Raw genomic sequence first — 55,882 nt, forward strand, 5'->3', positions numbered from 1 at the left:
GCCCAGCACCCACCAGGCGGGCAAGCCGGCGGCTACCATCAGCGGCGCGGCGATAAACAGAAAGCCCAGTGCCGGGTCGCTGTCATACAGCACCGCCACATCCTTTGCGTTATCGAACAGGCCCGGCATCCAGTTGCGCACGACCACGACCAGGGCCGGGCCCATCAGGGCGGAAAAAAGAATGGTGACGAAGAAGCGCACGCCCGCTTCCTTGGCAGTTTTTGGCCACATGAACATGAATCCCAGTGAGGTTGCGGCAGCGCCGGCCAGGACCGGGATGCCAAAAATTTTAATCAGTGCGCCGCCGGCGGCGGTCGTTTCGATGGCCATGAATGCCTTTCAGGTGGTGGAAATGAAAAAACCCGCCGAAGCGGGTTTGTGGGAGCGTGCTGTGGTTAGATGGCTGCTGGGTCGAAAGCCTCGCGAATAATCGGCGCGGCAGTTGCGATGATTGACGCATAAGCGGCCTTCATTGCAGCAGTCAGGCCATCAAGATCAGTGGCGGCCAGTATCGCAGGAGCGACGGTAATATCGAGCAGGGCCTGACGCACCTCCAGAACATGCTGAACAGTGGCCGCATCGTTTGCAGCCATCGCAGCAAAACCGATTCCCGCCAGCCGATTTAGGATATCGTCACGGACCTGACGCAGTTTTGTCAAATACGGCGCAGCCAATTCGCCAAATGGTGCAGCTGGGCGTGACGTGATTTTCCATTCCCCCTCAAATTTTTCTTGAATAATCGCACCCGAGGAAAGTGCGTCCCGCAGTAACGCTTCGTCCTCTGTGGATACTTCGATGCCATCGTCTGGCCAAGTGCCAGCCGATTCATATGCGGCGCGCATCGCTGCAGGAAAGAAGCCACGAGCGTTGTTTGAGTAGAACACGGTCATTTTATTTTCCAATAGCCAAGTAGTTGGCAGAAACAGACGCGCCAGAATAGGCGTTAAAACCGGTAATGCTAGGGGCGTCGGAACTGACGTAACCGGGAGAGTTACCGTTCGATACGCAGAGGAAAACGCGTAGGCACTGCCTTGGAAATGCAAACGGGAAGGAGGCGCGCGTATCCGCCGCCACATCGCCGCCGGCAAGCAGTGCACACGCCTGGCCATGACCTGGAGCGACAAGATCAGCTTCGTGCTGGACGAGTCGCTGGCCATCAAGTCCGTCAAGCCGCTGGAAATCATCAAGGAAAGCGCCACACGCAACGACGACGAGCGCTTCGACAGCGACTTCGCGCTGATGTCGGGCGAGCTGGCCAAGTTGCTGGCCGACCTGGTAGAGGCCCTGGGCGGCGAGGCCGATGTGGAGGCGCAGGCGCCTAGCCCGGCTGCTGCCGGCCATCAGAAGGTCGAGCGTGCCGTGAACTTGACTGCCGATCTGTACAAGCTTCGCGCCCGTTACCGCGATGTGCTCAACGAGCTGTATGACAACACCATGCAGCCAGCCGTTGCCCGCGTCCGCGAGCACATGGCGGAAACCGCCGCGGGCGCGATTAAATCGGCGCTGACGCTGGCCAAGGAGCTTCCTGGCGGCTCACAATCCGCCGACCTGCTGCTGGTAGCCGCCGTTGAGATCATGGAACCGAGCCCACGGCCGGCAGCGGGCGATGCCCCTGTCCGCCAGCAGCGGCCGGCGCTGCAGCTGAATGGCGAAGCGGCAGGCGCCGTGCTGCCCGGCGACGGCAGCGCGAGCGATCCGCTGTACGACCAGGCCGTCGAGGTGGTTAGCATAAACCAGCGCGCGTCGATCTCGCTGGTGCAGCGCCACCTGCGGATCGGCTACAACCGGGCGGCCCGGCTAATTAATGTAATGGAAGTAAATGGCGTCGTCAGCTGCGCAGCATCGAACGGCGAGCGTCACATGCCATAACTCCCCCCGCCATCGTTGTCGCTACTACTTTCCGGCTCGTATTCAGCGATAGGCACCCTCTTGAAGGAGTAAGCCGGAAAGCAAAACTCGAGGCCGTGCTTGCCAACGCAATAGAAGAATTCGCTCGCTTCAACATCGCTATCAAAAATATAGGCGAATTCACCGACCTTGACGACGGTCGCAGACAGCATTTCGGTATTAGACATTTTTCCCCCTTGTTTCCGGACGGCAAATATAACACTTGGATTTGAAACAATGGATAAATTTCAACAAGCCGCACCCAGTTATGTACGGGAACGCCCAATGCTTTTCAACGCGCCAATGGCGCGGGCCTTACTCGACGGAAGCAAGACCCAAACGCGGCGTCCGGTCAAGCCTGCGCCCGAAATGGTCACGAACCAGCGTATCGAGCCATGGACGGGTGATCCAGCGGCCCTGCTCCAGCTGCTTCAGGAGTCGAAGAGATCCTGCCCATATGGCAAGCCCGGCGACCACATCTGGGTGCGCGAGACGTTCTTCGCCTACGGCCGCTGGGTGACGCGCTACAGCCATAAGAAGGGCCGCGACGAATGGCACTTCATCGACATGACGGCCGAATGCCACCGCGCATACCAGTACGACGACGATTCACCGGACCTACCGCTGGCGGCCGGGCGCGGCGGCGCGCTGCCAGGGTGGTACAAGCGCCCGGCCATCTTCATGCCGCGCGCGGCCAGCCGGATTCTGCTAGAGATCGTTTCGGTGCGCGTCGAGCGCCTGAACGCCTGCGGCGAGGAGGACGCTCGCGCCGAGGGCACACCTGGCGGCCATGGATCAATCCCGGGATATGCGTACTGCGCAACGCCTCTGGAGCACTACGCGCACCTCTGAGACTCCCTCAACGGCGCCGGCAGCTGGGCGGCCAACCCTTGGGTATGGGTGATCGAATTCAAACGGGTGACGCCATGAAGCGCTTGAAGGCCTATCAGGTCAGCGACGGCGCGGACGTGACCGTGATTCGCTACGCCACCAGCAGCGCGGCAGCCAGGCGCGAAGGCGGCAACGAAATCGGTTGCGAGTGGGATGGCGTCGATTCATGCGTGCGCAAACCGGAATACGACCAGTATGCGCCTGGCCCTGTGCCGGCCCAAGCGCTGATCGAAGCCGGGTGGCAGTTCGAATGCCGCCGCCACGGCTGTGGAAACTGGGCAAATCGCGACACGGAAGAAATGAAGTTCAGTGCTGCTGGCGACCCGTATTGCTGCGAAGCCTGCATGGCCCGACATTTCGCCCGGCAGCGCGCGAATGCGGCGGCGGGCGCGGCGCTGCAAGAACTGGTCGAGGCCAAGCTGCCAGGTTGCCATGTGACCGAGGTGTACGTCTATGGCTGGCGCCTACAGGCGGCATATGGAGGCGGCATGCGGGCTTATGTCGACTTCAGCTTTCCAGGCGGCCGCTGGCCGGGGCGCTTTGTGTTCGGCGAGGAAGGTTTCCGCGTGCATGCCGATGACCTGCATGCCTTCCGGGCTCTGTATCCACCGCCTGCCGACGAAGCTGCAACCACGGTGGCAGCATGACCGACAACGACGAAGTGCCGAACAGCGAACGCAGCCCCGGCGCCGCGCGCGTGGCGGCTGCCCTGATCCTGATTTACGTGGCGGCGACCCTGGCGGGCGTCTTGGCTGCAACAACCTGAAAGGTGAATATGACAAAACTTATTGAATGGGCGCCTGTCGTGCGCGATGCCGAAGGCTGGTATAGACATCCAGATATGCCAGAGTTCGATGAAGATCAAGAGGTGGAATATCGCGCGTGGCTCGCTGCCCAGGGCCTGGACACTACCTACGCCAGCCTGGAATCCGAGGATGATACGCATCCAGCCCATATTGCCTACTTCGACCAGGCGGGACTGGACGTCTCCGCCTGGAACCCGGCGCCACCTGCCGGTGATGGCTGGTTCACGCTGTCCATTCACGACTCCGAAGATGGCCCGTACTGGGTATGGGCCCGCCGTCCGGCGACGGCAGCATGAGCGCCCGCAAGCCGGAGCCAGCCGAATCGCCGCGTGAACTGGCCGACCAGCACGACCTACGCCTGCACCGCGCAAAGCAGTTGGCCAGGCCGGTCGGCTACAAAGGCCTGAACCGCTTCATTGCCGGCTTCTGCTGGCACAAGGGCGACGCTGAAATGACCGTGTATATCGAGGGCCTGGCCGAACCGGTTGCGCCCACCGAAATAACCATATTGGAGCAACCGCAATGATAAATAACGAGCAACACAATACACCCGTCAGTGCAACGCCCACCGATTCATTCCAGAGCCGCGTGCAGCCTTGGATGATGGCGTGCTTCGGCGCCAAAATCTCCGCTGACGGCGCCGAGCGCAATCACCGCTTCCTGGAAGAATCGCTGGAACTGGTGCAGGCATGCGGCTGCACGGCCAGCGATGCGCAGCGCGAAGCGGTGAATAAGCTATCGCTGTTGGTCGTCGCAAAGTAAATTACACTGAAAAATTACACTCAACAAAAAAGCCGACCTTTTTAAAGATCGGCTTTACGTGTAAGTGATTGATTTCACTTGATATTCTTGGTGGGAAGTGCAAGTTTCGAACTTGCGACCCCTGCAGTGTGAATGCAGTGCTCTACCCCTGAGCTAACCTCCCGAAGCGAGGCGAATTATCGCATAGGTGTTGCGCCATCTGCAAGGGCTGGCAACAGGAAATTTGGCATGGTTCGCTTTTTTTCTCAGGCCGCCGCCGGTGGCGCCAGGACGGCGGTCCAGATGCACTGGCCTTTGGCAGCCTTGTCGAGGCCGGCGATGGTGGCTTCGTGGGCGGCAAGCTCGTCGGCCGTGGCGCTCTGGAAGATGACTTCGGCCAGGGGCACGATTTCCAGCACGGCGCCGTCGGCGGCCACTTCCACTTCTTCTTCCATGCTGAGGCTGTTTTGCCCCCGCGTCATGGCCAGGTAGACGTCGGCCAGCAATTCGGAGTCGAGCAGCGCGCCATGCAGCTTGCGGTGGGCGTTCGACACGCCGTAACGGTCGCACAGGGCGTCGAGCGAGTTGCGCTTGCCTGGATGCATTTCCTTCGCCTGCACCAAGGTATCGATCACGCCATGCACTTGCTCATGCACGGGCGGCAGGTTCAGGCGCTTGAATTCCGCGTTGAGGAAGCCGATATCGAACGGGGCGTTGTGGATAATCAATTCGGCGCCGGCGATAAACGCGCGAAATTCTTCCGCGATTTCCGCGAATTTCGGCTTGTCGCTGAGGAATTCCGTCGTCAATCCGTGGACTGCCAGCGCACCCTCTTCCGAGTCGCGCTCGGGATTGATGTAATGGTGGAAATTATTCCCCGTCAACATGCGGTTGTTCAGCTCGACCGCCCCGATCTCCAGGATGCGGTCGCCCGTGCGCGGGTTCAGGCCGGTGGTTTCAGTATCGAGAACAATTTGACGCATGGCAGATTCAGTCGTAAAAGCAAAAAGCGAAGGGCACAGTATAGCAAAGCTATGCGCTGTAATCGCACCACTGCATGCTCGAACGCCCAACAAAACTGTAGCGAGCGGCAGTGAGTTGTGGTCGAGAAGCGCAACCGTACTCTAGTACGGTGAGCATCGCCGACCGCAAAGCGCGACGCGCAGTGGGTTTGGTTGGGCGTTCTTACGCGCGCACGGTTTCCACGCCCAGATTGGCCAGCTGATCGGCCCGCTCGTTGCCCGGATGACCATTGTGGCCACGTACCCAGCGCCATTCCACTTCATGTACGGCCTGGGCCGTATCGAGGGCCTGCCACAGATCGACGTTCTTAACGGGCGCCTTGGCCGCCGTTTTCCAGCCGCGCGCCTTCCAGCCGTGGATCCATTCGCTGATGCCCTTCTGGACGTACTGGCTATCGGTATACAACACTACCTGGCAGGGACGTTTGAGCGCCGTCAAGGCTTCGATCACGGCCTTCAATTCCATGCGATTATTCGTTGTATTGAGTTCCCCGCCGTAAATTTCTTTCTTGGCGCCATCGGCCACCATCAGCGCGCCCCAGCCGCCCGTGCCGGGATTGCCCTTGCATGCGCCATCGGCGTAAATTTCAACCTTGTCTTCAAACTTATCCATCTTGCTGTTCCCGCCTTTTATTCGTGACCGGTGCGCCTGCGGGCGCCGTCGCCGGTTTCTTGGTCCACGCCGGACCGATCAGACGCATCCCTTTGACGCGCTTGATCGCCTGCACTATATACACTGCGCCCAGATATGGCCACCAGCGCGCACCGGCCTTGTCCATGAAGGCGTTGCGGCGCAGCCATTTTTCCGTCCTGCAGGCGGGCGCGTAGCAGCCAAAATGACTTTGACTGACGCCCATGTTCAGCAATTTTAACCAGTCTTTCATGCGCGGCATAGAGATCAGCTCGCCTTCCTGCGGCAGATAATGGCGTCCCGTGACCCTCCCAATGCCCTGGCGCATGCCCCACAGGCTGGCCGGATTGAAGCCGCAGACGATGACGCGCCCCTCGGGTATCAGCACGCGCTCGACTTCGCGCAAGACCTGATGCGGCTCGGCGGCAAATTCGAGTACATGCGGCAAGACCACCAGGTCCAGGCTTTGCGAATCGAACGGCAGCTCATCGAAGGCCGACACCAGGGTCAAACGGCTTTCCTGCGGTGGGCGCGACGGCAGGCGCGCATCGAGCAGCCATTTGTTGGGCATGCGGTTGGCGGCCAGCGCGTCGAGCTGGGGCAAGCCGATCTGCACGGCATTAAAACCGAAGATATCGACGGTCAGACTGTCGAGGCATTGCTGTTCCCAGGCGCGCACGTAGAGACCGGCCGGCGTCTGCAGCCAGCCGTCAAGCGCTATAATGGATTTTTCGGATGCCACACTGTCCATTCAGTTTTCTCTTTTGCTCATGACACATTCCCCTGAACACGCTTTATCAGTACTTGCCGTGCCCGCCTTTGCCGACAATTACCTGTGGCTGATCCATGACGGCCGCCACGCCGCCGTGGTCGACCCCGGCGATGCGATGGCCATTCTCGATGCGCTGCAAGCCCATCAATTGACCTTGTCCGCCATTTTACTCACGCACCACCACGCCGACCACACGGGTGGCGTGCCTGCATTGTTGCAGCATTTCGCCGTACCCGTCTTCGGCCCGCGCAATGAGGCTATCACAGCCATCACGGAACCGCTTGCCGAAGGCGATGTTGCCTATGTCGCCGAGCTGGGCTTGCAAATGACGGTCATCGACGTGCCCGGCCACACCAAGGGGCATATCGCCTATGTGCGCCAGCGCGATGAGCGCAGCGGAGCACCGTGGCTGTTTTCCGGCGACACCCTGTTTGCCGGCGGCTGCGGCCGCCTGTTCGAAGGCACGCCGGGCCAGATGGCCGACTCGCTGGGCAAGCTTGCCGCCCTGCCCGACGATACGCAGGTATTTTGCGCGCATGAGTACACCTTGTCCAATCTGCGCTTCGCCAACGCCGTCGAGCCGGGCAATCTGGCCTTGCAGGAGCGCATCGCCATCGACACGGAAAAGCGCCAGCAAGGTTTATCGACCGTGCCGTCGACCATTGCCCTTGAGAAGGCCACGAACCCCTTCCTGCGCTACCGCGAAGCGGAGATTCTGACCAGCCTGAAGGTGGAAGGCAAGCTGGCGGCGGATGCTTCGCCCGTGGAAGCATTTGCCGCCTTGCGCATGTGGAAGAATAATTTTTAAGCCGATCCTTCCACAATAAAAAATCCCGGCAGATGCTTTATGGCATCTACCGGGATTTTTTCATGCTGCTACTTGATCAAGATCAGATTTCTTCGTACAACGGCAAGGTCAGGAATTCGGCGAACGATTCCGACGTCGACATTTCCTCGAAGATTTGGCCAGCACGCACATAGGTCGGCCCGTTACCGCCTGGCGCATCGCGCTGCACCTTGGCCAACTCTTCCGGAATCATGGCGCGCACCATGTCAGCCGTGACCTTGCGGCCATCTTCCAGCACGCCCTTGCTGGAGCGAATCCACTGCCACACTTGCGAGCGGCTGATCTCGGCCGTGGCCGCATCTTCCATCAGGTTATGGATAGGCACGCAACCATTGCCGGCCAGCCAGCTGCCCAGGTAGTGGATGCCAACGTTGATGTTGTAGCGCAAGCCTGCTTCCGTGATCGGCGCTTCCGGCTGGAAGTTCAGCAAGTCCGACGCTGTCACATCGATGTCGGGACGCTGCTTGCCGATCTGGTTCGGCTTGTCGCCCAGCACTTTCGTGAACTCGCCCATGGCCAGCTCCACCAGACCCGGATGGGCCACCCAGCCGCCATCGTAGCCGTCAGTGGCATCGCGCGCCTTGTCGTTGCGCACGCCGCCCATGGCGATGTCGTTCTTTTCCGCATCATTCTTGATCGGGATCAAGGCTGCCATGCCGCCAATGGCCGGTGCGCCACGTTTATGACACGTTTTCAGCAGCAGCAAGGCGTAGGCGCGCATGAATGGCGCCGTCATGGTGACTTTCGCGCGGTCAGCCAGGCAGAAATCCTTGTCCAGCTTGAATTTCTTGATGCATGAAAAGATGTAATCCCAGCGGCCCGCGTTCAGGCCCGAGCTGTGCTCCTTCAGTTCGTACAGGATTTCATCCATTTCAAACGCAGCCAAAATGGTTTCGATCAGGACAGTCGCCTTGATCGTGCCTTGTGGCAAGCCCAATTCGTTTTGCGTCATGACAAAAATATCGTTCCACAGGCGCGCTTCCAGGTGCGATTCCATTTTCGGCAGGTAGAAATACGGGCCGGCGCCGCGCTCCAATTGTTCCTTGGCGTTATGAAACATGAACAGGGCGAAATCGAAAATGCCACCGGAAATGCGCTTGCCATCGACCAGCACGTGCTTTTCATCGAGGTGCCAGCCGCGCGGGCGCACTACGAGGGTGGCGATCTTGTCGTTCAGCTTGTACGACTTGCCATTTTGCTCCAGCGAAATCGTTTTGCGCACGGCGTCGAACATATTGATCTGGCCCGTCAACTGGTTATCCCAGTTCGGCGTGTTCGAATCCTCGAAGTCCGTCATGTAGCTGTCCGCGCCGGAATTGAAGGCGTTGATGACCATCTTGCGCTCGACGGGACCGGTGATTTCCACACGCCGACATTCCAGCGCCTTCGGAATCGGCGCGATCTTCCAGTCGCCGTCGCGGATGTGCGCGGTTTCTGGCAGGAAATCAGGACGCTCACCAGCGTCGAGGCGTTTGGCCCGCTCCACGCGCACGGCCAGCAATTGCTGGCGGCGCGGCTCGAAGGCACGCGTCAGTTTGGCCACCAGCGCCAGCGCTGCCGGCGTGAGGATCTGTTCGTAGCCGGGCTGGATTTCACCCGTGATTTGCATGCCTTCTGGAAGTGCGATCGTGTTCTGCGTCATGAAGTTCTCCGGTTTTTAATCAATATAAGCAAAGGTAATCTGGCGATCCAAGTATAAGCTGAACGACTGCGCTGACAAGCCGGACAGAGGTGCAAAAACACTCTGCCGGGCGGCGCGTTTGTTCTATAGTATTGCACTATAAGGCATGGAAACGAGATTAAAAATCACTTCATCTATGCGTTTTTATCACAAGTGATGGCATCGCGGGAGCACGGCATGGGGCAGTTCAGACAAATATCAACGTTCGTGGAAGTCGTGGCCAAGGGCAGCCTGTCGGCGGCCGCACGCGCGGAAGGGATCGCACCGGCCATGATCGGCCGGCGCCTCGACGCACTGGAGCAGCGCCTGGGCGTCAAATTGTTGCAGCGCACGACGCGCAAGCTGGCCTTGACGAATGAAGGCGCCGCCTTCCTGGAAGACTGCCAGCGCATTCTGGGAGAGCTGGAAGAGGCGGAAGCGGCCGTGGCCGAACGCAGCGTGAAGGCCAGCGGTCATTTACTCATTTCCGCGCCGGCCGGCTTCGGACGCCAGCACGTGGCGCCCTTGATCCCCTCTTTTGTCGCCGAGCACCGCGACGTGACGGTGTCGCTGAATCTGAACGACCGCCTGGTCGACCTGATCGGCGAAGGCATCGACGTGGCCATCCGCATCGCCAGCCTGTCCGATTCCTCGCTGGTGAGCACCAAGCTGGCCGACAACCAGCGCGTGCTGGTCGGCTCGCCCGCCTACCTGAAACGGGCGGGCACGCCGCGCATCCCGGCCGACCTGGCGAAACACAATTGCCTGGCGATCAGCAGCGAAGGCAGCCAGCGGGGCTGGACCTTCCGCGAAAACGGCAAGAATGTCATTTTAAAGGTGGCGGGCAATATGGTCTGTAACGATGGTGAAGTGCTGCACGACTGGGCGCTGGCCGGCAAGGGATTGGCGTGGCGCTCGATGTGGGAAGTGGGCGCCGAAATCGCCTCGGGCCAGCTGGTGACGGTACTGGACCAGTTTGCCGCGCCGGGCAACGATATTTATGCCGTGTTTGCCCAGCGCCGCCATTTGCCGCTGCGCATACGGGCGTTCGTGGATTTTTTAAGGCATAGTTATTCGCAGCCAGATTACTGGCGTGAAAGGGCTATCTAGCCAATGCGGGGCGAACTGGAAGAACGCAAAGCATGTCAAAAGAACCACGCAGCCCGCGTAAGACCCATGGCTCACGGAAATTTAGACGAAAAAAAATCCTCGGAGACCGAGGATTTCTTTATTTCGTTTGATCCAGCGTATTAGATTGGCTGAATGTTCGAAGCTTGCTTGCCTTTAGGGCCAGCGGTCACTTCAAAAGAAACGCGTTGGTTCTCTTGCAGGGACTTGAAGCCGTTCGACTGGATAGCCGAGAAGTGAGCGAACAGATCTTCGCCGCCTTCATCAGGGGTAATAAAGCCGAAACCCTTCGAATCATTGAACCATTTTACGATGCCAGTTGCCATTACAATTTCCTATTTCAGTTAAGTTGGGCTTGCGCCCGTTATATCGTTTGAAGCAAGAAAGAAATGACAGACTAACTGCACTACTACCTCGAATCCAACGATGCCCAATTATACCAACAAAACTGAGAAAAACCATTCTTTCGCAAAATAAACTTGCAAACACTACTTTAATAGCTAAATCCCCGTCTTGCGGCGCCCTGTACCAGCAGCATGGAGACACTATATCCTAATCTGCGACGCGGGTGCTTTGCGTTGCATCAAATGAATCATTGCAACCACATCCCTGTAGCGCCGCTACTCACGCGCTGAAATGGGTGGCACCCGCATCGCGTGCGGCCCAATGCAGCAGCGCCGCCACTTGCGCCCGCACGGCGGGCCATTCCGCCACCGCCTGCGCAGGCGCATTGAGCATGGCACGTACCTGTTGTTCGATGCGCCGGCATTCCTGCCCCAGCGCAGCGAAACCGAAGGTGGCGGCCGAGCCGGCTACTGCGTGCAGCGCACGGTGCAGCTCCGTCAACGTTTCCAAACGGGGGCCTTCGCTGTCGCAACGGCCGCTTGCCTGCGTGATCGTTTGCATCAGGGCTGGCACGCCAGCCGCATATTTTTCGTTCAGGGCGCGCAAACGCGCGCGAAAATCCGGATCGATCAAGGTTGCCATCGTCATCCTCGCCTGACGTGGCTTACTTGGTGCCGAAGATGCGGTCGCCGGCATCACCTAGGCCCGGCACGATGTAGGCGTGGTCATCCAGGTGCGAATCGAGCGAGGCGCAGAACATCTTGACGTTCGGATGCGCGTTCTGGAATACGCTCACGCCTTCCGGTGCGGCCACCAACGCCAGGAAGATGATCTGCTCGTCCGTCACGCCCCGCTTCTTCAGCACGTCGACGGCGTACACTGCCGAATTACCGGTCGCCACCATCGGGTCGCACAGGATGAAGGTGCGCTCGTTCAAGTCCGGCAAGCGCACCAGGTATTCCACCGGCATGTGGGTGGCGGGATCGCGGTACACGCCGATGTGGCCCACGCGCGCCGATGGCACCAGGTTCAGCAAGCCATCGCTCATGCCGATGCCGGCGCGCAAGATGGGGACGATGGCCAGTTTCTTGCCTGCGATGACGGGCGCGTCGATGGTCACCAGCGGAGTCTTGATTTCACGCGTGGTCAGTGGCAGGTCGCGCGTGATTTCATAACCCATCAGCAAGGTGATTTCCTTGAGCAATTCGCGGAAGGTGCGCGTCGACGTATCGTGCTCGCGCATGTGGCTCAGCTTATGCTGGATCAAAGGGTGATCGGTAATAAACAAATTCGGGAAGCGTGGATCTTGTTTCATATTGTTGTTCTTTCTCTGCTCTCTGGCGCGGCGGCAAGTCTGGGCCGCAGGCGCGCTGTGTATCGATAAAATGATGGATTGCCGCATTATCCCAGCCCACAGCCCGCCTGTGGCCGGAATTTTCGAAATAGTCGGATTTTTCGGGGTCAGTACTCGCGCAGGGCGCGCGCCAGGATGGCCGCGCAATCGGTGCCCGCCGGCAAGCGGCCATACGCGCCGCCCGGCGCTTGCACCAGACGCGACTGCAGGAAGGCCTGCGCGATGAAGGGCGGTGCATGGCGCAGCAGCAATCCCGCCTGCACGGCCAGCACGATGCGCTCGGATAAGTGCCGAGCACCAAACTCATCTGTTTGCGGCCCATCCAGCTCGGTCAGCAGGCGCGTCCGGTACTCAACAAAGGCGGCGTCAGCATCGCCGGCCAGCGCCAGCTCGGCCGCCAGGGCGTCGCGCGCGACCGGCGACTTGCCGAAGGCGCGCAAGACGTCGAGGCACATGACGTTGCCCGAGCCTTCCCAGATCGAGTTGACGGGCAGCTCCCGGTACAGGCGCGCCAGCGGCGCGTCTTCCACATAGCCGGTGCCGCCCAGCACTTCCATGGCTTCCGCGCCGAAACCGGGACCACGCTTGCAAATCCAGTACTTGCCGGCCGGCGTCAGCACGCGCGCCAGCATGGCTTGCCGCGCATCCTCCTTTTCATCGAAACAGCGTGCCAGGCGCAGCGCAAAGGCCGTGGCGGCTTCCGATTCGAGCGCCAGGTCGGCCAGCACGTTTTGCATCAGGGGCTGCTCGACCAGCGGCTTGCCGAACACGGCGCGCTGGCGCGCATGGTGCAGCGCCTGCGTCAAGGCGGCGCGCATGATGCCGGTGCTGCCCAGCACGCAATCGAGACGCGTATGGCTGGCCATTTCCAAGATGGTGGGAATGCCCCGCCCCGGCTGGCCCACCAGCCAGCCATAGGCGTTGGTGAATTCCACTTCCGACGAGGCATTCGAGCGGTTGCCCAGCTTATCTTTCAGGCGCTGCACGCGGATGGCATTGCGGCTGCCGTCGGGCAGGTAGCGGGGCAGAAAAAAGCACGACAACCCGCCCTCCTGCGCCTGCGCCAGGATCAGATGGGCGTCGCATTGCGGCGCCGAAAAAAACCATTTGTGGCCGACGATGCGCCAGGCGCCGCCGGCCTCGTCGCCGAACAGGGCCAGCGCTTCATCAGGCGGCACGGGCACCGCACGCGTGGTGTTGCTGCGCACGTCCGAGCCGCCCTGCTTTTCCGTCATGCCCATGCCGACCAGGGCGCCGCGCTTCTGTTCCACGGGCAAGGAGCGGGGATCATATTCGCGCGACAGGATCTTCGGCAACCAGTGGGCGGCGATTTGCGGCAGATCAAGGGCCTGGCGCAAGGCCGGCACCGAGGCATACGTCATCGTCACGGGACACTGCGTGCCGTTTTCCACCTGCCCCACTAATAAATAGGCGGCCGCGCGCGCCACCTGGGCGCCAGGACCGGGCGACGCCCAAGGTGACGCGTGCGCACCGGCGCCTACGAGGATGGCCATCAGTTCATGCCAGGCCGGGTGGAACAGCACTTCGTCGATGCGGCGCCCGGCCCGGTCGAACTGCTGCAATTCGGGCGTGTGGATATTGGCCAGGCGCGCCAGCGCATACGTCTCGGCGCGGCCCAGCTTTTCACCCAGCGCGTCGAGCTCCCGCAGCGCCGCGCCGCCGCCCTCGCGCAGCAGCGCTTCGATCAGCGCCGGGTCGCAGGCGAACAGATTGACGTTTTCAAAGGGCGTGGCTTGATTGAAAACTTCATGTGTGTCAAAAGCATGCATGGGGGTCTCCCGCGATTTGTTATCATGGCGCCCTTGCCGTCGCTGGCGCACCGTCAACACCGTCTGCCAGCCAGACTAGCGCAAAGCGGATGGCAGGGCAAGCGCGCTACCGAAAGCCAGCGTGAGAGAAAGTTTCCACGGGGAACGAAATGCCCGCGGGTGTCGCGCACGATGATTTTTTTCATGCAAGGCAGGAATATTTACAAAACCTGAAGCAATGTTGCTCTATTTCATGTAATCGAATGCTTTTCAATGATACATTTCGTGTGGATCGCGTTCCGATAGTTGCCTCCGGCCCGCTATGACGCGCGTAGCGCACGATGCACTCTTTCCGTTGGCGCCCTGCCCTGCAGCGAGCGCCGGCACTGATAAAAAAAAGGTAAAAGCCAGCACGATGTTTTCCAGTACCCCATCCGCCGCCCACCGCGAGGCACGCCACGAGTTGGACAACCTCATGGAAGAGGCCGGCGACGTCGTGTTCCGGCTCGATACGGACGGCCTGATCCTGTTCGCCAGCAAGCGCGCAGCCACCCTGTTCGGCACGCCATCGGGCCTGGCCGGCCACTTGCTGTTGCCGCTGGCCGCCGAAGCGTCGCGCGCGGCGCTGCAGGCGGCGCTGGAAGATTCCTTGGCCGAGCCGGGCCGCCTGGAAGTGCGCCTGCAAACGCCAGACCAGGAAATCTGGTTCGAGCTGCGCCTGTCTTCTTATATGAACGGGGACGGCATCGCCGAATTGCTGGTGGTCGGGCGCGACACCTCGGCCCAGCACAACACGGAAGAACGCTTGCGCCACATGGCCACGCACGATGCGCTGACCGGGCTGCCGAACCGCCTGCTGCTGTCGGACCGTATCCGCATGGTCATCGCCCAGGCGGCGCGTTCGGGCCAGGGCTTTTCCGTGGCCACCATCGGCCTCGATGGTTTTAAAAAGGTCAACGATGGCCTGGGCCACCCCGTCGGCGACGCCGTGCTGCGCCTGGCCGCCGCGCGCCTGCGCAAGACCTTGCGCGACAGCGACACCCTGGCGCGCGTGGGCGGCGATGAGTTCGTCGCCGTGCTGCCCGGCAGCGCCACCGACGCGCAAATCAAGCTGGTGACCGGTCGCCTGCTGGCCACCCTGCAGGCGCCGTTCGAAGTCGATGGCCACACGATCTACGTGGGGGCGTCCGTGGGTGTATCGATCTATCCGCAGCACGCAGAAGATGAAGTGCGTCTGGTGGCGCTGGCCGATGCGGCCATGTCGCGCGCCAAGGAAACGGGCAAAGCCCGCTGCCTGGTCTACAGCCCGCGCCTGAATGGCCCATCGGAACACGATATCTCGCTGGAAGCGGCCATGTTCCACGCCGTGCGCGAAGGGGAATTCCTGCTGTTCTACCAGCCCATCGTCGATGCGCACACGCGGCAAATTCAGGGCTTTGAAACCCTGATGCGCTGGAAGCACCCGACCCTGGGACTAGTGCCGCCCGTGCGCTTCATCCCGATCGCCGAAGCCAATGGCCTGATCAATCTGCTGGGCGCCTGGGCGCTGAAAGCGACCTGCGTGCAGCTCAAGCAGTTCCAGGAAGTGGCCAAGCGGCCGCTGTACATCTCCGTCAACATCAGCCCGCGCCAATTCCGCAACGACAAATTCCTCGACGTGCTCGATGACGCCATCGCGTTTTCGGGACTCTCCGGCGAACACCTGGTGCTGGAAATTACGGAAGGCACCCTGATGATCGACCCCGTGCATGCGGAAACCATCCTCGTCAAGATGACGGAGCGCCGCGCGCGCATTGCCATCGACGATTTCGGCACCGGCTATTCCTCGCTGGCGTATCTGAAGCGCTTCCCCATTTCCGTACTGAAGATCGACCGCACCTTCATCAAGGACTTGCCCGAATCGAGCAAGGATGCGGCCATCTGCAACACCATTCTCGATCTGGCCAAGCACTTGAATTTGTCCGTGGTGGCCGAAGGCGTGGAAACGGAAGAGCAGATGCACTTCATGGAGTCACGCGGTTGCCAGTACGTGCAAGGCTATTTGACGGGCAAACCGATGCCGGCCCATGCCGCGCTATCGGCCTTGAGCGAAAAAACCTATGCGGCGCTGGTGCCCACGCCGTCTGTCTATGAACAGCGCGGAGGGGTGCAATGAATCCAGGTCATTTCACGGTGCCGACACAGCTCGGCAAAAACACCCTGGACCTGCTGTGGGCGCGCACGCGCCAGCAGGGCGACATGCCCGGCTTCGCGAAAGCCATCAGCGCCATCCTGGGCGCCATGCGCGGCGAGGATGACCACGAATTCGACATCACGCAAACGGTGCTGTCCGACCCTGTCCTCACGCACAAAGTACTGCGCCTGGCCAACAGCGGCATGTACTCGGCCTTCGGCCAGAGGGTCAACACAGTCTCGAAGGCGGTGCTGGTGCTGGGCATCGACGCCATCGGCCATCTGGCGCTGGGACTGAAACTGATCGAGGAGCTGTCGCAGGCGTCGCCCGACTCCGTCAGCGCCCACGTGGAAATGGAAAAGGCCGTGCTAGCCGGGATGGTGGCGCAGCAGGTGGCCACCAGCGCCGGTAGCCTGCAAGCCGAGCAAGCCGTCGTCTGCTCCATGCTGCACACGCTGGGCCGCATGATGGTGACGTTCTACATGACGGACTTCTGGGCGCGCATGCAGGCGCACGCGGGGCCGGGCAACGAGGCGGCCGCCGCGCGCGAAATCCTCGGCCTGTCGCTGCCGGAAGTGGGCTATGCCACGGCCGCCCACTGGGGCTTGCCGCAGCACCTGATCAACGGCATGCGTCCGATGGAGCCATCGCCCGACAACGCGCCCGTCAGCGGCGCCGACTGGATGGCAGGCCTGTCGACGATGGCGGCGCGCTGCGCCGACTCGTTGTGGCATGACGATGCGGCCGGCACGGCGCAGGTGCACGCGCTGATCGACGACTATGCGGGCACCCTGGGTATCACAGCCACCGACCTGGTGGTGGCGGTAGACAAGGCAAAAATGATGGCGGCGGCCGACCTGTCGATCGCGCCGCTGTCGAAACCGGCCGAACGGCGCGCGCGCCAGCTGGCCTCGACGCGCATGCGCGCCGAGGGCAATCGCGTGCTGATCGGCGGCCTGGCCGACCTGCGCGGCGCCATCGGCAGCGCCAGCCCTGGACAGATGGTCTCGATGGCGCTCGAAACGCTGCACCAGGGCTTCGATTTTTCGCGCTCGGTGGCGTTCGTGCGCAACCATAGGGATCATTTGTACTCGGCACGCATCAGCATGGGCGAAGGCACGGCCGACCTGCAGGACCTGATGGTGTTTGGCGACGCGTATGAGCCGAACGTGTTCCACGCGGCCCTCAATAGTGACCGAGTGATCTTCATCGACAATGCGCGCGACCCGAAATTTGCCGCCAAACTGCCGCAATGGTGGAAAGCCACCTTGTCGGAAGCGCGCAGCTTCGTCGTGCTGCCCCTGTCGGCCAACGGCCATCCCACGGGATTCCTGTACGGCGACTGGGACGACAGCTTCCCGCCAATCCAGCTGAACCAGACGGAATTCAACCTGATCAACGATATCCGGGCCTTACTGGTGCAATCGGTGGAGATGCGCCATCAATTGGAATTGGTGGCGAACAAAGTGGCGTGATACCGGTGATGTCGGCTTACGCGCCACGCGCTAAGCCGACCTAGGCATGGCATGGGTCGTAGGTCGGATTAGGGCCGCAGGCCCGTAATCCGACAACATTCAGCTTACTTCAACTTCGGCGTATTCACCGACACATCGCCGCATTGCGCGCGGTGCATCAGGGCGTGGTCGATCAGCACCAACGCCAGCATGGCTTCGGCGATCGGCGTGGCGCGGATGCCCACGCAGGGGTCGTGGCGGCCGAAAGTTTCCACCATCACGGGATTGCCCTCTTTATCGATCGAGCGGCGCGGCGTGCGGATCGACGAGGTCGGCTTGATGGCGATCGACACGCTGATATCCTGCCCCGTCGAGATGCCACCGAGCACACCGCCCGCGTTATTGCCAATAAAACCTTCCGGCGTCAGCTCGTCGCCGTGCTCGGAACCCTTTTGCGCCACGGCGTCGAAGCCGGCGCCGATTTCCACGCCCTTGACGGCATTGATGCCCATCATGGCGTAGGCGATGTCGGCGTCGAGTTTGTCGTAGATGGGTTGGCCCAGTCCCACCGGCACGTTTTGCGCAATCACGTCGATGCGCGCACCGATGGAATCGCCGTCGCGGCGCAATTGATCCATGGCCTCTTCCATGCGCGCGATCAGGTCCGCGTCGCCGCTGGCGGCAAAGAACGGATTCGCATGCACGTGTTCCCAGGACTGGAATGGCACGGCAATGTCGCCCAGCTGGCTCATGCAACCCTTGAAGGTGGTGCCGTACTGCTGCAGCAGCCACTTCTTGGCAATCGCCGCCGCGCCCACCACGGGCGCCGTCAGGCGCGCCGAGGAACGCCCGCCGCCGCGCGGGTCGCGCACGCCGTATTTATGCCAGTAGGTATAGTCCGCGTGGCCGGGGCGGAAGCTTTCCGCGATATTGCCGTAATCCTTGCTGCGCTGGTCTTCGTTGCGGATCAACAGCGCGATAGGCGTACCCGTCGTCACGCCCTGGTACACGCCCGAGAGAATTTCCACCGTATCCGATTCCTGGCGCTGCGTCACGTGGCGCGAAGTGCCCGGCTTGCGGCGGTCCAGCTCGGGCTGGATATCGGCTTCCGACAGGACCAATCCGGGCGGACAGCCATCGATCACGCAGCCGATGGCCGGGCCATGCGATTCGCCGAAAGTGGTAACAGTAAACAGTTTGCCAAAAGAATTGCCGGACATAGTAGGAAGTGTGAAAGACTGGAAAACTCAATTCTACCAGCCTGCGGGGCATGCCATGCCGCTAATGCCACGCCAAGGCCCGATATTGCCCCACACATTTCGCCATTTTTAAATCCCGCGTATTTTCCATACAAAAAATACCAAATATGAGTTGCAATCATGCAATACAAGAAATATTGCACTCCACAGGAGATTTAAAAAAACTTTTTGCTTATTAAATAGCTATATACTTGGGTGATGGGCCATTAGAAAATGTGCACCTGAGTGCTGCATTTTCGATGCGCCCTGAGTGCATCAGAAATGGCCAGGGCTAGGCGCGGCGCCGAAGACAGTACGCGAGTACGGCGAGGCGCTGCAACAACGCCATGGACATTTCTGATGTGCTCACATCTCGTTCCGAGTCATCCTGGAGAAGCTATACATGCCCGCACCGATCATCCCCCTTGACGCCAACAAGGACGATCACGACGACCTGGTATTCCTCGATGAGCAACCAGCGGCGCCGCTGGTCGCCGCACCGCGCAGCGTCTGGCGGGTGATGATCATCGACGACGATGAAGACGTCCACTCCACCACCACTTTCGCCCTGGGCAACCTGGAAATGCAGCATCGCCCGCTGGAATTCGTGCATGCGTATTCGGCCGGCCAGGCGCGCGAACTGCTCAAGCATGAAGATGACATCGCCGTCATCCTGCTCGACGTGGTGATGGAACAGGACGACGCAGGCCTGCACCTGGTGCGCTACATCCGCGAAACCCTCAAAATGACGGACGTGCGCATCATCCTGCGTACGGGCCAGCCAGGCTATGCGCCGGAAATCGACGCCATCCGCGATTTCGACATCAACGATTACAAGACCAAGTCCGAACTGACGCGCATCAAGCTGTTTACCACGGTGACGGCAGCCATTCGCTCGTACGAGCAGATACGTTCGATCAGCAACAGCCGGCGCGGCCTGGACCGGATCGTCCACGCCAGCACGCAGCTGATGGCGCTGCACGGCGTGCAAAATTTCTCGGCCGGCGTGCTGGCGCAGATCGCCGACCTGCTGGGCATCCGCGCCGACGGCGTGCTGTGCGTGCAGGACTTGCAGGACAGCGGCGCCAGGGAATTGCTCGTCTCGGCCTGCACGGGCAGCTTTTCCAGCCTGCCGCACAGCGCCCTGTGCGGCCTGCAAAACCCCCGCGTGATGGCCGCCATCGAGCACACGCTGGCGCAGCGACGCAATGTGTACGCGCACGACTATGCCACCCTGTACTTCGCGGGCAAGGCCAGCCGCGACGCAGCCGCCTACCTGGTCCTGCCACGCCCCCTCACCGCCATCGATGAAAGCCTGCTGGAAGTGTTTTGCAGCAACGTCGCCGTGGGCCTGGACAACGTCGAGCTGGTATCTCACCTGCACAATGCCGCCTTTTATGACCAGTTGTCGAAGCTGCCCAACCGCACGCGCCTGGTGGAAATCCTCGACGCCGCCCTGGCCGGTCCCGCGCGCGACGACGCCACCCTGGCGCTGGTCGACCTCGACCACTTTGCCGAGACCAACGACGCGCTGGGGCACCAGTTCGGCGACACCCTGCTGGTCGCCGTGGCGGGCCGCTTGCAAACCCAACTGGGGCCGCAGTTGACGGTGGCGCGTCTGGGCGGCGACATCTTTTGCGTGCTGGGCGACTCGTCGCAAGTCAATCCGGCCAACATCCTGGCCCTGTTCCAGGCGCCGTTCAGCATCGATGGCCAGGATGTGCAACTGTCCGCCACCCTGGGCCTGGTGCGGCTGGGCGAACATGCGGGCACAGGCGCCGATGCACTGAAGGATGCCGATATCGCCTTGAAACGGGCGAAAAGCCAGCAGCGCGCCGGACACTTCTATTTCTCGCGCAGCATGGGCATTGAAATCCGCGAACGGGTGCGCATGATGCACGCGCTGCGCACGGCCTTCAGCCAGGACCAGCTGTTTGTCGTCTACCAGCCGCAGATCGACTTGACCACGCGCCGCCCCGTGGGCGCCGAAGCGCTGCTGCGCTGGCAGACGCCGGACGGCAAATTCATCTCGCCCGACCGCTTCATACCGATTGCGGAATATTCGGGCATCATCATCGATCTGGGCGAATGGGTGCTGCGCACGGCTTGCCGCGAACTGGTGCTGCTGCGCGAGCAGGGCCACCGCAACTTCGTCATGTCCGTCAACGTGTCGCAAGTACAGTTCCGCCACCCCCTTTTTTTGGAAATGCTGCGCGCGGCGCTGGAAGAGACGCAGGCGCCGCCCGAGTTCATCGAACTGGAAATCACGGAATCGATGGCCATGGAAGAGCCGGACATGCTGATCAAGATGTTGTGGCAGATCAAGCAGACGGGCGTCAGCATCGCCATCGACGACTTCGGCACGGGCTTTTCCTCGCTATCCTACCTGCAGCGCCTGCAAGTCGACCGCCTGAAAATCGACCGTGCCTTCGTCACCGAGATCACCGGCTCCGCGCGCGGCAGCAGCATCGCCGAGATGGTCATCCAGCTGGGCCGCAACCTGGGCCTGGCCGTAATCGCCGAAGGCGTGGAAGACGAGCGCCAAGCACAAATTTTGCAGGCGCTGGGCTGCCCGATGGCGCAAGGCTTTTTGTTTGCCCGCCCCATGACGGCCACGGCGCTGGGTACCTGGCTGAACAACGAGGCGCTGCAGGGCGCGGCATAGGCGGCGCCACCCGCTTCTGCAATGCAAAACGCCGGCAATTGCCGGCGTTGTTATTACTGCATAGTGCTATTAGTCCGTCGTTTCAGCCGGCCAGTCGCGGATATACGCTTTCAGCATCTGGTTTTCAAAGCTTTGCGCTTCGAGCACGGCGCGTGCCACGTCGTAGAAGGAAATGACGCCCAGCAAGGTCTTGGCGTTCATGACGGGTAGGTAGCGCGCATGTTTTTCCAGCATGATGCGACGCACTTCATTGACTTCCGTATCCGGGGTGACGGTGATCGGGTGGTCATCCATGTGCTTGCGCACGGTGCCACCGCCGATCTGGCCCGCGTTTTCATGCAGCGCGTTGAGCACTTCGCGGAAGGTCAGCATGCCGACCAGGTCGCCAAATTCCATGACCACCAGCGAACCGATGTCCTTTTCAGCCATGGTATTGGCCGCGTCAAGCAAGGGCTGGTCAGGCGTGACCGTGTAGAGAATATTGCCCTTGACTTGGAGAATTTCAGATACTTTCATATTGGCCGTCCTGTCCGCGTGATTGGTATTTTAGTTATTCTAGCCCTTACTGCGACTGTAGCCTATGCCTGCGGAAAAATCCAGCCTTGCGCGCAATCAAATCGAGGAGGATTGTCGGGCAAGAAAAACGTAGCGAGCGGATGCGCGGCGCGGCCGAAAAGCGCAGCGGTACGCGAGTACCGTGAGCATCGCCGGCCGTGCCCCGCGACGCGCAGTAGTTTTTCTCACGCGCGGCGGCGGAACCAGCCTGCGATCGACAGGCGCTCGCGCGCCGTCGGCAACACTTCGTGCAGCATCTCGCCCGACAGAAACATGGCCATGCGCCCTGCTTCGGGCGCGATATCCACGCTGGGGCCGCCATCGGGGTGCAAACGCAGCGCGCCGCCGTGTTCGGGCAGCCAGTCGTCGTTCAGGTACAGCACGACGGACACAGTGCGCTTGTCGTCGTCGCGGAAACGGTCCAGATGGGCCCGGTAAAAAGCGCCCGGCGCGTACAGGGCGAAATGGCTTTCGTACTCGTCCAGCCCCAGGAACAGCTCACGGTTGAGTACCTGGCGCAATGCTTCCATCTGTTCAAGATAGCGGTCGCAGGCCTCTGAACGGCCCGCTTCCAGCCATGCGATATGGTCGCCGCGAATAGCCGGCTGTAGCAGGGGCGCATGGCCGCTGCCCACGCCGGCGCCCTTCATCTTGCCGCTGAGCATGGATTGCACGCATTCGGCGGCCAGCTGGCGGCTGAGCTCAAGAGAAATGAATTGCTCTTGCATGCGCCAGCCTGCGCGGCACAGGCCGTCAACGATAGAGGGTCCGGAAACGGCAAGGGCGCCGTCGAACGATATTGCGGGCATAAAATATTTCCTGGTGGACATACATGAGAGTGCGCCTGAAGCCCAGGATTTCGTTCGTTTGCAGCTGCTTCCCGGCGGTGCGGCGCACGCGCGAAGGTCGAACAACCCGAATATCACTGATCCGGCATCCTACCACCGCCACGCGGAGCCGGTCACTTTTTTCCACTTCAAGTGACACGCGCCGCCTGCCAGCACGGCGCCATGCGCCCTGCACGCGAGCCCTTTTACTCAGCGGAAAATCAGGTTACGATCTTGGCACTATAAAACTTGGCGGAGACACCATGAGCGGCCCGAAATACCCCGGTTTCGATACTTTATCCCTGCATGCGGGCGCGACGCCCGACCCGGCTACGGGCGCGCGCGCCACGCCCATCCATTTCACGTCCTCGTTTGCCTTCAAGAGTTCCGAGCATGCGGCCTCGCTGTTCAACATGGAACGGGCCGGCCACGTGTACTCGCGCATTTCGAATCCCACCAACGCCGTGCTGGAAGAGCGCATCGCCGCGCTGGAAGGTGGCGTGGCAGGCATCGCCACGGCCAGCGGCCAGGCCGCCATGCACCTTGGTTTATGTACCATCGCCGGCGCGGGATCGCACATCGTTGCTTCACGCGCCCTGTACGGCGGCTCGCACAACCTGCTGGCCTATACATTAAAACGCTTCGGCATCGAGACGACGTTTGTCGACCCGCGCGATGTGGACGCCTGGCGCAGTGCGATACGCCCTGAAACCCGCGTGCTGTTTGCGGAAACCCTGGGCAATCCCGGCCTCGACGTGCTGAATATCCCGCAAATAGCCACCCTGGCGCACGAACACCAGTTGCCGCTGATGCTAGATTCGACGTTTACCACGCCCTATTTGCTGCGCCCCTTCGAGCATGGCGCCGACCTGGTGTTCCACTCGGCCACCAAGTTTTTATGCGGCCACGGCACGGCCATCGGCGGCTTGCTGGTCGATGGCGGCACCTTCGACTGGCAAACGGCCTACGACAAAACGGGCCGTTTTGCCGAACTGTGCGAACCGTATGACGGCTTTCACGGCATGGTCTTCGCCGAAGAATCGACGGTGGCGCCGTTCGCCCTGCGGGCGCGACGCGAAGGCTTGCGCGATTTCGGCGCCGTCATGAGCCCGCACAATGCCTTCGCCATCCTGCAGGGCATCGAAACCCTGGGCTTGCGCATGGACCGCCACGTGGCCAACACGCGCAAGGTGATTGACTTCCTGCTGGCCAATCCGGCCGTGGAATCCGTGTCCTACCCTGAACTGCCGTCGCATCCCGACTACGCACTGGCGAAAACCCTGCTGCCGAAAGGCGCGGGCGGCGTGTTCACCTTCCGCCTGCGCGGCGACCGCGCGGCGGGCCAGCGCTTTGTCGACAGCCTCAAGATCTTCTCGCACCTGGCCAATGTGGGTGACGCCAAGTCGCTCGTCATCCACCCCGCCTCCACCACGCACTTCCGCGTGCCAGACGAGCAACTGGCGCAGGCGGGCATCACGCAAGGCACCATGCGCTTATCGGTGGGCCTGGAAGATGCGGACGATTTGATCGAAGACCTGGCCCGCGGCCTGAAACTGTCGCAGAAAGGCGCCTGAGATGTTATTCACCATCGAGAACAGCACGGCCTACTGCTACACGGGCGGCAAACCATACAACCCGGATCAGCCCACGGCTATCTTCATCCATGGCGCGCAGAACGACCATTCCGTGTGGGCCCTGCAAACGCGTTATTTCGCCCACCACGGCTGGAACGTGCTGGCCGTCGACTTGCCGGGCCATGGCCGCAGCCTGGGCGCGGCGAAAAGCAGCGTCGAAGAACTGGCGCGCTGGATACTCGCCGTGCTGGATGCGGCTGGCGCGGGCAAGGCCATGCTCATCGGCCACAGCATGGGGTCATTGATCGCGCTGGAAGCGGCATTCCTGGCGCCCGTAAGGATCAGCCACCTGGCCATGTTGGGCTCCACCTACCCGATGAAAGTCTCGCCCGCGCTGCTGGAAACGTCACTCCATGACGAACAGGCGGCCATCGACATGGTCAATATCTGGTCGCACTCGTCGATCGCGCAAAAGCCGTCGTTCCCCGGCCCGGGCTTCTATGCCATGGGCGGCGCGCGGCGCTTGAAACAGCGCATCGCCGCCATCAACCCCAATCACGTGTTTCACACGGATTTTTTCGCCTGCAATGCCTACGCGAACGGCGAAATCGCCGCCGCTTCGGTACACTGCCCCACGTTATTCATTGTCGGCGCGTGCGACATGATGACGCCGCCCAAATCGACCAGGCTGCTGACAGCAACAATAGCGCATGGCACGGTGGTGCAGGTCGACAGCGGGCACGAATTGATGGCCGAGCAGCCCGACGCCGTGCTCGACGCGCTGTTTGCGTTTGCGCAAAGCACGCCGGCATGACGCCATGCCACGCACACTTTTTTAGGATAGATAGATGATGTTGTTGAATACCCTGCTCGATGAATTGACTGGTCGAGGCAGCGGCACGGAAGCGGAGCAGCAAGAACGCTATAAATGGCTGCAACAGTTGCGCTGCACCAACCCGCAGGCGGCTGAAGGCGGCCCCATGGCGGGCATCCCCGGCTACTACTGGTCCCGGTTGCCGCAGGCACTGACGGTCGCCGGCCAGCAGACGGATCTGCTGGTCGGTACCATGAACGCGCAATACCTGGTGTTCGCCGGCCGCCACGCGGCAGCCTTTGGTGCCGAACTGGGGCTGCAATACGACGCCAACAACCACATCGACCGCCCCGGCGGCATCGATGAACTGCTCGACGCGTATGAAGAAGAGGCCGACGGCAGCTGGACCACCTTGCCGGCTGGCCAGCCAGCGCCACCGCTGGCCGGCTGGGACGACGTGTATTTCCGCGTGCGCGACCTGAGCGACGGCATAACCATCCAGAGCGTGACCACCATCGCCTACGAGAGCAGCCGTTTCCCTGGCTATACCCTGCTGGGCACGACCCTGGTAGGCGCCGGCGCCATCGCCCACGATGACGAGACGGCGCAGTATATGCAGCAAATCTTCGCCGATTGGGCCATCCAGCGCGATTGCGCCGCGAGCTGCCCGCCTTCCTCCACGCCCTGGCCATGCACGCCGCGCCAGGCGCCGCCCTTGCCGTCCGGCACCCCGTTCGATTTCGGCCGCAATCTGGCCTATCTCGACGCCCTGCTGACGGCCTATGTGCGGGCACAGGCGCGGGCACAAGACGATGGTGGCGATAGCGCCAACTGGGCTTGCGCCGCCGCCAGCGTGGCTTACCAGGTATTCTCGCTGCGCTACACGGCCGGCCGGCCCTTGCCCGAGGTGAACAGCGCGCTGGAAGCGGCCGTCGCCGCCTGCGAAACGGCGCGCGCGGCGCTGGCCGCCGCCTACGATGACGATGCCTTGCCCGCCTTTGATTTCGAACAATTGACGGATTACGCACGCACCTTGCAGTTGCTGGGCGCGACCCTGCTGTTCGGCCGCCACGACCTGGCTGCCCGCCTGGCCGCCCTGCAAACGGCCTTCGATGGCGAAGATGGAGTGTACGAAGCGCTGTTGTCCGCCATCGATCCGCAGCGTCCCGCCGTCGACGAATGGTATTTTGCCGAGCCCTATTCCACCCTGTACGACTGCCTGGACGAAGCCGATGCCGCGCAGCAACTGGAACACCTGCGGCAATACCTGGCCAGCTGGCATGGCGCGCTGGTGCACGAAGACTGGTTCAACGGCCATTTGCGGGCGCAGGGTCTGGGCGGCTACTACGGCCTGTGGGCCTTCGAGGCGGCCGCTGTGGCCATGCATCTGGGCCTGGAGCGCAGCGCACTGGCGCACTGGGTCATGCCGCCATCGCCCTGAATACCCCCGTTCACTTTTAGATAAATATCCATGATCAATACCGCAGCCCTGTTCAGCACCGCCTTCTTGCCCGGCGAGGCCGGCTTCGACACCGACGCCATCACGGGCCTGGCCGAATGGCGGCTGGACACGCCCATGCTGTTCAAGCTGCTCATCGGCGCCGACGCGCAAGCCGTCGCCTGGCCCATCTACGGCGATGGCGAAGACTGCGCCTGCGTGCTGGCCGCGCCAATGGTCCAGGCGCAAGCCAGCTGGCAAGCGTTGTCACAGCTGATGGACAGGCCGCGCGACGCTGCCGCCATCGTCGCGCGCGCCGGCATCAGCGCCCTGCTGGCCAGCGGCCAGCCGTGGCTGATCCTCGATTGCGTGCAGCTGATCGCGCACGATATCGATACGCCGGATTATGCCGCCGCGCTCAATGCCCTGCGCGCCGAGGCGCAAGCCTTGCACGCTGCCCTGCTGCGCGGCGACCGGGAAGCCCTGACGCCCCTGCTGGCCGCCGGCGCCACTTCGCCCGCGACCGGCTACTGGTCGGCCACGGCCGACGCGCAACTGGCCGATGTCGAGGAGCTTGATGGGGAAGACCTGCCCTTCCTGCAAGGCCTGGAAGTGCGCAAGTGGCTGGAAGACGCGCTGTGCTACGAGGTGGCTGCGGCGGGACAACCCGACATCCTGGGCCTGGTCACGCCGTATGGGCGCTGGATCGTGCCGCTGTCGCTGAACGTGATTGACCTGGACAGCAGCGACGCGGGCTATGGCTGGATCACCTTTGCCACGGCGGACAAGCCAGATGCACACGGCGTGCTGGACCTGAACGGTACGGTGGTGCTGCCGCCCGCCCCCGGCGCCCTGTATGTGATCAGCCCCCACTTGGTGCAGCAATACGATCAGGACGGCGCCAGCCGTTTGCTGCGCCTGCCCGACGGCGCGCTGCTGTTCGAAAGCGTGCACCAGATCGGCCAGCGCGACGATGGCTATATCGATATCGAACGCCAGACGCACGATGACGAGTGCAATGTCTGCGGTGTGATCGACGCCACGGGCAAGGTAGTGCTGCCGACTGCCTACAGCTCCGTGCAGGATTTCGGCACGAAAAAGAAGATCGCCATCGTCAGCCAGCGCATCGATGGCCGCTTCCTGTTTGGTCTGGCGAACAGCCGGGGCGATCTGCTGGCGCCATGCCAGTACGAAGCCATCGATTCCGCCACAACGTCGTCGCCGCCCAAGCTGCGCAAGAACCTGATTTTCGCCATCGATGCGCAAGGCCTGGCCTGCATGCTGACGCTCGATGGCAAGCAAGCGTTTACGCCCCTGTATCCGCCCGCCCACCATCTGCGCGGCGTGGCCGTGCAAAGCGATTTTTTATATGTGGTCAAGGATGGCATGGCCTGGAGCATGGATTTCACGGGCCAGCTGCTGGAACAGTTCGACACCGTGGACAGCTTCAAGGCGGCCATCACGGCCCAGTTGAGCGAGGCCATGGGGCTGAGCAAGAAAAAACCCGTCAGGCGCCGCAGCTTTACGCCGGCGCAGATCCTGGCAAAGGCTGACCGCGAGCAGTTGCACGTCATGGCAGCCCTGCTCTTCCTGGGCGATGCGGCACTGGCCGCGCGCTGCGTGGACATCACGCTGGAAGAGCTGGCGGAGGACGATCTGGAAGAAGAATACGAAGGCGATACGCCCGAAGCGGCGTGTTTCTTCCTGCTCTGGTGCACTGCCGCCGATGTGCTGGGCTACGGCGCCACCCTGGACTGGAAATCGGCCGATGAAGTGCCGCACATCCGCCAGCATATCGAACTGCCCGCGCTGCGGGACTTCCGCTGGGCGGAACGCGAAGACGGCGACGCCTTGGCCGAGGGCCTGGCCGCCATCGCCGCCCACCTGGCGCCGCATCAGCTGCACCTGGTGAACATGAACGGCGGCGAAGACACGTATTACCTGGGCGTGGTGCGCGCGTCCGATGCGGCCGCGTTCAGCAAGGTGGCGCTGCAGGCGGCCCTGCGGCCCGTCGTGTACTAAGAGTAAGGGTCGCTCAGTTGCATTTGACGGCCCCGAAATGCTGCGCCAGGGTCAGGCCCAGTCCCTGCTCCACGGCGTTTTCCACCTGCGCCGCCAGGGCGGCCGCTTCTTCGGCCGCCTTGATGTCGCGCTCATTGGTGGAACCGGCCGGGTAGCCGGAGTTCACGCGCATGCCGCCAAAGACGAATAAACGGTAGACATCGGCCAGGCTGATGCGGTTGACATTGCCCAGCAAGACCCAGTGGTCGGAACTGTCAGCCACGCGCTTGCCCCACTGCACCCGTACGGCGCCATCCACGTTGACTCGTCCCACCCAGCCCTGCTGCACCATCTTGTCGAGCAGGGTTTCCATCTCTTCGAAACCCAGGCGCGTGCTGCGGCGGATCTCGGCCGCGCCCACCAGGGCCGAATCGGCGCAGTGGCAGGCCTGATGCAGCACTTTCAAGATAGCGACGGCATCGACGAATTCGCTGCCCGGCACCGCCTCGTACCACCAGCGCTCGTATTTTACGACGGGCAAGGCAGCCACCAGCAAGGCGCCCACCAGGGTGATCATCCAGCTCAGGTAAATCCACACGAGGAACAGCGGCAAGGCAGCCAGCGCGCCATAGATGCGCGAATACGTGGGGAATTCCTGGATGAATTCACCGAAGCCCCGCTTGGCCACCTCGAACGCCAGCGCCGCCAGCAAGCCGCCCCAGGCCGCGTCGCGCCAGTCCACGTCGCGGTTCGGCACGGCGATGTAGAGCAAGGTAAACGCCAGCATGGTCAGGCCGATCGACACCAGCGTATAAAACACGGCGCCAAGGAAGGGCACGGCCCCCACCACGCCGCTGGTGGCCATGAAGAGGCGCGACGTGACCGTCAGCGACACGCCCACCAGCAGCGGTCCCAGGGTGACGATGGCCCAGTAAACAAGTAAACGCTTGGTCCAGCGGCGTTCCTGGCGCACGCGCCAGATGCGGTTGAAAACGCGTTCGATCAAGCCCATCATGCCCACCGAGGTGACGATCAGGGCGCCCGCGCCGATGGCCGACAAGCGCGTCGCTTTCGAGGCAAACGTGGTCAGGTAGTCGAGGATGGTGTTCGAAATCCCCTTGGGCATCACGCTTTGCACGAAATAATCTTCCAGCGCATGGCGGAAGGTATTAAACAGAGGGAAAGTGGTGAAGATGGCCAGGGCCAAGGTGAGCAGCGGCACCAGCGCGAACACGGTGGCGAACGTCAGGCTGCCGGCCACTTGCGGCAAGCTTTCCTCGCGCACGCGGCGGCGCGCGAATTGCAGCAGGTCGCGTGTTTCTGACCATGTCAGGCCGCGCACGACGGCCAGTCCCATGCTCAGGGCGCGCCACAGGTATTGAAAGATCGGGAGTATATATTTTGAAAACATGTGCAAAATCAGAACGGCGCCATGACAGCAGTCGTATCAGGCTGTAAAGCGCCCTATAATACCAATGATGAAGCCAACCAATCTGATTATTCTCGTATTGTTTTATTCACGCCATGGCGCCACGCGCCAGTTGGCCGAGCTGATAGCCCAAGGGGTGGAAAGCCTGCCTGGCTGCGATGCGCGCCTGCGCACCGTGCCTGCAGTCTCGACGGTGACGGAAGCGACGGCGCCGGAAGTCCCGCTTGACGGCGCGCCCTACGTGGAACTGGAAGACTTGCAGGAATGCGCGGGCCTGGCCCTGGGTTCGCCCACGCGCTTCGGCAACATGGCCGCCGCCATGAAGTACTTCTGGGATGGCACGGCCAGCGACTGGCTGGCCGGCAGCCTGTCCGGCAAGCCCGCCTGCGTGTTCACGTCCACGGGCAGCCTGCACGGCGGCCAGGAATCGACACTGTTGTCGATGATGATCCCCCTTTTCCACCACGGCATGCTGGTCATGGGCCTGCCCTACACGCATGCGGAACTGATGACCACATCCACGGGCGGCTCGCCCTACGGCGCCACGCACTGGTCGGGCATCGATGGCGACAAGGCCTTGAGCGACGATGAAAAACGCCTGGCCATCGCCCTGGGCCGGCGCCTGGCGGAAAACGCCGCGAAACTGGCAGGCGCATGATGCACGGCGCACTGCACAAGTATTTTCACTGGGGCGCCATCGCCAGTCTCGCCACCCTGATTGTCTGGTGCCTGCTGTGGGAAACCGTCGTCGCGCCGCTGCAGCCGGGCGGCTCCTGGGTCGTACTGAAGGCCGCGCCCCTGCTCATCCCTCTGTACGGCGTCATCAAGCGCGACGTCTACACCCTGCAATGGTCGTCGATGGTGATCCTGCTGTATTTTACAGAGGGCGTGGTGCGCGGCTACAGCGACACGAATCCCGTCTCGGCCCTGATGGCCTGGGGAGAGGCGGCCATCGTCTGCATCTACTTCTTCTGCGCCGTGCTGTATCTGCGCCCGTATAAAAAGGCTGCCAAACGCATGGCCAAGGAACTGCTGGAAAAAGTGAATAAAGTGAGCATCAAGAAATGAGCGAACAGACTATGAGTGACCAAGCCGATTTCCTCGCCGCCTGCCGCGACCTGCTGGGCGCAGCGTACGTACTGACAGACCACGCCGACACGGCCCCCTTCCTCACCGACTGGCGCGACAGGTTTACCGGCAAGGCCCTGGCCGTGCTGCGACCCGCCAGCGTGGAGCAAGTGGCCGGCGTGCTGCGCGCCTGCGCGCAATGGCAGATTCCCGTCGTGCCGCAAGGGGGCAACACGGGCCTGGTCCTGGGCAGCATCCCGGATGCGGCCGGCACGGCCATCGTGCTGTCGCTGGCGCGCCTGAACAGCATACGCGCGCTCGACCCCGTCAACCGCACCATCACGGTGGACGCGGGCTGCATCCTGCAAACCATCCAGGAAGCGGCCAGCGCCGCCGGCTGTCTGTTCCCGCTGTCGCTCGCGGCCGAAGGCAGTTGCACCATCGGGGGGAACCTGGCGACGAACGCGGGCGGCACAGCCGTGCTGCGCTACGGCAATACGCGCGAGCTGTGCCTGGGCCTGGAAGTGGTCACGCCGCAAGGCGAGATCTGGAACGGCTTGCGCGGTTTGCGCAAGGACAATACCGGCTACGATTTGCGCGACCTGTACATCGGCGCCGAAGGTACGTTGGGCGTGATCACGGGCGCGGTGATGAAACTGTATCCGCAGCCGAAAGCCTGTATCACGGCGCTGGCCGCCATGCCCTCGCCCGCGCACGCCCTGCGCTTATTAAGCCTGATGCAAGACCATTGCGGCGCCAGCCTGACGGGTTTTGAATTGATGTCGCAGTATTGTGTGCAACTGGTGGCGGAACAATTCCCCCAGTTGCCGCGTCCATTTACCTCCCCGCATGGCCAATATGTGCTGCTCGAATTGTCCAGCAGTCAGTCCGAGGCGCACGCCGTGGAATTGCTGGAAGCGAGCATCGGCGCGGCGCTGGAAGAGGCGTTGATCGAGGATGCCGTCGTCGCCAGTTCCGTGGCGCAGTCGGAAGGCCTGTGGCAATTGCGCGAGCACATTCCGCTGGCGCAGGCGCAGGCGGGCAAGAACATCAAACACGATATCTCGCTGCCCATTTCCTGCATCGCCGATTTCATAGCCGTCACGGATGCGGCCCTGGAAGCGGCCTTCCCCGGCTGCCAGCTCGTGTGCTTCGGCCACCTGGGCGACGGCAACCTGCATTACAACGTGGCGCCGCCGCCCGGCATGACAGATCACGACTTTCTCGCCAACCAGGATGCCATCAACCGCATCGTGCACGACCAGGTCCACGGCTTCGGCGGCTCGATATCGGCCGAACATGGCATCGGCGCCCTCAAAAAGGACGACCTGGCGCACTACAAGTCGCCGCTGGAATTGCAGCTGATGCGCGCCGTGAAGCAGGCGCTGGACCCGAAAAACATCATGAATCCGGGGAAAATATTGTGAAGTCGCCTTCCCTCCTGCTCTGCGCCATGGCCTTGTCGGCCGGCCCCGCCAGTGCGCAGGACGTCTACAAATGCGTGCAGGACGGCCAGACCAGCTATAGCGCCACGCCATGCACGGGCGGCCAGCTGCAGATCCTTGAAGTCCCCTCGCCACCGCCTGCCGTCGACAAGGGCGCCGCCACGCGCCAGGAGCGGGTGGCCAGCCAGATGGAAGCGGCGCGCAAGCAGCGCGAAAGCCGGGAAGACCAGGCGCGCGAACGGGCTGCCAAGCAGCTTGAGGCACGCGACAAGCATTGCGCGCAGCTGCGCATGGAGAAAAAATGGGCGGCGCAGGACGCCGTCGGCGCAGGCGACAGGAACCGCGACGCGGCGCAACTGAAAGCGCGGCGCGCCGGCGAACGCCTGGCCGTCGAATGTCTGCATTGAGTGCGCCGCAGGCCAGCCCGGCGACGACGCGCCTGCTGTCGCGCTGGTTGCTGGTGGGCGAATGGCGCGCGCATCCCGTGCGCGCCCTCGTCGCCATCCTGGCCATCGCCATCGGCGTGTCGCTGGGTTTTGCCATCCATTTGATCAACGCGGCCGCCTTCAATGAATTTTCCACGGCCGTCAAAAGCCTGTCCGGCCAGGCCGACGTGCAGGTGGCCGGGCGGGAAGCGCTGTTCGACGAAGCCATCTACCCATGGCTGGCGCAGCGCGACGGCGTGGCCATGGCCTCGCCCGTGCTGGACCTGCAGGCCGCGGTGGCCGGCAAGACTGACGGCGGCCCGCTGCACATCCTGGCGTTCGACGTCTTCCGCGCCGGCTTCATCTCACCCGACCTGATCGGCGCACCGGCCGATGGCAAGCCTTTCGACACCCTGGCCGACGATGCCCTCTTTTTATCGCCGGCCGCCTTGCGCTGGCTGAACGTGGCGCAAGGCGACAAGATTGCCTTGCAATCGGGCACGGGCACGGTGTCGCTGCGCGTCGCCGGTTCGCTGCAACGCGCGCGCGCAGGCCAGCGCATCGCCGTGATGGATATCGGCGCGGCGCAGTGGCGCTTCAACAAGCTGGGCAAGCTGTCGCGCATCGACTTGAAACTGCGCCAGGGCGTCAACCGCGACGCCTTCCAGGCGGGTCTTGCGCGCGCGCTGGAAGCGCAGTACCCGGGGCGTTTCCAGGTGGGCCAGCCCAATGACGAAAACCAGAATAGCCGCAACAATAACCTCAGCCGCGCCTACCGGGTCAACCTGACGGTGCTTGCCCTCGTCGCCCTGTTTACGGGCGCCTTTTTAGTCTTTTCCACGCAGGCGCTGTCGGTCATCCGTCGCCGCGGCCAGTTTGCGCTGCTGCGCGTGCTGGGCATGGAACGGGGCCAGCTGCTGCGCCAGGTGCTGCTCGAAGGCGCCAGCCTGGGCGTGGTCGGTGCCGCGCTGGGCATCGCTGGCGGCTACGCCATGGCGGCCGTCGCCCTGCGCTTTTTCGGCGGCGACCTGGGTGCCGGCTATTTCGCGGGCGTGCAGCCGCAAGTGCAGTTCACGCCCGTCGCCGCCTTCGTCTACTTTGCCCTCGGCCTGGGTGTGGCCTTGCTGGGCTGCGCGGCGCCCGCGCTGGAAGCGGCGCGCGCGGCCCCCGCCATTGCCCTGAAATCGGGCAGCGAAGAAGTGGTAACGACGCGCCTGGCGAAAACCTGGCCCGCGCTGGCTTGCCTGCTGCTGGCCGGCGCCTTGACATTGCTGCCGCCCGTATTCGAGCTGCCCCTGTTCGGCTATCTATCCATCGCCCTGCTGCTGATCGGCGCCATCGCCCTGATGCCGCAACTGGCGGCCGTGGTCTTCCGTTTTCTGCAGCGCGCCTGGCTGCGCACGGAAACGAGCAAGCACGCGCCCGTACGCAGCCTGACCCTGGCCCGCCTGGCAAATGCCTCGGGCCAGGCCGGCATCGCCCTCGGCGGCGTGCTATCGAGTTTTAGCCTGATGGTGGCGATGGCCATCATGGTGTCGAGCTTCCGCGTCTCCGTCGATGACTGGCTGCTGCAGATTTTGCCGGCCGACCTGTATGCGCGCACGGCCGCCAGCGGTGGAACGGCGGGCCTGAACCCGCGCGAGCAGGCGGCCATCACCGCCCTGCCCGGCGTGGCCAGGGTGGATTTCCAGCGCCTGCGCTCGTTGTCGCTGGCACCCGACCGACCGAATGTAGTGCTGCTGGCGCGCCCCGTCAACCTGGCAGATCCGGAAAAAAGCATGGTGCTGGTGGGTGACACCCTGCCCGTGCCAGATGGCGCGAAACCCGTGTGGCTGTCCGAGGCGGCGGCCGACCTGTACAACGTCAAACCGGGCCAGCAGATAGCCCTGCCGCTGGCGGGCGGCTTGCACAAGTTCTTCGTCGCCGGCATCTGGCGCGACTATGCGCGCTCGTCCGGCGCCATCCAGATGCCGCTGACCGACTACCGCGCCCTGACGGGCGACCTCGATGTCAGCGATGCCGCCCTGTGGCTGGCCAAGGACGCCACGGGCGAGCAGCTGCAGCAGCGCCTGAAAGCCCTGCCCTTCGGCGCCAGCCTGGAAGTGTCGAATCCGTCGGCCATCCGCGCCCTGAGCCTGCAAATCTTCGACCGCAGCTTCGCCGTCACGTATTTATTGGAAGCCATCGCCATCGTCATCGGCCTGTTCGGCGTGGCCGCCACGTTTTCCGCGCAGACCCTGGCGCGCGCGCGCGAATTCGGCATGCTGCGCCACGTGGGCGTGACGCGCGGGCAGATTTTGTCCATCCTGGCGCTGGAAGGCGGCGCGCTGACAGCGCTGGGCATCGCCACCGGCTTTGTGTTGGGCCTGTTGATCAGCTTTGTGCTGGTCTTCATCGTCAACCCGCAATCGTTCCACTGGACCATGCAACTGCACCTGCCCTGGCCATTGATCGCCACCGTGGCCGCCGCCCTGCTGACGGCAGCCGCCGCCACGGCCCTCATCGCGGGCCGCCAGGCGCTGTCCTCTGGCCCCATCCGCGCCGTCAGGGAGGACTGGTAATGCGCCGTTTGACTTGTCTACTATTATTCTGCAGCGCCGCCGCCATCGCCGCACCGCCTGCCTTCGCCCCCGTCACGCCGCTGCCGGCCGGACAAAGCCTGCGCCTGCCGCACGATTTCGGCGCGCATCCCGCATACAAAACGGAATGGTGGTACGCCACAGGGTGGGTAAAAACCAGCTCCGGAGAACAGCTGGGCTACCAGGTGACCTTCTTTCGCAGCGCCACGGCCACCGATACGAACAACCGCAGCGCCTTTGCGCCGAAACAGCTGATCATCGGCCACGCAGCCCTGTCCGACCCGAAGCTGGGCAAGCTACTGCACGACGAGAAAAGCGCGCGCGAAGGTTTCGGCCTGGCCTACGCCAAGGTGGGCAACACGGATGTGAAACTCGACGATTGGCGCATGCAGCGGCAAGCCGACGGCAGCTACCAGGTCAGCCTGGCCGCGCGCGACTTTAGCTTGCAGCTGACCCTGGCCCCCACGCAGCCCGTGCTGCTGCAGGGCGAGGGCGGCTACTCGCGCAAGGGCGCGCGGCCCGCGCAATCGAGCTACTACTACAGCGAGCCGCAGCTTGCTACCCGTGGCACGATCGCCCGCGCGGGCGGAAAACCGGAAGCCGTCACTGGCACCACCTGGCTCGATCACGAGTGGTCGAGCCAGGTGCTCGATGCAGACGCCAGCGGCTGGAACTGGATAGGCGCCAACCTCGCTGATGGCGGCGCCCTGATGGCCTTCCAGATCCGCAGCAAGACAGGTGCTAAACTATGGGCGCACGCGACATGGCGCGATGCGTCCGGTAAGATGACGCAGTTCGCCCCCGGCGAGGTCGATTTCACGCCCACGCAGCTGTGGCGTTCGCCCCGCACGCAGGCCGAGTACCCTGTCGCCACCGAAATCCGTACGGGCGCCACGCGCTGGCAGATCAAGCCATTGCAGCCAGACCAGGAACTCGATTCGCGCCGCTCGACGGGCGCCGTGTACTGGGAAGGCGCCGTGACAGTCGAGCGCGATGGCCAGCCGGTGGGCCGCGCCTACCTGGAAATGACGGGCTACGTGCAGCCGATGAAGTTATAAGCGTTATCCGCAGCATCGAATATGTAAATCAAAGCGAAAAACAATGACAACCAGCACAGAAACAGGCAGCACCAGTACAGCAACCGCCACAACCGCCGCAGCAGCCACACCAGCTCTTGACACCGGCAGCAGCCGCGAACTGAAAAAAGGCAGCCTGGCCGCCTTCAAGGGTTTGATGCCCTTTTTGACGCCATACCGCAAACAATTTTTCCTGGCCGGTATCGCGCTGGTGGTGGCCGCCGCCTCGACCCTGGCCATTCCTGCCGCCTTCAAGCAGATGATCGACCTGGGTTTCGGCGGCGCGGCCGGCTCGAAAAGCATCCAGCATGTCGACCTGGTCTTCCTGGCCCTGTTCGGCGTGGCGTCCATCCTGGCGCTGGCCACGGCGGCGCGCTTTTATACGGTGTCGTGGCTGGGCGAGCGCGTCACGGCCGACATCCGCAGCGCCGTGTACCGCCACGTCGTCACGCAAAGCCCTGAATTTTTTGAAACCACGCAGACGGGCGAAGTCCTGTCGCGCATCACCACCGACACGACGCTGATACAGGCCGTGGTTGGCACCAGCATCTCCATGGCCCTGCGCAATGTGCTGCTGTTCCTGGGCGGCCTGGTGATGCTGTTCGTCACCAGCGCCAAGCTGGCCGGCATCATCATCGGCTTGCTGATCCTCGTCGTCGTGCCCATCATCGTGTTTGGCCGCAAGGTACGCAAGCTGTCGCGCGATTCGCAGGACCGCATCGCCGACGCTTCGGCCATGGCCGGCGAAATCCTCAACGCCATGCCCACCGTGCAAGCGTTCACGCACGAAAAAATCGAATCGAAACGCTTTGGCGACTCCGTCGAAGGCGCCTTCATGACGGCCATGCGCCGCATCCGCGCCCGCGCCTTGCTCACCATGATCGCCATCCTGCTGGTCTTCGGCACCATCGTGTTTGTGCTGTGGCTGGGCGCGCGCGCCGTGCTGGAAGGCGCGATGACGGGCGGCGATCTGGGCCAGTTCATCCTGTACGCTTCCATCGTGGCCGGCGCCATCGGCGCTTTGTCTGAAGTCATGGGCGAAGCGCAGCGCGCCGCCGGCGCCACCGAGCGCCTGCTGGAATTGATGGCCGTCAAATCGGAAATCGAGTCCCCGGCAACGCCGCTGCCGCTGCCGGCACGCGCCGCGAACGGCGCCTCGCTGTCGCTGGATGATGTCATGTTCTCGTATCCATCGCGTCCGGACACCCACGCGCTGGATCACGTCAGCCTCGACATCCGCGCCGGCGAAACGGTGGCCGTCGTGGGGCCGTCGGGCGCCGGCAAGACCACCCTGTTCCAGCTGTTCATGCGTTTTTATGATCCGCAAAGCGGCAGCATCCGCCTCGACGGCGTGGACATCAAACAGCTCGACCTGCATACCCTGCGCGACGCCATCGGCATCGTGCCGCAAGATACGGTGATCTTCTCGGCCGACGCCATGGAAAACATCCGCTACGGCCGCGCCGGCGCCAGCGACGAGGAAGTCATCGCTGCCGCGAAAATGGCGGCCGCCCACGAATTCATCGAGCGCCTGCCGAATGGCTATAAATCCTTCCTCGGCGAACGAGGCGTGCGCCTGTCCGGCGGCCAGCGCCAGCGCATCGCCATCGCCCGCGCCCTGCTGAAAAACCCGCCGCTGCTGCTGCTCGACGAAGCAACCAGCGCACTGGACGCGGAATCGGAACGCCTGGTGCAAAAGGCGCTGGAAGCGGCCATGGTGGGCCGCACCACGGTCATCATTGCGCACCGCCTTGCCACCGTCCAGCGGGCCGACCGCATCATCGTGATGGAAGACGGCAAGATCGTCGAGACCGGCACGCATGCCTCGCTGGTCGCATTAGGCGGTATTTACGCCAACCTGGCCGCCCTGCAATTTCATCACGTACAGCTCCATCCAGCAGAATAATCATGAACGCACTTTTCCACGCCAACCTGGGCATCACCGATTTCTGGACCTTTTTACTGGGGACCATCTTCATCGTCATCCTGCCCGGCCCCAATTCCATGTACGTGCTGTCGGTGGCGGCACAACGGGGCGTGCGGCCCGCCTACCAGGGCGCCTTCGGCATTTTCGCGGGCGACCTGATCTTGATGGTCCTGTCGGCCTGCGGCGTGGCCTCGTTGCTGAAAGCCAGCCCGGCCCTGTTCTACGTGGTGAAATACATCGGCGCGGCCTACCTGGGCTGGATCGGCCTGCAAATGCTGATCGGCTGCTGGCGCAAGCTGCGCGCGCCCGCGCCGGCCGACGGCGAAACGCCTGCGGCCCCAAGCCCGGTCAAGGAAAGCGATCCGTTCCGCAAGGCCCTGATCATCAGCCTGATGAACCCGAAGGCCATTTTGTTCTTCATTTCCTTCTTCATCCAGTTTGTCGACCCGGCCTTCCCGAATCCCGTGCTGTCCTTCATCGGCCTGGGCCTGATCTGCCAGGTGATCAGCTTTACCTATCTGACGGCCATCATCTTTGTGGGCGCGCGCCTGGCCGAGACCTTCCGCCGCCGTCGCCGCCTGTCGGCCGGCATGGGCGGCGGCGTGGGTGCCATGTTCATCGGCTTTGGCGCGAAACTGGCCACGGCTACCCTGTAAGGAACTACCGTGAACGAACTTGAACTTCGCCAGCGCTGCCATACCGTCTTGCCGGGCCACCGCCAGCCCACGCCAGCAGCCACTTTCACCGCCATGGCCGCCTGGTGCGACGCCAACGACATCGCGCACGACACCTATGGCGAAGGCGCGCTGATCGAGCAGTTCGAGAACAAGATCGCCAGCCTGCTCGGCTTCGAGGCTGCCGTGTTCTGCATCACGGGCACCATGACGCAGGTGACGGCCTTGCGCCTGGCCTGCCAGGGCCGGGGGTCCTCGCTGGTGGCGCTGCATCCGACGTCGCATATCCTGCGCCACGAGCGGGGCAACCATGAATTGCTCGAGCACTTCAAGGGTTTGATGATCGGTGACCCGCACCGTCCGTGGGCGGTCGACGACTTGCGCGCAGTACCCGATGCGCTGGGCGCCGCGCAGGTCGAATTGCCGATGCGCGAAATCGGCGGCCAGTGCCCGTCGTGGGATGAGTTGAGCCAGATCAAGCGGTACTGCCGCGAGCACAACATCCACCTGCACATGGACGGTGCGCGCCTGTGGGAAGCGCAAGCGGGTTTTGGCCAGCCCTTGCACGCCATCTGCGACGGTTTTGATTCCGTGTATGTCTCGCTGTACAAGGGCATCGGCGGCCTCGGTGGCGCCATGCTGGCCGGCAGCCGCCCGTTTGTCGAACGGGCGCGCGCATGGTTCCACCGCCAGGGCGGCAACATTGTCCACCGCACACCCTACGTGGTGGCCGCCGCCATGCAATTCGATGCACGCCTCGCTGCCATGCCCCGCTATTTCGAACGCACACAGTGGCTGTACGCGCTGCTGCGCGACTATCCGGCGATTGCCGTCAACCCTGCCCAGCCGCAGGCCAACATGCTGCACTTGCACTTGCCCGTCTCGCGCGAGCGGGCCATCGCCATCCGCAACCAGGTGGCCACAGACCACGGCATCTGGCTGTTCAGCCGCGCCAGCCACGCAGCCCTGCCCGGGCACAGCGTGGTCGAATGGTATGTGGGAGATCAGTTGCTGGAACTGCCGGACGACACCGTGCGGCTGGCCTTGACCCTGCTGAATCAGGCCATGCGCGACAAGCCATGATAGGCGCAGGCCAACACCACCACAGTCATGATCCAGCAAAAAAAGCGCCCGAGGGCGCTTTTTTCATTGCATGGCGGCCGGGTTGGCCGCCACTACCTGCTTAGAACTTGTAGTTATAAGCGAGACCGATCAACTGCATGCGGGTCTTGAACAGGCCCTTGGTGGTTTCACCGTTGCCGGTGCAGCCCGTCTTGACCGGCGAGCAGTCGTTTGTGTAATTGACATCAGCATTCTTGAAGTCGATGTAGCTGTAAGCCAGGTCGAGCGAGGAATTGGCGTTCAGCTTCCAGTTCGCGCCGATCGAGTACTGCATGCGGTCGCTGTCCGGCAAGGCTGGGTGGCGCAGCTCGGCGCTGCGGACCGGGGCCTGGTCATGCGCGATACCGGCGCGCAACAGCAGGTTTTCGCTGTACTTATAATTGGTGCCCAGCGAGACGCGGTAAGTGTCTTTCCAGTTCTGGCGAATGCGCTCGGCGCCTTCGGCCGTCGGCGGGAATTGGATGTCCAGGTTCTGCAGGCGCGAAGTGCGGGTCCAGGTGACGTCGCCCATCAAGGCCCAACGATCATCCATCTGATGGAAGGCGTTGACCGACAGGGTTTCCGGCGTGCGCAATTCCACCAGCGCTTCCGAATTGACCTTGTTCGATGCCTTGGCGATGAAGGCGTTCACGGCAGGATTGCTCGTCACTTGCGAGAAGTCCCAGATGGTGCTGCCCTTGAGCTTGTGCGAAATCGACGAGCGGTACGCGATACCGAAACGCGTGCCTTCGTTCAGCTGGTACAGATAGCCCAGATTGAAGCCAAAGCCCCAGTCGTGGCCATCCATGGAGGCATGGCCATCATTGATGGGACCCAACAGCGCGGCGCCGGCGGCTTGTGCGGCAGCCACACCTTGCGTCTTGGCAATATTGTTCACGAAAGCCTGCGATGCGGTTGGTGCAAACTTGCGCAGGAAAGCTACCGAACCAGGCACGTCCACGCCCTGGCCCAGTTCCGCCTTCATATATTCAGCCGTAATACCGAAACCAAACGAATGGTGCTGGTCCAGCTTGAACGACACGGAAGGATTCAGGGCGATGGCTTCGAGCTTGATATTGGTGATCGCGTAGCGGCCATACCAGTCATTGCCGTAATCGAGCTTGGCGCCATACGGCACGAACAGGCCCGCGCCGACGGTCCATTGATCGTTGATTTTCTTGCTGGCATACAGGGCCGGCGCAACCACGGCGTCCGGCGCATAGTCCTTGGTTGCGCTGAACGGCTTGTGATTGTCAGGAACGGGGGAGAAGAAAGACTTCGAACCCGAATCCGTGTAGGTCGAATGCGGTACCACCAGGGTGCCGCCGCCAACGAACTGCGTGCCTTCCAGGCGCGACAGGCCGGCCGGGTTGTAGAAAATGGTCGACGCGTCGGCCGCTTCGGCGCCGCTGGCATCGGCCGTGCCTTGGGCGGAAACGCTTTGCGAGCCAAAACGGTAGCCCGATGCTTGTGCGGTGGAGGAGATGCCGGCGAACGCGGCAACGATCAGGAGGGGCAGATATTTATGTTTCAAGTTAGTCTCTCTTTATTATATGAAATTGTCTTCGGCACACTATCGCGGGCATCTCAACCTGACCCGTCTTGCACTTTTCTTGCCGCCGTGAACTCCAATTCACTGACGGCATGAGCGAAGCATATAATATTTTTTAGAAAAAAGCGAACGTTCGCTCTTTTTATGAAACAGCGTTGTTTTCCTCGCCAATCACGGGGCTGTAGGGGGGCAGTACGGGAGCTGGAAGCGGTATCAGAAAGCGCTGGTGCATCAGCGCCAGCATCTGTTCGGCTGGCACGGGGCGCGAAATGAAGTAGCCTTGCACTTCGTTGCATTGCAGCGCGCGCAGGATGTCGAGCTGCTCGCGCGTCTCCACCCCTTCGGCCACCACGCTCATGCCCAGCGCATGCGCCATCGACAGGATGGCGCGCACGAAGACCTCGCCCTGCTCCGAGCGGCCCAGTTCCATGGTGAAGGCGCGATCGATCTTCAAGCCATCCATGGCGAATTTCTGCAGCTGCGACAGCGAAGAATAGCCGGTGCCGAAATCGTCGACCAGCAGGCGCACGCCCAGCGCGCGGATGGCCGACAGCTGCTCCACGGCGCGGTTCTGTTCATCCATCATGGCCGATTCCGTGATTTCCACCTCGATCAGCCGCGCATCGATGCAGTGGCGCGCCAGCGCGGACGCCAGCACCTGGTGCACGTCGCCGCGGCCGAACTGGCGCGCCGAGACGTTGATGGAGACGGGCACCAGTTCCAGCCCGCTGGCCTGCCAGCGCGCCATTTGCAGGCACACCTTCTCGATGACGACTTCGCCCAGCTGCGAAATCAGGCCGCTGCTCTCGGCCACGGGGATGAATTCCAGCGGCGGCACCATGCCATGCTGCGGGTGCTGCCAGCGCACCAGCGCCTCCATGCTGCACAGTTGGCCGCTCATGGCGTCGACGCGCGGCTGGTAGACGACAAGAAACTGGTCCTGCTCCAGCGCCGCCACCAGGCTTTGCTCCAGTTCGCGGCGGTTGCGGATGGTCTCGAACAATTCGGGCTGGAAGAAGCGGTGATGGCCCTTGCCTGCCACTTTCACGGCGTACATGGCGATATCGGCGTTCTTCAGCAGCACTTCCGTCTCGGCGCCATCGCGCGGATACAGGCTGATACCGATCGAAGCGCCCATCTTGTGGCGTTCGCTGCCCAGGTAAAACGGTTCGTCGAAGGCGATGGCGATGCGCTGCGCCACTTGTTCCGCCCGGCTATCGTCTTCCACCGGGTCGAGCACGACGACAAATTCATCGCCGCCCAGGCGCACCACATGGTCGCCCGGCCGCAGCACGGCCTTCAGGCGCAGCGAGGCAGCGCGCAGCACCTTGTCGCCCTCGGCGTGACCCTGCGTGTCGTTAATATCCTTGAAACCGTCGAGGTCGATGAACAGCAGCGCCAGCATCTGCCGCGCGATGGCGGCGCGCCCCAGGGCGCCGGGCAGGAATTGCTGCAGCCAGTAGCGGTTGGGCAAGCCCGTCAAGCCGTCTTCATTGGCCAGGCGGCGCAAGTCGCGCTCGTGCTCCTTGGCCGTGCTGATGTCTTGCAGGGTGACGGCCAGGCGGTCGCCGCTGCGCACCAGGCGACGGCGTATCCAGCGCAGTTTGAACGGGTTACCTTCCGGCAACTCGATCTCTTCCTCGGAAAAGCCGGACTGCATGGCGGCCCGGTAATGATGGATCAGGTCGCGGAAATACGGTTCGTGGGCACGCGACTGCAAGCGCATGCCCAGCAGCTGCTCGCGGCGCACGCCGAAATAGCCGGCGCCCGGCTCGTTGCAGTCGACAATCTCGAAGTCGAGGATGCTGCCATCCTCGCCGCGCAGGGCAGCAATGATGTAAAAGCCGTCGCTGGTGCCTTCGGTAGCCATGCGATAGGCGTTGCGCACCCCTTCGGACTGGTGGTGGCGCCACGCCAGGCGCAGCGACAGTACGGTGGCAACGGCGGCAAAGGCCAGCAACAGCACGGTGACGGCCAGCGCGATGCCGATATATATGGTGCGCGTTTCCTCGTAGGGGCGTAGCATTTCGCCGTCCGACAGACCGACCACGGCCGTAAACGGATAGGCTTTCAACGCTTGCCAGCCTACATAGCGGCTTTGCTTGTCGGAAAAAGCGATCCTGCCGCCCGAATGCATGGCGCCGCTCTCCGATTCCAGGATGCTGGTGTCGAGAAACGGCGTGTCCTGGCCACTCTGCATGGGCAGGACGCGCGAACCGAGGCGCGTGCTGAACAGCTCGCCCTCGTCGCCTACCATGGCGGACATGCCGAACTTGCCGAAATTGACGCTGTTGTAGAATTCGGAAAAATAGCTGGAATGGAGGGAAATGAGTAGCACGCCGTCAAAATTGCCATCCTCGTCTTCCAGTCGGCGCGTGAAATGCACGAGACTTTCGTCCGCGCCGGGGGTTGCCGGGGCCGCCTCGATGACCCTCCCCAGCGCGATGCGCAGCGCGCTGGAATTGCTGCGCCAGTGGCGCAGCAGGAAATCGCTGCGCTCGTTGACCCGCAGGCGCTGCAGCGGCGCCGTGGCCGTCACGGGGTGGCCCTTGCGATCGAGGATGGCAACGATGGCAAATTGCGGCAAGGCATACATGCCCTGCGTCTTCAATTGATCGAGGCGCAGCCGGCCGCGCGAATTTTCCCACTCATACTTGAGCTGCAAGGTCAGCTGGTCCATCTGTTCCAGGGTGCGCAGCAAATACTGGCCATACGCTTTCGACAGCGAAGACACGCTGTCGAGCGCCTGCTGCTGCGCCACCTTTTTTTCCGCCTCCAGTTGCAGCAAGGTCGCCGTCCACAATACCGCGCACAAGACCAGCCCCAGCAAGGGCCAGGCCAGGATCAGGCGCAGATTGGCCTTCAGAAAGTCGGTCCTGCTCATCTCCACCACGGCGGCGTTACTATTATTTACAAATTGTCGCAAGAACATGGTGCAGCATCTGCCGTTTCTGTGTATTTCTTCAAGGACACACAAATTACCACAGAGTCATGTTTGCAGGTGAAACGGCAGCGCATTTATATGTGCGGACGGCAGCCCGCCTGTCGCGCCTGCGTTACAATCAGCATCCTTACCGTTGGAGAAATACATGCAGCAATATCAAGATTTGATCAAGACCGTGCTCGAAACAGGCAGCTGGCAAGACAACCGCACGGGTATCCGTACCCTGAGCGTGCCCGGCGCCATGATGCGTTTCGACTTGGCCAACGGCAACTTCCCTGCCGTGACGACCAAGAAACTGGCTTTCAAATCCGTGATCGGTGAATTGTGCGCCTTCCTGCGCGCCTCGCGCAACGCGGCCGAGTTCCGCGCGCTGGGCTGCAAGGTATGGGACCAGAACGCCAACGAAAATGCGCAATGGCTGGCCAACCCCTACCGCGAAGGCGAGGATGACCTGGGCCCCGTGTATGGCGTGCAATGGCGGCAATGGCCCGCATATAAACTGCTAGCCGCCGACCAGCCGGCGCAGATTGCTGACGCGCAAGCCAACGGTTTCACGCTGGTTGCCCCCATCGTTGAAGACGGTGTGCAAAAAGTCTTGCTGTACAAGGCGGTCGACCAGTTGCGCGAGTGCCTCGACACCATCATGCATAATCCGGGCAGCCGCCGCATCCTGTTCCACGGCTGGAACCCGGCCGTGCTGGACGCCGTCGCCCTGCCCGCCTGCCATTTGCTGTATCAGTTCATCCCGAACGCCAGCACGCGCGAAATTTCCCTGTGTTTATATGTGCGCAGCAACGATATCGGCCTGGGCACGCCCTTCAACATCGCCGAAGGCGCGGCCCTGCTGCACCTGGTGGCGCGCCTGACGGGCTACACGCCGCGCTGGTTCACCTACTTCATCGGCGACGCGCACATCTATGAAAACCACCTCGAGATGGTGGAAGAACAATTGAAACGCACGCCCTTCCCCGCACCGCGTTTCGTCATTTCCGACCGCGTGCCCGACTACGCCAAGACGGGCAAGTACGAGCCGGAATGGCTGGAAAAAATCGAACCGTCGGATTTCTCGCTGGAAGGCTATGAACATCACGCGCCCATCAAGGCCGCGATGGCCGTCTGATGGCGGTCGCACCACTGGCCGCCCTGCACCGCAAGCTGTTTGACGAAACGGATGGCAGTAAGTTTTCCCGGCTAAAAGACCGGCTGCTGAAAAATCATGCTGCCAACGAGCGGCAAGCCGTGCTCGCCATTCTGATCGCCTACGCCAGGGAAGGCCAACTGCTGCACTGGCGCGCCTTCCTGATGAGCGATATCGTGCAGTTGGCGGAAGCCGATGAGCATACGGCATTTTTTGCATGGGCATTGGAGCAACCCGAACTGACGTACCGGGCCATCGACGGCATGCTGAAAAGCATAGGCAAGGCGGCCTATGCGCCACTGGTGGCCCTGGCCGCTGCCGACACCAGCCCGCTGAATGTGCGTGCCAAGGCCATCAAGAGCCTGGCCGTCTTCAGCCGCCAGCCTTTCGATGCGGGTTTGCCTTACGATCCCGGCCACTGGAAGGCAGAGCAATTACGGCTGGCCGATGTGCTGGCCTGGCAGCGCGATGGCAACCCGGATGGCGCAGGCCATGCGGCGCCCATTACGCATGCGGCGCTCGATGATCCACACACGCCACTGGAAAAAGCCGCGGCCAGGCTGGAGAAAAAGCTGGCAGCCAGACGCAAGAAGGAGCAGGAGCAGGAGCAGGACCTGGCGCAGCCATCGAACTGGCTGGCCATCGCCAGCGCCGACGACATGGCCGGCATCGCGCAGCGCTGGACCTTGCCGGAGCACTACCGGCGCTTTCTGGCTTGCCATTCGCCGCTGCGGGTGTTTATCGACAGTCCACAGTATTTCCAGGGTTTAAGCCTGTACGGCGCGGCCGAACTGGCCAAGGCCCAACACGGTTACGCCTGGAATCCCGTCAACGGTGCAACCATCGCCGGCTGGCCGGAACAGTATCTGGTGATCGCCGATGCGGGCGCCGATCCGTATTGCCTGGACCTCGGCGACGTCACCGATGGCGATGCGCCCGTCTATCATGCCGAACATGGCATGGGCGCATGGCGCTTCGAGCGCCATGCGGACGGTTTCATCGACTTCCTGAACGAGATCGCGACAGCGGCCTAGCCTGGCTCGCCTCCCGGCCCGCCCGGGCCGGGGCCGCCTGGACCACCTGGCCCGCGTCCGCCCGGCGGACCGAAGCGTGGCTCGCGCTCGCCCTCTTTCGCCGCCGAGGTGGCGCCGCCCAGGCGGTACGACAGACCCACATAAATCATGCGTCCATCGAAGCGCCGCGTACTCGTCTCGCGCAGGGAAGCGCTATTGATGACGGTTTCCATCTTGTTGCTGCTGAACACATCGGTCACATTCATGACCAGGCTCAATTGCGGCGTCACCGTGTGGCGCCAACTCATGTTCAAGGTATTGTTCGGCGAGCGGTAGCCCTGTCCCGACAGCATCTTGCCTTGCATTTGCAGCGCCAGTTGCAGCTGGTTGGCCGCATCGAACTGGTAGTTCAAGCGCGCGCGGCCGCTCAGGGCATTCGCCGTGCGCGTGCTGCGGTTGCCCAGGTCGTCCGAGCTGGTCTGCTGGCTGCGCGCCAGGTTGCCGCTCGTATTCAGGGTCAAGGATGGCGTCAGCTTGCCGCTGACGCTGAACTCCAGGCCGCTAGAATGGCTGCCTGCGCCGTTTTCGCGCGTGGTCAGCAACACGTTATCGCTGATGAAATAACGGTAATCGACGATGGCGTCCGTATCGCGTCGATGGTAGGCACGCAAGCTGCTTTCCAGGCCCGCGATCTTCGTTTCATAACCGATCTCGAACGAGTCCGTCTGCGTGGGTTTCAGCTTGGGATTGCCGGCCGACACATTGAATTCGTCGCGGTAGACTACATAAGGGTTCAGGTCGCCCGCGCTCGGGCGGCGGATGCGGTGCGCATAGCTGAAGCGCACATTGCTCTCGTCGCTGACCTTATACGTGGCGAACAGGCTGGGAATGTAGTTGACGTAATTGTTGCCCGCCTCGACGCCGCCCGTGATCTGGCGCACGTTCACATCCGTGTACTCGGCGCGCAAACCGGCCAATGCGCCCCAGCGCTCGGTCAAACGCATCTGGTAGGAACCGTACAGCGCGATGGTGCGCTCGTCGAGTTCGAAACGGTTACTGCGCATGGGGTTGACGCTCTCGACCAGACTGCCCGGATTGATGTCCGTGTACAGGGTGTCGAAGCTGCTCTGGTTATCGGCCACCTTATAGCCCAGCTTGGCCGTGCCGCCCGCCAGCGGACGCTCGTAATCGCCGCTGAAGTCGATGATGCGGTTGCCCGTCTCGCTGTGCTGGCGCGCACGGCTGTCGAAGGCATTCACGGGCGCAATCGCATAAGTATTCGCGTAATCGCTGTCGCTCTCGTTGCTCGAGGAGGACACGCGCAGGTCGATCTTCAGGGTTTCGCCCGGCAACTCACCCTTGTGGTCGTAGCGCGCGCCCCAGCTGCCATTGCGGCTGTCACCGTTGCGCACGGTGCTGCGCACATAGTCGACTATGGTGCTGCCCGTGCTGTCACCATTGATGTAGCGGTCGAGCGAGCGCTGGTCGTTGCTGCGGCCGTTATACGACACGCTGGCGGCCAGGGTATCGTTGGCGTTCAGGTTGTAATTCACGGTGCCGTGCAAGCCCAGCGAGTCGTTCAAGCCATTGCTGCTGGACTGCTGGCTGCTGGGGGCGAAAGCACCAGTGCCGCGCTCCAGGCGCTCGCGGCTGACCTCGCCGACGGAATTGCGGCCATCATGGCGCACATTGATGCCGCCCTGATAGCCCCACGGCCCTTCGTTGTAGCTGCCGGAGACGGCACTGTTGTAGCGTCCCGCGATGCCCGCATTCGCATTCACGGTGGCAAAGCCGCCCGGCTTGCGGTTGCGCCGCATCACCAGGTTCAAGATCGGGCCGCCACCGGCTTCGTTGCCGAACTGGGCGCCGGGATTGTTGATCACTTCCACCGACTCGATATCGTCGGCCGCCATGGCGTTCAGGGTGGCGCCGCGCGAATCGCCCTGCAGCATGGCCGATGGCTTGCCATCGATCAATATCTGCACATTGCTGCTGCCACGCAAGGACACGGAACCGTCGGGATCGACGGCCACCGACGGCACATTGTTCAAGGCATCGGCCGCCGTGCCATTGCTGCTGCCCACGTCGGACTTCACGTCGTAGACTTGCCGGTCGATGCGGCCCGTGGGACGTTCGGCCGTGACGCTGACGGATGGCGGCGCATCGACGGCGGGCGCCTTGGCCGATACTGGTGCTGGTGCGGGCTTGACGACGGCGTCGCCGGTGACAGTTTGCGCTTGGACAGCGGTGCCGGCAAGCAGCAGGCTGCTACCCGCCAGGCAATGAAAAAAGAGTTTATGCATTTGGCTAAAAAATAATCGAGACGCTACGGATGAGGCACTACGCCGCGGCGTGAGGGCATATGTCAGGGCACAGTGAAAGCATGCCACGACTCCCTTGAGCAAAGCAAATGCGAACCATTGTTATTTACTTCAATTTACAAATCTCTTGCACTTGTGGTCGTACAGCCTCATACGCTTGAGGGCAAAACAAAACGCTTGACGAAAAAATATCTCACATATAGAGTACTCTGCATTACAGAGTCAACCAAGAGAACAAGATGCTGAACCCGCAACAAGTCCAACAATCCCTGCAGGAAGTGGAGCAAACCCAGACGCGCAGTGAACAATATTTGCGCTATTGGCGCTCAGGAGTGATCGTCCAGTTGTGGGGCGTGGTCTGGTTCTGCGCCTATCTGGGCAGCTATCTGGCACCGGCACACAGCGGATATTGCTGGCTGATTGCCGATGCGCTGGGCATGCTCGGTACGGCGTATCTGCTGAGCCGGCAAAAAACCGCCAGCCAGCCGGACGACCGGCGCATCTGGCTGGCCATGGCCATCCTCGTCGCCTTCGGCATCATGGTGTCGACTTTCATCGTGCACCGGCCCGGCGCCATCTCCGTGTTCTGGACCAGCTTGTTCATGCTCGTGTATATGCTGGCCGGCCTCTGGCATGGCTTGCGGTGGACGATATTGGGCGCCAGCATTTGCGTGCTGACTTTCATCGCCTACCATTTTCTCGCCCCCTGGTTTGATCTGGCCATGGCGCTGCTGGCGGGGGGCGGATTGCTGCTTGGCGGCACCTGGCTGCGCCGCGCTGCCTGAGGAGAACATCATGGCTGGCCTGGACGACATCATCCATCAGAGCACGCGCTTGCGCATCATGACTGCCCTGAATGTATTACAAGTAAATGAAAGCATCGAGTTCGTGCGCCTGAAAGCGCTGACCGAGGCAAGCGACGGCAATCTGGGGGCGCACCTGGACACACTGGCACGCGCAGGCTATGTGACGCTCGAAAAGCAGTTCGTCGGCAAGAAACCGCAAACCCGTATTCATGCCACTGCGCAAGGACGCGCCGCCTACCAGGCGCATGTCACTGAATTGCGCCGCTTGCTGTCCATATAAGATCAACCGAAGGAGGTAAAATGAAAAGTATCATACCTTGGTGCATCGCACTGCTGCTGCCAACCGCAGGACTGGCCTGCGCCGCCGACCTGCTCGTGACCGTCAACAATGTCCAGCCCGGTGCAGGCACAGTCAAAGCGGCCATTTACCAATCGGCCGCGCATTTCCTCTCGAACCCCCTGCAGCAGGCCACCGTGCCAGCCAACGGCAGCACCGTCCAGCTGCACCTGGATAAATTGCCTGCGGGCGAATACGCTGTCGCCGTCTTCCAGGACGTGAATGCGAATGGCAAGATGGACAGCAACTTTTTCAAGATTCCCAGCGAACCCACGGGCAGCAGCAACGACGCGCGTTCACTGATGGGTCCGCCCAGCTACGACAAGGCGCGCTTCTTGCTGCCAGAAGCAGGCACCACGATTACCATCAAGCTCAGCAGATAACATCGCAGGACGATCAGTTCAGCAAGCCCTGCCCCCGCGCCAGTTTCAGCCAGCCCGGATATTCCGTCATCAATAAATCATACAGTTCCGCATCGCTGTGCTCATCGGGCGAGCTGACGGAAAAGTAATTGGCGTTGTCGACCAGCCGGCCCTGCAATTCATCGAGTTTTTCCAGGAAGGGAAAGTCGGAATCGGCAAAGGCGGCGAGGAACTTGCTTTTCGATTTGCGTCCCTTACCGATGCCCATGAATTGCCAGAAGATGGGCTCGTTACTGGCCCAGCGCAACTGTTTTTCCGTTGTCGCCTGGTCGCTGGTCCCGCCATCGGTGACAAACATCACGTACACGGGCAGCTCGGCGGTGACGGGCCGCGTGCGCTCGCCGCCGGCCGCGTCGGGGAAGTAAAACGCGCGGATCGCCTGCATGGCGGCACCGTAGCGCGTGTCGCCTTCCAACGGGTGACGCGTGATCGCTTGCCCCACATAAGTGTTGCAATTACTCAAGGCCATGGGCGCCGGATGGTGGACGTTTTTGCCGAACAGGAAAACATCGATTTCGCCATCGTCGTCGAACTTGCAGCCCAGGGCCAGGATGCGCTCGGCAAAGCGCTGCACCAGCCCCTCCTTGTACAGCCGTCCCATGGAGCCGGAAATATCCAGGCACAGACAGACCTTGGCACGGTGGTCAAGCAAGCCGACTTTTTGCAGCGACACGCCGGCCTGCTTGACCAGGCTGACCAGTTGCGGCGCCTCGCGTTCGACGCGCTTTTCCAGGTTGATCTTCGCCTGCTGGATTGCCGAAGCCGCCGGGGCCGCCGCAGGAGCGGCTGGCGCGGCCTGGTCGACTTCGCCGCCGAAGTGGCGCACCAGCGCGTCCAGGCCGCCATTGAAACCCTGGCCCACGGCCATGCAGCGCCAGTCTCCATCCTTGCGGTAGAGTTCAAGCAGCATGACGGCTTTTTCTTGCGCAAAATCAGACCCAGCAAAGGTAAAGCGGGCCAGTTCGCGCCCGCCGTCGAGCAAACGCAGGTAGCCGCTGCCCAGCTGCGCCGTGGTGGCCGCGCCATCGATGGCGGCCGTGACGACCAGGCGTTCGATGGAGGCCGGCAAGCGCTCGAGCTGATAGCTGAAACCGGCCGCATCGCCGGACGGCGCCGAGGTTTCCACGCCGCCGCATGGCGTGCGCGGCTGGTTAAAGAAAGTCATGTAGCGGTCGTCGGACAATTTACCGGTGGCATCGAGGCCGAAACAGGCGAAGTCCAGCGGCACGCCGGTACTGGCCAGACCCAGTTGCACAATATTGCCCGTGACGAGGCTGGACAGCGCCAGGCGCTGCCCCTTGATCAGGTTTTCCATGGAACTTCACGTGTGGGAGCTTCGGACAACGGCTCAGGGCAAGGCGCGTCGTCCGAAGACAGTACGAATAGTACAGAACGTGCATGGCGGCGCAACGCCGCCATGGGCCGTTTTCCGGAGCTCTTAAGCGTTAATACCAAACGAACGTGCCAGTGGGCCTAAGCCGCCTTTGAAGCCTTGGCCAATCGCCTTGAATTTCCATTCGCTGCCGGCGCGGTAGATTTCGCCGAAGATCATGGCCGCTTCCGTCGAGCCGTCTTCCGACAGGTCGTAGCGGGCGATTTCCGTGCCGTTGTCACCGTTCAGGCAGCGGATGTAGGCCTTGCCGACCATGCCGAAGTTCTGCTTGCGGTTTTCCGCGTCGTGGATCGTGACGGCCACGGAAATCTTGTCGATGTCGGCGGGCACGTTGGCCAAGTCGACGGCGATTTTTTCGTCATCGCCATCGCCGCCGCCCGTGGTGTTGTCGCCCGCGTGGACGATGGAACCGTCAACCGACTTCAAATTGTTGTAAAAAATGAAATCGGCGTCGGAACGGGCCTTGCCGTCAGTTTTCAGCAGGAAGGCGCTGCCGTCCAGGTCGAAAGCGGCACCATCGGTGGCGCGCGGGTCCCAACCCAGGCCAATCACGATTTTCTTCAAGCCAGGAGCTTCCTTGCTCAGGTTGACATTGCCGCCTTTTTGCAAACTGATCGCCATGATAATTCCTCTTTATAATGTGGGGGGTTGCATTCGGTGTTCCAGGTCACGCCGCCGGTACCCCGGCTTGATGAGCCATGAGCCTACCATAAAGTTCTTGCTTGCCAGCCGCGCACTATTGAAAATAATGCCATACGGAAAATACTGTGCCGCCGCCCGGATGCGCAAAATGACGGATAATGCCGCTCGACAAAAAAATTCACTAGCATGAGCGATACGACTCCTGGCTCGACCTTGCCTGAATGCACCACTGAAGGCACCACGCGGCTCGACTGCATTCCCGGCACCCTGTGCGATGCGCGCCTGTGGTCGCGCCTGGCGCCTGCCCTGGGCGAGGCCTTTCATGTGCAGCACGTGCCCTTGCATCAGGCGCGCACGCGCGCGCAGATGCAATCGATGATTGCCAGCTGCAGCGCTCCGCAAGCCCATCTGGTGGGCTTCTCCCTGGGCGCCTACCTGGCGCTCGAACACGCGCTGGCGCACCCGCAGCGCGTAAAGTCTTTGACTTTGATCGCCAATTCAGCCCAAGGCTTGCTGCCGGCGGAAATCGCGGCACGCCAGCGCATCGTCGCCATGCTTGAGCGCAATGCGTATGCGGGCATCACGCGCCAGCGCCTGCGCGAACTGCTGCATCCATCGCACCTGGACGATGTCGCCATCACCGGACTGATCCAGCAGATGGGACTGGACCTGGGCAAGGACGTGCTGCTGGCGCAATTCATCACCACCATCAACCGCCCCGATCTGATGGCGCGCTTGCCGGAACTCGATTTTCCCGTACTGATCGTGGGCGCCGAAGACGACAAGCTCGTCAATCCTGACGATCTGCGCGCCATGGCAGCCCGCCTGCCACAAGCCACCTTGCACTTACTAAAAGACAACACCGGCCACATGATTCCGCTGGAAGCACCAGGTGCGCTGGCGCAAGCCATGCGCGCGCATCTGGAGGCCATGGGCAATTTCAACGATAATGACGGGCATCGGGCCATGCCCCCACCACTTTCACAGAACCAATGAGCCATTTGACCATCATCGTCGCCACCGACCAGCAAGGCGGCATCGGCATCAACAACACCCTGCCGTGGAAATTGCCGGAAGACCTGGCGCACTTCAAGCGCCTGACGACGGGCCACCCCATCCTCATGGGCCGCAAGACCTTCGATTCCATCGGCCGTCCGCTGCCGAACCGCCGCAACATCGTCATCACGCGCAATGCCGACTGGCGCCATGAGGGCGTGGAAGCGGTGTCGTCGGTGGAAGCGGCCATCGCCCTGCTCGATGGTGCCGAAGGCTATGTCATCGGCGGCGCCGAGATCTACCGGCAAGCACTGCCATTGACGGCCCGTTTGATCATCACGGAAATCGGCCAGACGTTTGACTGCGACGCCTTTTTCCCCGCCGTTGACCATACCGTGTGGCAAGAAACCGCGCGCGAAGCGCATGTATCGGAGAAATCCGGCCTGCCTTACGCCTTTGTCACGCTGCAACGCAAAGCCTGATAAGGTTGATATGGATTCGGACAAAATGTTGCTGTAATACCCCAGTCACACCGTTGCGTCACGCTAGCGCAAGCTCGTGACGCTTTGCTACGATATTTTTTTCCCGCAGACGCCGCATTTCTGCGAGAATCCCGTTCTTATTTTTTTTCTGCGGCTGCCGGGTTTCACGACCGCCTGAAGTCGCGCCCTAGTCCGCCCCTTCATTATGTCAGGGGCGGCTTGCTTTTTTGGAGACATGCATGAAATTTCGTTTCCCCATCGTCATCATTGACGAGGATTTCCGTTCTGAAAATACGTCCGGCCTGGGCATTCGCGCCCTTGCCGCCGCAATGGAAAAAGAAGGCATGGAAGTGCTGGGCGTGACCAGCTACGGCGATTTGTCGCAATTTGCCCAGCAGCAATCGCGCGCGTCGGCCTTCGTGCTGTCGATCGACGATGAAGAATTCGGCGCCGGTTCCATCGAGGAAACGGACCACGCGCTCAAGTCCCTGCGCGCCTTCGTCGAGGAAATCCGCTACAAGAATGCCGATATCCCCATTTATCTGTATGGTGAAACGCGCACTTCGCGCCATATCCCGAACGATATCCTGCGCGAACTGCACGGTTTCATCCACATGTTCGAAGATACGCCGGAATTCGTCGCGCGCCACATCATCCGCGAAGCGAAATCTTACCTGGACGGCCTGTCGCCGCCATTCTTCCGCGCGCTGGTGCACTACGCCAACGACGGTTCCTACTCGTGGCATTGCCCCGGCCACTCGGGCGGCGTGGCATTCCTGAAGTCGCCGATCGGCCAGATGTTCCACCAGTTCTTCGGTGAAAACATGCTGCGCGCCGACGTCTGCAATGCCGTCGAAGAACTGGGCCAGCTGCTCGACCATACAGGCCCTGTCGCTGCGTCCGAGCGCAATGCGGCGCGCATCTTCAATGCCGACCATTGCTATTTTGTCACCAATGGCACCTCGACCTCGAACAAGATGGTGTGGCATTCGACCGTGGCGCCGGGCGACATCGTCGTCGTCGACCGCAACTGCCACAAGTCGATCTTGCATTCGATCATCATGTGCGGCGCGATTCCCGTGTTTCTGATGCCGACGCGCAATCACCTGGGCATCATCGGTCCTATCCCGCTGCATGAATTCACGCCGGAAAGCATTGCCCGCAAGATTGAAGCGAATCCGTTCGCGCGCGAAGCGAAGAACAAGAAACCGCGCATCCTGACCATCACGCAATCAACCTACGATGGCGTGATCTACAACGTGGAAACCTTGCGCGAAATGCTGGACGGCAAGATCGACACCCTGCACTTCGATGAAGCATGGCTGCCGCACGCCACCTTCCACGATTTCTACAAGAATATGCACGCCATCGGCAAGGACCGTCCGCGCGCCAAGGAATCGATGATCTTCTCGACCCAGTCCACGCACAAATTGCTGGCCGGCCTGTCGCAAGCTTCGCAAATCCTCGTGCGCGAATCGGACACGGTCAAGCTGGACCAGGACGCTTTCAACGAGGCTTAC

53 protein-coding genes, 1 tRNA gene and 2 pseudogenes (1 of these 56 cut by a window edge) are annotated in these 55,882 nt (G+C 62.1%); 34 read left to right on the plus strand and 22 right to left on the minus strand.

Annotated elements, in window-relative coordinates; all coding sequences use genetic code 11:
* The 3 genes and pseudogenes from ACP7DE_RS19535 to ACP7DE_RS19545 all read right to left on the minus strand — a co-directional run.
* A pseudogene (locus tag ACP7DE_RS19535) lies at window positions 1-231 on the minus strand (hypothetical protein); the annotation flags it as partial.
* Window positions 232-395: 164 nt separating this feature from the next.
* Window positions 396-890 carry a hypothetical protein gene (locus ACP7DE_RS19540; RefSeq protein ID WP_426073631.1) on the minus strand — a complete coding sequence of 165 codons (495 nt, stop codon included), beginning with the start codon at window positions 888-890 and terminating at the stop codon, window positions 396-398.
* Window position 891: 1 nt separating this feature from the next.
* The gene (locus ACP7DE_RS19545; RefSeq protein WP_426073632.1) at window positions 892-1,074 is read right to left on the minus strand and encodes a gp53-like domain-containing protein; all 183 of its coding nucleotides are present in this window, start codon (window positions 1,072-1,074) and stop codon (window positions 892-894) included.
* Between ACP7DE_RS19545 and rdgC the strand changes: the two are divergent.
* Together rdgC and ACP7DE_RS19555 are read left to right on the plus strand one after the other, a co-directional pair.
* A pseudogene (rdgC, locus tag ACP7DE_RS19550) lies at window positions 1,063-1,305 on the plus strand (recombination-associated protein RdgC); the annotation flags it as partial. The gene ACP7DE_RS19545 and the pseudogene rdgC overlap by 12 nt on opposite strands.
* 270 nt (window positions 1,306-1,575) lie before the next feature.
* Window positions 1,576-1,869: a DNA translocase FtsK gene (locus ACP7DE_RS19555; protein ID WP_426073831.1), complete on the plus strand. Its 294-nt coding sequence runs from the start codon at window positions 1,576-1,578 to the stop codon at window positions 1,867-1,869.
* Here ACP7DE_RS19555 and ACP7DE_RS19560 read toward each other — a convergent pair.
* Entirely contained in the window at window positions 1,857-2,075 is a 219-nt protein-coding gene (locus ACP7DE_RS19560; RefSeq protein WP_426073633.1) for a hypothetical protein, read from the minus strand. The two genes, ACP7DE_RS19555 and ACP7DE_RS19560, sit on opposite strands and share 13 nt — an antisense overlap.
* Before the next feature lie 49 nt (window positions 2,076-2,124).
* On the opposite strand from ACP7DE_RS19560, the gene ACP7DE_RS19565 reads away from it, so the two are divergent.
* From ACP7DE_RS19565 to ACP7DE_RS19590, 6 genes are all read left to right on the plus strand, one after another.
* Entirely contained in the window at window positions 2,125-2,739 is a 615-nt protein-coding gene (locus ACP7DE_RS19565) for a hypothetical protein (protein ID WP_426073634.1), read from the plus strand.
* Window positions 2,740-2,822: 83 nt separating this feature from the next.
* Entirely contained in the window at window positions 2,823-3,425 is a 603-nt protein-coding gene (locus tag ACP7DE_RS19570; RefSeq protein WP_426073635.1) for a hypothetical protein, read from the plus strand.
* Window positions 3,422-3,544, plus strand: a complete 123-nt coding sequence (locus ACP7DE_RS19575) for a hypothetical protein (RefSeq protein WP_257224801.1) — start codon at window positions 3,422-3,424, stop codon at window positions 3,542-3,544. Before ACP7DE_RS19570 ends, ACP7DE_RS19575 begins: the two co-directional genes overlap by 4 nt.
* 9 nt (window positions 3,545-3,553) lie before the next feature.
* Entirely contained in the window at window positions 3,554-3,880 is a 327-nt protein-coding gene (locus ACP7DE_RS19580; RefSeq protein ID WP_426073636.1) for a hypothetical protein, read from the plus strand.
* Window positions 3,877-4,110, plus strand: a complete 234-nt coding sequence (locus ACP7DE_RS19585; protein WP_426073637.1) for a hypothetical protein — start codon at window positions 3,877-3,879, stop codon at window positions 4,108-4,110. The genes ACP7DE_RS19580 and ACP7DE_RS19585 overlap by 4 nt, the downstream gene beginning before the upstream one ends.
* Window positions 4,107-4,346: a hypothetical protein gene (locus ACP7DE_RS19590; protein ID WP_426073638.1), complete on the plus strand. Its 240-nt coding sequence runs from the start codon at window positions 4,107-4,109 to the stop codon at window positions 4,344-4,346. Before ACP7DE_RS19585 ends, ACP7DE_RS19590 begins: the two co-directional genes overlap by 4 nt.
* An 88-nt stretch (window positions 4,347-4,434) precedes the next feature.
* Here ACP7DE_RS19590 and ACP7DE_RS19595 read toward each other — a convergent pair.
* From ACP7DE_RS19595 to ACP7DE_RS19610, 4 genes are all read right to left on the minus strand, one after another.
* Window positions 4,435-4,509: transfer RNA gene (locus tag ACP7DE_RS19595), tRNA-Val, on the minus strand.
* Between the two features lie 82 nt (window positions 4,510-4,591).
* On the minus strand, window positions 4,592-5,308 hold the full coding sequence (gene dnaQ, locus ACP7DE_RS19600) for a DNA polymerase III subunit epsilon (RefSeq protein WP_426073639.1): 717 nt from the start codon (window positions 5,306-5,308) through the stop codon (window positions 4,592-4,594).
* 202 nt (window positions 5,309-5,510) lie between these two features.
* Entirely contained in the window at window positions 5,511-5,960 is a 450-nt protein-coding gene (rnhA, locus tag ACP7DE_RS19605) for a ribonuclease HI (protein WP_426073640.1), read from the minus strand.
* Window positions 5,953-6,729 (minus strand): class I SAM-dependent methyltransferase, encoded by a 777-nt coding sequence (locus ACP7DE_RS19610; protein ID WP_426073642.1) that lies wholly within the window; start codon window positions 6,727-6,729, stop codon window positions 5,953-5,955. The genes rnhA and ACP7DE_RS19610 overlap by 8 nt, the downstream gene beginning before the upstream one ends.
* A gap of 19 nt (window positions 6,730-6,748) precedes the next feature.
* On the opposite strand from ACP7DE_RS19610, the gene gloB reads away from it, so the two are divergent.
* Window positions 6,749-7,558, plus strand: coding sequence for a hydroxyacylglutathione hydrolase (gene gloB / locus ACP7DE_RS19615; protein WP_426073643.1), 810 nt, complete (start codon window positions 6,749-6,751; stop codon window positions 7,556-7,558).
* A gap of 82 nt (window positions 7,559-7,640) precedes the next feature.
* On the opposite strand, the gene aceB is transcribed toward gloB, so the two are convergent.
* Window positions 7,641-9,239, minus strand: coding sequence for a malate synthase A (gene aceB / locus ACP7DE_RS19620; RefSeq protein ID WP_426073644.1), 1,599 nt, complete (start codon window positions 9,237-9,239; stop codon window positions 7,641-7,643).
* A 216-nt stretch (window positions 9,240-9,455) separates the two neighbouring features.
* On the opposite strand from aceB, the gene ACP7DE_RS19625 reads away from it, so the two are divergent.
* Window positions 9,456-10,367 carry a LysR family transcriptional regulator gene (locus tag ACP7DE_RS19625; RefSeq protein ID WP_035819455.1) on the plus strand — a complete coding sequence of 304 codons (912 nt, stop codon included), beginning with the start codon at window positions 9,456-9,458 and terminating at the stop codon, window positions 10,365-10,367.
* Window positions 10,368-10,507: 140 nt separating this feature from the next.
* On the opposite strand, the gene ACP7DE_RS19630 is transcribed toward ACP7DE_RS19625, so the two are convergent.
* The 4 genes from ACP7DE_RS19630 to ACP7DE_RS19645 form a co-directional block, all read right to left on the minus strand.
* Entirely contained in the window at window positions 10,508-10,711 is a 204-nt protein-coding gene (locus ACP7DE_RS19630; RefSeq protein ID WP_010398811.1) for a cold-shock protein, read from the minus strand.
* Between the two features lie 298 nt (window positions 10,712-11,009).
* Window positions 11,010-11,372: an Hpt domain-containing protein gene (locus ACP7DE_RS19635; RefSeq protein WP_426073645.1), complete on the minus strand. Its 363-nt coding sequence runs from the start codon at window positions 11,370-11,372 to the stop codon at window positions 11,010-11,012.
* A 22-nt stretch (window positions 11,373-11,394) separates the two neighbouring features.
* Window positions 11,395-12,045, minus strand: coding sequence for a uracil phosphoribosyltransferase (upp, locus tag ACP7DE_RS19640; RefSeq protein WP_426073646.1), 651 nt, complete (start codon window positions 12,043-12,045; stop codon window positions 11,395-11,397).
* Between the two features lie 146 nt (window positions 12,046-12,191).
* Complete coding sequence (locus ACP7DE_RS19645) at window positions 12,192-13,874, minus strand: isovaleryl-CoA dehydrogenase (RefSeq protein WP_426073647.1); 1,683 nt, start codon at window positions 13,872-13,874, stop codon at window positions 12,192-12,194.
* Window positions 13,875-14,268: 394 nt separating this feature from the next.
* Between ACP7DE_RS19645 and ACP7DE_RS19650 the strand changes: the two genes are divergently transcribed.
* Together ACP7DE_RS19650 and ACP7DE_RS19655 are read left to right on the plus strand one after the other, a co-directional pair.
* Complete coding sequence (locus ACP7DE_RS19650; protein WP_426073648.1) at window positions 14,269-16,008, plus strand: putative bifunctional diguanylate cyclase/phosphodiesterase; 1,740 nt, start codon at window positions 14,269-14,271, stop codon at window positions 16,006-16,008.
* Window positions 16,005-17,501 carry an HDOD domain-containing protein gene (locus ACP7DE_RS19655; protein WP_426073649.1) on the plus strand — a complete coding sequence of 499 codons (1,497 nt, stop codon included), beginning with the start codon at window positions 16,005-16,007 and terminating at the stop codon, window positions 17,499-17,501. Before ACP7DE_RS19650 ends, ACP7DE_RS19655 begins: the two co-directional genes overlap by 4 nt.
* Window positions 17,502-17,605: 104 nt before the next feature.
* Here ACP7DE_RS19655 and aroC read toward each other — a convergent pair whose 3' ends face one another.
* Window positions 17,606-18,700 carry a chorismate synthase gene (gene aroC / locus ACP7DE_RS19660; RefSeq protein ID WP_426073650.1) on the minus strand — a complete coding sequence of 365 codons (1,095 nt, stop codon included), beginning with the start codon at window positions 18,698-18,700 and terminating at the stop codon, window positions 17,606-17,608.
* Window positions 18,701-19,121: 421 nt separating this feature from the next.
* Between aroC and ACP7DE_RS19665 the strand changes: the two genes are divergently transcribed.
* Window positions 19,122-21,383: a putative bifunctional diguanylate cyclase/phosphodiesterase gene (locus ACP7DE_RS19665; protein ID WP_426073651.1), complete on the plus strand. Its 2,262-nt coding sequence runs from the start codon at window positions 19,122-19,124 to the stop codon at window positions 21,381-21,383.
* A 69-nt stretch (window positions 21,384-21,452) separates the two neighbouring features.
* Here ACP7DE_RS19665 and ACP7DE_RS19670 read toward each other — a convergent pair whose 3' ends face one another.
* Both ACP7DE_RS19670 and ACP7DE_RS19675 read right to left on the minus strand, forming a co-directional pair.
* Window positions 21,453-21,899, minus strand: a complete 447-nt coding sequence (locus ACP7DE_RS19670; protein ID WP_010398828.1) for a CBS domain-containing protein — start codon at window positions 21,897-21,899, stop codon at window positions 21,453-21,455.
* Between the two features lie 224 nt (window positions 21,900-22,123).
* On the minus strand, window positions 22,124-22,747 hold the full coding sequence (locus ACP7DE_RS19675) for a 2OG-Fe(II) oxygenase (protein WP_426073652.1): 624 nt from the start codon (window positions 22,745-22,747) through the stop codon (window positions 22,124-22,126).
* A gap of 281 nt (window positions 22,748-23,028) precedes the next feature.
* On the opposite strand from ACP7DE_RS19675, the gene ACP7DE_RS19680 reads away from it, so the two are divergent.
* Genes ACP7DE_RS19680 through ACP7DE_RS19695 form a run of 4 tightly spaced genes read left to right on the plus strand, consistent with a single transcriptional unit; the run spans window position 23,029 to window position 28,613 of the window.
* Window positions 23,029-24,339: an O-acetylhomoserine aminocarboxypropyltransferase gene (locus ACP7DE_RS19680; protein WP_426073653.1), complete on the plus strand. Its 1,311-nt coding sequence runs from the start codon at window positions 23,029-23,031 to the stop codon at window positions 24,337-24,339.
* 1 nt (window position 24,340) lies between these two features.
* Window positions 24,341-25,153 carry an alpha/beta fold hydrolase gene (locus ACP7DE_RS19685; RefSeq protein WP_426073654.1) on the plus strand — a complete coding sequence of 271 codons (813 nt, stop codon included), beginning with the start codon at window positions 24,341-24,343 and terminating at the stop codon, window positions 25,151-25,153.
* A 34-nt stretch (window positions 25,154-25,187) separates the two neighbouring features.
* A complete protein-coding gene (locus ACP7DE_RS19690; protein WP_426073655.1) occupies window positions 25,188-26,594 on the plus strand; it encodes a PoNe immunity protein domain-containing protein in 1,407 nt (468 codons plus the stop codon).
* A 30-nt stretch (window positions 26,595-26,624) separates the two neighbouring features.
* Window positions 26,625-28,613 (plus strand): DUF6630 family protein, encoded by a 1,989-nt coding sequence (locus tag ACP7DE_RS19695; protein WP_426073656.1) that lies wholly within the window; start codon window positions 26,625-26,627, stop codon window positions 28,611-28,613.
* Window positions 28,614-28,626: 13 nt separating this feature from the next.
* Here the strand turns inward: ACP7DE_RS19695 and ACP7DE_RS19700 are convergent, their stop codons facing one another.
* Window positions 28,627-30,003 carry a YihY family inner membrane protein gene (locus ACP7DE_RS19700; protein WP_426073657.1) on the minus strand — a complete coding sequence of 459 codons (1,377 nt, stop codon included), beginning with the start codon at window positions 30,001-30,003 and terminating at the stop codon, window positions 28,627-28,629.
* Window positions 30,004-30,070: 67 nt separating this feature from the next.
* Here ACP7DE_RS19700 and wrbA point away from each other — a divergent pair, with 67 nt between their 5' ends.
* The 9 genes from wrbA to ACP7DE_RS19745 are packed head-to-tail and all read left to right on the plus strand — an operon-like array spanning window position 30,071 to window position 40,298.
* Window positions 30,071-30,679 (plus strand): NAD(P)H:quinone oxidoreductase, encoded by a 609-nt coding sequence (wrbA, locus tag ACP7DE_RS19705; protein ID WP_426073832.1) that lies wholly within the window; start codon window positions 30,071-30,073, stop codon window positions 30,677-30,679.
* The gene (locus ACP7DE_RS19710; protein ID WP_426073833.1) at window positions 30,679-31,089 is read left to right on the plus strand and encodes a DUF2069 domain-containing protein; all 411 of its coding nucleotides are present in this window, start codon (window positions 30,679-30,681) and stop codon (window positions 31,087-31,089) included. The genes wrbA and ACP7DE_RS19710 overlap by 1 nt, the downstream gene beginning before the upstream one ends.
* Entirely contained in the window at window positions 31,086-32,516 is a 1,431-nt protein-coding gene (locus tag ACP7DE_RS19715; protein WP_426073658.1) for an FAD-binding oxidoreductase, read from the plus strand. Before ACP7DE_RS19710 ends, ACP7DE_RS19715 begins: the two co-directional genes overlap by 4 nt.
* A complete protein-coding gene (locus ACP7DE_RS19720) occupies window positions 32,513-32,941 on the plus strand; it encodes a DUF4124 domain-containing protein (protein ID WP_426073660.1) in 429 nt (142 codons plus the stop codon). The genes ACP7DE_RS19715 and ACP7DE_RS19720 overlap by 4 nt, the downstream gene beginning before the upstream one ends.
* Window positions 32,929-35,520 (plus strand): FtsX-like permease family protein, encoded by a 2,592-nt coding sequence (locus ACP7DE_RS19725; RefSeq protein ID WP_426073661.1) that lies wholly within the window; start codon window positions 32,929-32,931, stop codon window positions 35,518-35,520. The genes ACP7DE_RS19720 and ACP7DE_RS19725 overlap by 13 nt, the downstream gene beginning before the upstream one ends.
* Complete coding sequence (locus tag ACP7DE_RS19730) at window positions 35,520-36,596, plus strand: lipocalin-like domain-containing protein (protein ID WP_426073662.1); 1,077 nt, start codon at window positions 35,520-35,522, stop codon at window positions 36,594-36,596. Before ACP7DE_RS19725 ends, ACP7DE_RS19730 begins: the two co-directional genes overlap by 1 nt.
* Window positions 36,597-36,639: 43 nt before the next feature.
* The gene (locus ACP7DE_RS19735) at window positions 36,640-38,520 is read left to right on the plus strand and encodes an ABC transporter transmembrane domain-containing protein (RefSeq protein WP_426073663.1); all 1,881 of its coding nucleotides are present in this window, start codon (window positions 36,640-36,642) and stop codon (window positions 38,518-38,520) included.
* A 2-nt stretch (window positions 38,521-38,522) separates the two neighbouring features.
* The gene (gene leuE / locus ACP7DE_RS19740) at window positions 38,523-39,197 is read left to right on the plus strand and encodes a leucine efflux protein LeuE (protein ID WP_426073664.1); all 675 of its coding nucleotides are present in this window, start codon (window positions 38,523-38,525) and stop codon (window positions 39,195-39,197) included.
* A gap of 9 nt (window positions 39,198-39,206) precedes the next feature.
* Window positions 39,207-40,298, plus strand: coding sequence for a threonine aldolase family protein (locus ACP7DE_RS19745; RefSeq protein WP_426073665.1), 1,092 nt, complete (start codon window positions 39,207-39,209; stop codon window positions 40,296-40,298).
* Window positions 40,299-40,398: 100 nt separating this feature from the next.
* On the opposite strand, the gene ACP7DE_RS19750 is transcribed toward ACP7DE_RS19745, so the two are convergent.
* Window positions 40,399-41,850: an OmpP1/FadL family transporter gene (locus tag ACP7DE_RS19750; protein ID WP_426073666.1), complete on the minus strand. Its 1,452-nt coding sequence runs from the start codon at window positions 41,848-41,850 to the stop codon at window positions 40,399-40,401.
* A gap of 160 nt (window positions 41,851-42,010) precedes the next feature.
* A complete protein-coding gene (locus ACP7DE_RS19755) occupies window positions 42,011-44,752 on the minus strand; it encodes a bifunctional diguanylate cyclase/phosphodiesterase (RefSeq protein WP_426073667.1) in 2,742 nt (913 codons plus the stop codon).
* A gap of 205 nt (window positions 44,753-44,957) precedes the next feature.
* Between ACP7DE_RS19755 and ACP7DE_RS19760 the strand changes: the two genes are divergently transcribed.
* Together ACP7DE_RS19760 and ACP7DE_RS19765 are read left to right on the plus strand one after the other, a co-directional pair.
* Window positions 44,958-45,932, plus strand: coding sequence for a thymidylate synthase (locus tag ACP7DE_RS19760; RefSeq protein ID WP_426073668.1), 975 nt, complete (start codon window positions 44,958-44,960; stop codon window positions 45,930-45,932).
* A complete protein-coding gene (locus ACP7DE_RS19765) occupies window positions 45,932-46,984 on the plus strand; it encodes an SMI1/KNR4 family protein (protein WP_426073669.1) in 1,053 nt (350 codons plus the stop codon). Before ACP7DE_RS19760 ends, ACP7DE_RS19765 begins: the two co-directional genes overlap by 1 nt.
* Here ACP7DE_RS19765 and ACP7DE_RS19770 read toward each other — a convergent pair.
* Window positions 46,981-49,266 (minus strand): TonB-dependent receptor domain-containing protein, encoded by a 2,286-nt coding sequence (locus ACP7DE_RS19770; RefSeq protein WP_426073670.1) that lies wholly within the window; start codon window positions 49,264-49,266, stop codon window positions 46,981-46,983. The two genes, ACP7DE_RS19765 and ACP7DE_RS19770, sit on opposite strands and share 4 nt — an antisense overlap.
* Window positions 49,267-49,523: 257 nt before the next feature.
* Between ACP7DE_RS19770 and ACP7DE_RS19775 the strand changes: the two genes are divergently transcribed.
* From ACP7DE_RS19775 to ACP7DE_RS19785, 3 genes are read left to right on the plus strand one after another with little or no spacing between them, the layout of a single operon-like run.
* On the plus strand, window positions 49,524-50,069 hold the full coding sequence (locus ACP7DE_RS19775; RefSeq protein WP_426073671.1) for a hypothetical protein: 546 nt from the start codon (window positions 49,524-49,526) through the stop codon (window positions 50,067-50,069).
* Window positions 50,070-50,079: 10 nt separating this feature from the next.
* A complete protein-coding gene (locus ACP7DE_RS19780) occupies window positions 50,080-50,370 on the plus strand; it encodes a winged helix-turn-helix domain-containing protein (RefSeq protein ID WP_426073672.1) in 291 nt (96 codons plus the stop codon).
* Between the two features lie 20 nt (window positions 50,371-50,390).
* Complete coding sequence (locus ACP7DE_RS19785) at window positions 50,391-50,810, plus strand: DUF2141 domain-containing protein (RefSeq protein ID WP_426073673.1); 420 nt, start codon at window positions 50,391-50,393, stop codon at window positions 50,808-50,810.
* Window positions 50,811-50,823: 13 nt separating this feature from the next.
* Here the strand turns inward: ACP7DE_RS19785 and ACP7DE_RS19790 are convergent, their stop codons facing one another.
* A complete protein-coding gene (locus ACP7DE_RS19790; protein WP_426073674.1) occupies window positions 50,824-52,164 on the minus strand; it encodes a VWA domain-containing protein in 1,341 nt (446 codons plus the stop codon).
* A gap of 123 nt (window positions 52,165-52,287) precedes the next feature.
* Complete coding sequence (locus tag ACP7DE_RS19795) at window positions 52,288-52,863, minus strand: TerD family protein (RefSeq protein WP_426073675.1); 576 nt, start codon at window positions 52,861-52,863, stop codon at window positions 52,288-52,290.
* 207 nt (window positions 52,864-53,070) lie between these two features.
* Between ACP7DE_RS19795 and ACP7DE_RS19800 the strand changes: the two genes are divergently transcribed.
* The 3 genes from ACP7DE_RS19800 to ACP7DE_RS19810 all read left to right on the plus strand — a co-directional run.
* On the plus strand, window positions 53,071-53,880 hold the full coding sequence (locus ACP7DE_RS19800; protein WP_426073676.1) for an alpha/beta fold hydrolase: 810 nt from the start codon (window positions 53,071-53,073) through the stop codon (window positions 53,878-53,880).
* Window positions 53,877-54,362: a dihydrofolate reductase gene (locus tag ACP7DE_RS19805; RefSeq protein WP_426073677.1), complete on the plus strand. Its 486-nt coding sequence runs from the start codon at window positions 53,877-53,879 to the stop codon at window positions 54,360-54,362. Before ACP7DE_RS19800 ends, ACP7DE_RS19805 begins: the two co-directional genes overlap by 4 nt.
* 239 nt (window positions 54,363-54,601) lie before the next feature.
* Window positions 54,602-55,882: the 5' portion of an Orn/Lys/Arg decarboxylase N-terminal domain-containing protein gene (locus ACP7DE_RS19810; protein WP_426073678.1), read on the plus strand. 984 nt of this gene lie beyond the right edge of the window; 1,281 of the gene's 2,265 nt are visible here — the first part of the coding sequence; the start codon lies at window positions 54,602-54,604; the stop codon falls past the right edge of the window.

This window comes from Janthinobacterium sp. DSP2-3-3, from assembly GCF_049897325.1.
Lineage (GTDB): Bacteria > Pseudomonadota > Gammaproteobacteria > Burkholderiales > Burkholderiaceae_D > Janthinobacterium.

What these genes read in the sequence shown, in the direction of transcription:
- ACP7DE_RS19540 (WP_426073631.1), bottom strand. Translation starts at nt 890, where the DNA reads ATGACCGTGTTCTACTCAAACAACGCTCGTGGCTTCTTTCCTGCAGCG.
- ACP7DE_RS19555 (WP_426073831.1), top strand. Translation starts at nt 1,576, where the DNA reads ATGGAACCGAGCCCACGGCCGGCAGCGGGCGATGCCCCTGTCCGCCAG.
- ACP7DE_RS19560 (WP_426073633.1), bottom strand. Translation starts at nt 2,075, where the DNA reads ATGTCTAATACCGAAATGCTGTCTGCGACCGTCGTCAAGGTCGGTGAA.
- ACP7DE_RS19565 (WP_426073634.1), top strand. Translation starts at nt 2,125, where the DNA reads ATGGATAAATTTCAACAAGCCGCACCCAGTTATGTACGGGAACGCCCA.
- ACP7DE_RS19575 (WP_257224801.1), top strand. Translation starts at nt 3,422, where the DNA reads ATGACCGACAACGACGAAGTGCCGAACAGCGAACGCAGCCCCGGCGCC.
- ACP7DE_RS19580 (WP_426073636.1), top strand. Translation starts at nt 3,554, where the DNA reads ATGACAAAACTTATTGAATGGGCGCCTGTCGTGCGCGATGCCGAAGGC.
- ACP7DE_RS19585 (WP_426073637.1), top strand. Translation starts at nt 3,877, where the DNA reads ATGAGCGCCCGCAAGCCGGAGCCAGCCGAATCGCCGCGTGAACTGGCC.
- ACP7DE_RS19590 (WP_426073638.1), top strand. Translation starts at nt 4,107, where the DNA reads ATGATAAATAACGAGCAACACAATACACCCGTCAGTGCAACGCCCACC.
- dnaQ (WP_426073639.1), bottom strand. Translation starts at nt 5,308, where the DNA reads ATGCGTCAAATTGTTCTCGATACTGAAACCACCGGCCTGAACCCGCGC.
- rnhA (WP_426073640.1), bottom strand. Translation starts at nt 5,960, where the DNA reads ATGGATAAGTTTGAAGACAAGGTTGAAATTTACGCCGATGGCGCATGC.
- ACP7DE_RS19610 (WP_426073642.1), bottom strand. Translation starts at nt 6,729, where the DNA reads ATGGACAGTGTGGCATCCGAAAAATCCATTATAGCGCTTGACGGCTGG.
- gloB (WP_426073643.1), top strand. Translation starts at nt 6,749, where the DNA reads ATGACACATTCCCCTGAACACGCTTTATCAGTACTTGCCGTGCCCGCC.
- aceB (WP_426073644.1), bottom strand. Translation starts at nt 9,239, where the DNA reads ATGACGCAGAACACGATCGCACTTCCAGAAGGCATGCAAATCACGGGT.
- ACP7DE_RS19625 (WP_035819455.1), top strand. Translation starts at nt 9,456, where the DNA reads ATGGGGCAGTTCAGACAAATATCAACGTTCGTGGAAGTCGTGGCCAAG.
- ACP7DE_RS19630 (WP_010398811.1), bottom strand. Translation starts at nt 10,711, where the DNA reads ATGGCAACTGGCATCGTAAAATGGTTCAATGATTCGAAGGGTTTCGGC.
- ACP7DE_RS19635 (WP_426073645.1), bottom strand. Translation starts at nt 11,372, where the DNA reads ATGGCAACCTTGATCGATCCGGATTTTCGCGCGCGTTTGCGCGCCCTG.
- upp (WP_426073646.1), bottom strand. Translation starts at nt 12,045, where the DNA reads ATGAAACAAGATCCACGCTTCCCGAATTTGTTTATTACCGATCACCCT.
- ACP7DE_RS19645 (WP_426073647.1), bottom strand. Translation starts at nt 13,874, where the DNA reads ATGCATGCTTTTGACACACATGAAGTTTTCAATCAAGCCACGCCCTTT.
- ACP7DE_RS19650 (WP_426073648.1), top strand. Translation starts at nt 14,269, where the DNA reads ATGTTTTCCAGTACCCCATCCGCCGCCCACCGCGAGGCACGCCACGAG.
- ACP7DE_RS19655 (WP_426073649.1), top strand. Translation starts at nt 16,005, where the DNA reads ATGAATCCAGGTCATTTCACGGTGCCGACACAGCTCGGCAAAAACACC.
- aroC (WP_426073650.1), bottom strand. Translation starts at nt 18,700, where the DNA reads ATGTCCGGCAATTCTTTTGGCAAACTGTTTACTGTTACCACTTTCGGC.
- ACP7DE_RS19665 (WP_426073651.1), top strand. Translation starts at nt 19,122, where the DNA reads ATGCCCGCACCGATCATCCCCCTTGACGCCAACAAGGACGATCACGAC.
- ACP7DE_RS19670 (WP_010398828.1), bottom strand. Translation starts at nt 21,899, where the DNA reads ATGAAAGTATCTGAAATTCTCCAAGTCAAGGGCAATATTCTCTACACG.
- ACP7DE_RS19675 (WP_426073652.1), bottom strand. Translation starts at nt 22,747, where the DNA reads ATGCCCGCAATATCGTTCGACGGCGCCCTTGCCGTTTCCGGACCCTCT.
- ACP7DE_RS19680 (WP_426073653.1), top strand. Translation starts at nt 23,029, where the DNA reads ATGAGCGGCCCGAAATACCCCGGTTTCGATACTTTATCCCTGCATGCG.
- ACP7DE_RS19685 (WP_426073654.1), top strand. Translation starts at nt 24,341, where the DNA reads ATGTTATTCACCATCGAGAACAGCACGGCCTACTGCTACACGGGCGGC.
- ACP7DE_RS19690 (WP_426073655.1), top strand. Translation starts at nt 25,188, where the DNA reads ATGATGTTGTTGAATACCCTGCTCGATGAATTGACTGGTCGAGGCAGC.
- ACP7DE_RS19695 (WP_426073656.1), top strand. Translation starts at nt 26,625, where the DNA reads ATGATCAATACCGCAGCCCTGTTCAGCACCGCCTTCTTGCCCGGCGAG.
- ACP7DE_RS19700 (WP_426073657.1), bottom strand. Translation starts at nt 30,003, where the DNA reads ATGTTTTCAAAATATATACTCCCGATCTTTCAATACCTGTGGCGCGCC.
- wrbA (WP_426073832.1), top strand. Translation starts at nt 30,071, where the DNA reads ATGAAGCCAACCAATCTGATTATTCTCGTATTGTTTTATTCACGCCAT.
- ACP7DE_RS19710 (WP_426073833.1), top strand. Translation starts at nt 30,679, where the DNA reads ATGCACGGCGCACTGCACAAGTATTTTCACTGGGGCGCCATCGCCAGT.
- ACP7DE_RS19715 (WP_426073658.1), top strand. Translation starts at nt 31,086, where the DNA reads ATGAGCGAACAGACTATGAGTGACCAAGCCGATTTCCTCGCCGCCTGC.
- ACP7DE_RS19725 (WP_426073661.1), top strand. Translation starts at nt 32,929, where the DNA reads ATGTCTGCATTGAGTGCGCCGCAGGCCAGCCCGGCGACGACGCGCCTG.
- ACP7DE_RS19730 (WP_426073662.1), top strand. Translation starts at nt 35,520, where the DNA reads ATGCGCCGTTTGACTTGTCTACTATTATTCTGCAGCGCCGCCGCCATC.
- ACP7DE_RS19735 (WP_426073663.1), top strand. Translation starts at nt 36,640, where the DNA reads ATGACAACCAGCACAGAAACAGGCAGCACCAGTACAGCAACCGCCACA.
- leuE (WP_426073664.1), top strand. Translation starts at nt 38,523, where the DNA reads ATGAACGCACTTTTCCACGCCAACCTGGGCATCACCGATTTCTGGACC.
- ACP7DE_RS19755 (WP_426073667.1), bottom strand. Translation starts at nt 44,752, where the DNA reads ATGAGCAGGACCGACTTTCTGAAGGCCAATCTGCGCCTGATCCTGGCC.
- ACP7DE_RS19760 (WP_426073668.1), top strand. Translation starts at nt 44,958, where the DNA reads ATGCAGCAATATCAAGATTTGATCAAGACCGTGCTCGAAACAGGCAGC.
- ACP7DE_RS19765 (WP_426073669.1), top strand. Translation starts at nt 45,932, where the DNA reads ATGGCGGTCGCACCACTGGCCGCCCTGCACCGCAAGCTGTTTGACGAA.
- ACP7DE_RS19770 (WP_426073670.1), bottom strand. Translation starts at nt 49,266, where the DNA reads ATGCATAAACTCTTTTTTCATTGCCTGGCGGGTAGCAGCCTGCTGCTT.
- ACP7DE_RS19775 (WP_426073671.1), top strand. Translation starts at nt 49,524, where the DNA reads ATGCTGAACCCGCAACAAGTCCAACAATCCCTGCAGGAAGTGGAGCAA.
- ACP7DE_RS19780 (WP_426073672.1), top strand. Translation starts at nt 50,080, where the DNA reads ATGGCTGGCCTGGACGACATCATCCATCAGAGCACGCGCTTGCGCATC.
- ACP7DE_RS19785 (WP_426073673.1), top strand. Translation starts at nt 50,391, where the DNA reads ATGAAAAGTATCATACCTTGGTGCATCGCACTGCTGCTGCCAACCGCA.
- ACP7DE_RS19790 (WP_426073674.1), bottom strand. Translation starts at nt 52,164, where the DNA reads ATGGAAAACCTGATCAAGGGGCAGCGCCTGGCGCTGTCCAGCCTCGTC.
- ACP7DE_RS19795 (WP_426073675.1), bottom strand. Translation starts at nt 52,863, where the DNA reads ATGGCGATCAGTTTGCAAAAAGGCGGCAATGTCAACCTGAGCAAGGAA.
- ACP7DE_RS19800 (WP_426073676.1), top strand. Translation starts at nt 53,071, where the DNA reads ATGAGCGATACGACTCCTGGCTCGACCTTGCCTGAATGCACCACTGAA.
- ACP7DE_RS19805 (WP_426073677.1), top strand. Translation starts at nt 53,877, where the DNA reads ATGAGCCATTTGACCATCATCGTCGCCACCGACCAGCAAGGCGGCATC.